The organism is Rothia sp. SCPM-O-B-18226 (M350), from assembly GCF_058213595.1.
The window spans coordinates 230,687-288,357 of the sequence record NZ_JBYQJS010000002.1; the positions used below are offsets into that span (position 1 = coordinate 230,687).

Sequence of the window (57,671 nt, forward strand, 5' to 3'; positions counted from 1 at the left end):
ACCATCGACCGACGGGTCGTGCATGTTGCTCGGGGGGAGGGGCTTCGGCACGTTCTTGGCCTTTTCGGTTTCGGTGGCCGGAACGTAGGTGCCGTTCTTCTCGTAGTTATCGAACTTCAGGGGACCCTTGTAGGACTTACCCGAAGAAGCCGAAGCGGATGCCTTCGAAGAAGCAGACGCACTAGACGAGGAAGCCGCCGACGGAGACGAAGAAGACGAGCCCGAGGCAGAGGAATCAGCTAGGGGGCGTACCTTCGGAGCGCAGGCGCTCAGCGCGACGGTAGCCGTAGCGCCGGTGATAAATAGCGCGGTGCGTCGGGTAACGGGGGCGGAAGAAGGGCCGGTCATCGTAGCCTTTCGAAGTTTGTAGATTATCGGAAGTTGAGTGAGCCACCGCTCCTATCATACCTGTCCTTGCTGAAGGCCCCGTCATCGCGCGTCATGTATGAAATACGCCGCCGGACAGGCGCTTAAACACGAAATCCCGAAAACACAAAGTCCCCCGCACACAACCACAATAGTGCGTACGGGGGAGGGGAGAGAGGAAGTTATGCCGATGCCGAAGAAGCCGATGCGGAAGCCTCATCCTCGTGACCGGTGAGCATTACCCAGACACCATTCTTATACTCCACACCAACATACGTGCGGCCGCCCTCGCTCTTGGCAATCTTGTGGGGAGCAGAACCGTCTACGTGAGCCTTCAAATCCTGGTTGAAGGTGAGGTTGGCACTCCACGTGTACTGGTTGGGGTTCTTGGTGCTCTGACGGGGAAGATCCGCCAAAAGGCTCATCTCCATCAGGGTATCGGCACCGTAAGCCCAACCATCGTAGTCCTGGTATAGTCGAACGTACTCATCAAACTGCTTAACGTACACATCGGCGGGATCAGCCTTCTTGAGCGGCTCAGAATCGCCGGTGAGCATCAGGTAGTTGATAGCAGCCAGCCAGAAGCCCGTAAACTCGTAGATTCCCTCGGGGCTCCGATCATTCATGTGCTCCGGGGGGAGGGGCTTCGGCACGTTCTTGGCTTTTTCGGTTTCGGTGGCCGGAACGTAGGTGCCGTTCTTCTCGTAGTTATCGAACTTCAGGGGGCCCTTGTAGGACTTGTTCGAAGACGCAGAGGCGCTAGAAGACGCGGAGGCGCTAGAAGAAGCGGAGGCCGAGGCGCTGGAAGACGCGGACTCACTTGCCGAGGCGGATTCGGAAGCCGACTCGGAAGACTTCGACAGCGGATGCACGGACTGGGCACAGGCGCTCAGCGTCACGGCGGCACCAGCACCGGCGGCCAGCAGGGCGGCGCGACGGGTCACAATGGAAGAAACAGGGAAAGGGCTGTTCATCATAGCCTCTCGGTAGAATTCATCAGAGCTGAGTGAGCTACTGTAATCATCATACCCGGGCTACCCGTTCATCCCACTCACCGTCCGTCACAAAACCGTTCTAACGGAGCAGCTGCGAGAAAGCGTGGCGAGCCTTGGCCACCTTCGGGCTCACCACAAACGCACAATAACCCTGCGCCGGATTCAATGCGTAATAGTTCTGGTGATAATCCTCAGCCTCATAGAACACGCCCAGGGGCTTAATCTCCGTAACAATGGGGGAGGGGTACAGCTGCTGAGCACGCGCCACCGCACGCTCAAACGCCTCACGCTGCTGCTCATCCGCATAGAAAAGCACCGAACGGTACTGCGAACCGGTATCCGCACCCTGACGATCCCAGCTGGTCGGATCGTGGCTCGTGAAGAAAATATCCAGCACCGTATCCAGGTCAATGACCTGCGGGTCAAAGCTGAGCTTCAGCGCCTCCTGGTGACCGGTCGTACCCGAACATACCGAACGATAATCAGGGTCGGGGGTCTCGCCGCCCGTGTAGCCGCAGACGCTCGCCTCAACCCCGCGGAACTGGCGGTACACCGCATCCAGGCACCAGAAACAGCCGCCGGCAAGAACAACATCAGTCATGATTCCTCCTTGAACTATAAAACCACACTACCTGAAGAACACCGCAGGGCCGCACAATATTCCTGTGCTACCGCGGGCTTTGGCGTAAACCGCCACCTGCCCTGCCGCGCCACCTGCCACAATAGATGTATGACTGAAGAACTCGCAACCCCCACCCTCGCAGACGTCGTCGACGCCTTCCATACGCTCTTCCCGCCGCAGCTTGCCGCCGGTTGGGACGCCTCCGGTCTCGTCGCGGGTCGCGCCGCCGCCGCCGTGCACACCGTGCTCTTCGCCGTGGATGCGCTCGCCGCCACCGCCGAGGAAGCCATCGCCGAAGGGGCCCAGCTACTCATCACCCACCACCCGCTACTGCTGCGCGGCGCAAAGTTCATCCCCGACAGCGACTACAAAGGCAACGTTCTGCACACCCTCATCGAGGGCGGATGCGGCCTGCTCGGCGCCCACACTAACGCCGATGCCGCCGTCGAGGGCGTGAACGAGGCGCTCTGTGACGCCATCGGCCTCATTGACCGCGAACCGCTCACCGAGGTGCAGACCCAGGTGCTCGACGGGCAGGAACACGCTGTGGGTACCGGCCGCATCGGCACCCTGCCCGAAGAACTGACCCTGAAGGAGCTTGCAGAACGCCTCGCGGCGGCCCTGCCTCCCACCGCCGGCGGGTTGCGCATCGCGGGCCGTGGCGACCAGCCGATTCGCCGCGTCGCCCTCTGCGGTGGTGCCGGTGACTCCCTCTTCGACGCGGTGCGCGCCACCGACGCGCAGGTGTACATTACCGCCGACCTGCGCCACCACCCGGCCAGCGAGTTCCGCGAAACCGCACGCGTTACCGGCAGCAATATCGCGCTGATTGATTGCTCCCACCCGGCCAGCGAATCGCTGTGGCTGCGTTCGGCGGCCGACCGCCTGCGCAAGCTGCTCGCCGAGCGCGGCTACGCCATCGAAACGAAGCTGTCCGCGCTCAACACCGACCCGTGGGACTTCACCGTCTCTACCGGCGTGGCAACCGGTCAGGATGCGCACTCGGCAAGCACCGCCGCAGCCCCCGCGTGGGAACTCTAGGGCGAGAATTCTAGGGGCGAGAACTCTAGAAGAATCCGCGCGGATTCCCTCAGCGCGTAAGAGCCCGGGCACCCCGTCTGTTGTGACGAGGTACCCGGGCTAGAACCGGCCCGGCCTACTTAGTTAGCAATGCGATACAGGCCGGTAGTGATAGGGTTCAGCACACGATGCCGGTAATAAAACAACATCCAGTCCAATTCAATGCGGGTCACAGCATGGTTCGGTTCAAACATGCCGGTCTCGGGAGTAATAACATTCTGCTGGGTAGCCCACAGAATCTCACGGTAGAACGCGGAATCCGGCGTAACATCCGGGAAGGACGAAACACCCGAGACTTCCGGTGAACCGGACGCACGGTAGACCATCGCGGCAACGGTTGCATTCGTGAGCCCTTCCTCCGCGTGGAACTTGCCGTCAGGTCCGCCGAAGGTAACGCCCTTTTCGCGAGCCCAAATGTAGGCGGCGTAGTTCGGATTGTCCGTCTTCACATCCGGCCACGGGGAGACTGCAGGAAGGTCGACCTTGGGGCTGCCCTTCATCTCATAAAGGGCGGAAGCCAGCTCACCGCGGGTGGCAGGCTGCTTCTGTTCCTCGTCGTTCAACGATGTCGAAAAGTACATGCGTTCCTCTACGGGAACGTATGCGTTCGTGAAACGCGGGACGCCCTCAAACTTCAAATCCTGGTGCGCCAAAAGAACGCCGCGGTGCTCCGGGGCCAAACCCACAATCGGGGTGATGAGGGTCTTATCCGTCTGGCTGACATAGCCGTAGTCGCTCCACGCCTCAATGACGTACTGCTTGGACGGATCCAGTGTGTTCGCGGGAATCTTGAGTTTGACGAATGCGAAGCCTCCCTCCAGGCTCCTCTCGTACTCATCATCGCCGTGGATGTAATGCTTCATCTCGCTCATGACCAGGACGGGGGAACCCGTACCCTTCTCGCGGATGACGTACATCATGCCCTCGGCGCCGGGGATGTTATTCCCCACGAAGCCCTGCCCCTGAATCAGCAGTTCCTGATCCTTCGTGGGGTCCTTCAGGGCATCGTATTTCAACTTAGGCGCGAAGGTATCGGAGTGATAATCATTGGTGCTCAGACCGTGATGCGTCACAACGTTCTTGCGAGCCCAAATATCCTGAACGGTTGACTGCGGCTGGCCCTCGGGCTCGGCGAGGATGCCAACCTCGTAACGCACCTTGTCCAGGGTCATATCCGGAAAATACTCCGTGAGGGTGTAGTAACTCGGCAAAGTATTAGCCTCAACCTTCAGCGGGGCGACAAAGGTGCCGTCATCGTCAATGGTGAAGTCCTTGCCCTCTTCGAACCGCAGAAGAGTGTCGGTAATCTGCAGAGCGTTATAGGGGACGTTCTCCTCGGGGGCGATGTAGATGACTACCTTGCCGTGCTGCTTGCGCCACTCCTTGGTGAAGCCGGTGCCCAGAACCGTAATTTTACTGTCCTCACCGGTGTACAGGCCGTCGCCCTCTTGCCCGATGTAGTCGCGGCCGTCCTGGTAGTAGTAATCCTCATATGTAACGGTGAAAGACGGCTCATCCGCGACATCCTGAGTTGCAGGGGCGGGGGTATTGGCAGCCGGTGCGTTAGCAACGGGCGCGTTTGCAGTGGGTGCAGCGTCCTGGGCTAGCGCCGGGGTCATCGGCAGGACCATCGCGCTCGCCAGTACGAGCGCGCTACAATTCCGAGCCGCGCGAAGGAATGAAGACGTAGAGTTCGGAAGCGAGGACATAAGACATCCTTAGGGTCATTTCTCCGGGGCCGCGCGAGCTTACCGGCAGGCCGGGAATCTACCGTCGAATCTGCGCGTGCCCCATGAGAAAAGTGGTTGAAAATCCCCCTCGATTTCGGGGATATCCTCACCCTATCAAAGCGTTGAACGATTGTCAGGAAACACTCAAGGGATACTTGAAGGTTCTTGGAAATCTCACACAGTAGTTAGCTGATAAAAGCTGAACCCCGTGCTCCCGAACAGAAAACCATTCGGGAGCACGGGGTCATTCAGGCGGCTACGCTGAGCGAGCCTAGAAAGCCATCATCAGAACCTCCAGCTCACCGCGAGTCACCATGTTCTTGGGGTTGAACGTGCCGCTGGTACTCAGTGCAACCTTGTTCTGCCCAGCCCACGCAATCTCACGGAAGAACGCAGAACCCGGGGCCACATCGGTGTACGGGGACCAGTACTGCACGGTGGGGGACCCAGCCGCGCGGTAGGTGAAAGCCGCGACGGTAGCGTTCGAAATTCCGGCATCCGCATGGAACTTGCCATCAGCCCAGCCGAAGGTAATGCCCTTCTGGCGAGCCCAAATGTAGGCGGCATAGTTCGGGTCGGTGGTCTTCACATCCGGCCAGGGAGAGGTCTCGGGGAGGTCCACCTTGGGACTACCAGCCTGAGCGTACAACGCCGCTGTCAGCTCGCCGCGGGTAGCGCGCTCCTTGCGCTGCTCATCGGTCAGACTGGGCTGCTTACCCTCAGTAGCGTCAGATCCCTTGAAGTTCAGGTCTTGAGAAGCCAGTAGGGTACTGCGGCCCTCGGGCGCCTTGCCCACCACAGGGCCGGCAAACTCGCCGTTCTTATAGCCGTCGTTACTCCAAACCTCCACGACGTACTTCTTCGCCGGGTCCAGAGTACTCGCCGGCACCTTCACGACGCCGCGTACCTCGCCGTTCTCGAACTCAGAAAAATGGTGATAGCGGTTATACCAAAAGATGTCACTCGTCGCCAGAACCGGGGTGTTCGAACCCTTCTCACGAATCACATACTGAACACCCCCGGAGGAGGCAAACTTACCGTAGAAGCCGGTACCCAAAAAGTAAATGCTCTGATCAGCGGAGGTGTCACCCAGAGCCTTGTACTCCACCTTGGGGGCAAACGCGCTGGAGCGGAACGCCTGAGTGTCCAGCACAGTACGATACAGCACGTTCTTACCAGCCTGCAGGTCCTCCACAGTCAGCTGGGGCTCACCCTGCATCTCGGTAAACATACCAATCTCGTAACTCACCTCGTAACGCTTCTCGTAACGCGGAATGCCGAGGAAAGGAGCGCGAGGCTTGTAGTAGCTCTGCAACGCATCGGGCTTGACCGTCAGCTGAGCGTCCAAGACGCCGTTTTCAGCAATGGTGAAGTCCTTGCCCTCCTCAAAACGGAGTAGAACATCATTGGCGGGCAGAACATCAGCGCCGTCAGGAACACCCTGAGAAGCAACAATGTAAACCACTACCTTGCCATGCTTCTCACGCCACTCCTTGGTGTAGCCCCAACCCTTCACGTGGATGGTGCCGCCCTCGGAGGTGTACAGCAGCTGTTCCTTGTTGTCGTACGAAAACTTGAACGTAGCTTTCTGCGGGGTCTTACCCGGAATATCCGCAGCCGTCGTGCCGTCAGAGCCATCGAAGTCCAGCTCCTGGGTAGCCAGCAGGGTACCGCGACTCTCGGGCGCCTGACCCACGACGGGGGTAATAAACTCGTCGCCCTCGTAGCCGTTGTTACCCCACACCTCGATAACATAATCCTTTGACTTATCCAGGGTGTTCGCCGGAATCTTCACCGTACCGTGGATGTAGCCGTCCTGGTAAGCGAAAGCCAGCTCCTTGTGGTTATATTCAATGATGTCGCTAACCACCAGAACCGGGGCGTTCAAACCCACCTCTCGCACGACAACCTGAACACCCTTCGGGGAGTTAATCTCGCCGCCGAAACCCCAACCCGAGAATTCCAGAACCTGGTCCTCATCAGTGTTCTTCAACGAGTGGTAGCCCAAGTGGGGAGTGAACTCATCAGAAGTGGCAACAGGGTTCTCACGGACGCGATCACCCGACTGAGAACTAGCCGCTGCAGTTGCAGTCGTATCTGCAGTAGCGTTCTGGGCAAGCGCTGGAGACATTGGCAGAACCATCGCGCCGGCCAGCGCCAATGCGCCGCATCCCTGCGCCGCACGGAGGAAAGAAGACTTAGAGTTCGGAAGAGCGGACATAAACATTCCTTATCGGTCATGTCCATTGCGCCGATGCAGGTTCTAAATGGGGGTGAGAAATTTCCGTCGAATCTGCGCTGGCCCAAGGAGAAAGTGGTTGAGTATCCCCGTCGGTTTCGGGGATATTCTCACCCTACCAAACCCTCAATGAGAAGTCCCGAGAACGCTCAAGGGACGAGTAAAAGTCCTGAAATTTTGTGCCTCAACGACCCTGCAAGCACTTAAAAGAGCGCAGAAAAATGGTTCAAACAACGGGTACAGAAAACGGGCACAGAAAACCCCGTGCTCCCGAACAGAAAACCATTCGGGAGCACGGAGAACCAGCGAGCTATCCGATGCGCCGCACACGCCCTCAAGGTAAAACCCGAGGGGGATGCGGGCGGGCTAAACGACCTTACTTAGCGCGAGCCTGGAACGCCTCAATCAGAGTCTCCAACTCACCATGAGTCACCATGTACTGAGCATCGAAAGCGCCGTTAGCGTTCAGCACCACCTTGTTCTGCTGAGCCCACAGAATCTCACGGTAGAACGCCGAACCGGGAGCCACATCACTGTACGGGGAGTCGCCCTTAACCGCGGGCGAACCAGCCGCACGGTAGGTGAACGCCGCAACGGTAGCGTTCGAAATGCCTGCATCAGCATGGAACTTGCCGTCCGACCAGCCGAAGGTAATACCCTTCTGACGAGCCCACACGTACGCGGGGAAGTTCGGGTCGGTGGTCTTCACATCCGGCCAGGGAGAAGTTTCAGGCAGCTTCACCTCGGGGGTGCCCGCCTGAATGTACAGGGCAGCTGCGAGCTCACCGCGGGTAGCGAGGGTCTCCAGCTTCTCGTCGGAAGGATCAGGGTTCTGGTTATCGTCCTCATTGGGGTCCTGAGCGTTGGGCAGGTTAGCATCCCTATAACCGTTCGTGCCGTTCAGGTCCAGGTCCTGCCATGCGAGTAGGGTACCGCGGCCCTTGGTGGACCTGCCCACGACCGGTGCGATCAGCTTACCGTTATTGCCGTAACCGTCGTTAGCCCAGACCTCAATCACGTACTTCTTCGAAGCATTCAGAGTGTTTGCCGGAAGATTCACGGTACCGTTCAGGTTGCCATCACGGTACGCCGAAGACTGGGTGGGGTGGTCAAACTCGATAATGTCGCTGGTTGCCAGAACCGGGGTGTTCGAGCCCTTCTCACGAACCACGAGCTGAACGCCCCTAACGGAGTGAATATCGCCGTTAAACCCCTGGCCACCAACGTTCAGATCCTGTGATTTTGCGGGGTCAGTCACAGCGTTGTAACCCAGGCGCGGTGCGAACGGCGCCGGCTTCTCACCCATAGTATTCAGCACCTGGGTGCTCACCACGTTCTTGCTGGTCCACAGCTCCTGAGCGGTCAGCGGCTTCTGATCCTTCTGTTCAGCAACCACGCGAATTTCGTAGAGGACATCGTACTTGGTGCCGCCGGTCGGGTCGTGGAAGTTGTCATCATCGATGAAGTAGTAGGCAGCAAGCTTGTACGCCTCAACCTTCAGATCAGCCTCAAAAGTGCCGTCATCGGTAATGGTGAAGTCCTGACCCTCCACGAAGCGTAGCATCTTCGAAGTCGGAATCTCGTAGCCGGAGGGCGCGTAGTTCGCGGGAGCAATGTACAGCGCCACGGTACCGTGCTGGGCACGCCACTCCTTGGTGTAGCCCGAACCCTTCACGTGAACGGTGCCGCCCTCGGTCGTGATGAGGAAGGGGTTCACGCCATCGTACTTGTAGCCGTCGGGAACGGACGCCTCAAAAGTGGTGGTCTGCTCCACTGGCTTGGGATCCGGCGTTGGCTCGGGCTTCTTGTCGTTGTCCTGAGCCGTGGGCAGGTTGGCGGCCTGGACGCCGTCCGAACCCTTGAAGTTCAGATCCTGCCAGGCCAGCAGAGTGCCCCGGCCCTCGGGGGCCTGACCCACGACGGGAGTGACGAGCTTGTCGCTGCCCTCGTAGCCGTTGTTGCCCCACACTTCGACGGTGTACTGCTTCGCCGAATCCAGGGTGTTAGCGGGAATCTTAACGTTGCCGATGAGGTACCCGTGCTGGTACTGGAACGCATACTCGGGGTCGTTGTACTCGACAATGTCGCTGATAGCCAGGACGGGGGTGTTCGAACCCTTCTCACGAATAAGAATCTGCACGCCCTTGGGGGAGTTAATATCGCCGTTGAAGTCCCAGCCATTGAAGTGAAAATCCTGGTCCTTGGACGTATCGGTAAGGGCACTGTAGCTCCAGTGCGGGGTGAAGGCGTTGGTCTCAGCCTTCTGGTCACCGCCGGCCTTCGGGGTGGGGTTAGCCGGCAGGGAGCCAGCGGCAACGGCCGCGGGTGCTTCCGCAGTCACATTCTGAGCCAGCGCCGGGCTCATGGGAAACACCATGGCACCGGCGAGAACCAGCGCACCGCATCCTTGTGCTGCGCGGGCAAAAGAAGAAGGGGCTTTAGAGTTCGGCAGAGAAGACATCATTATCCCTATCGGTTCTATTGTGTCTCGCACCGCGGTGTACGGTACCGCGGGAAGCGGCGCGCAACATTGCGGAATACCGCACCGAAAACGGTGAGGCACCCCCGCGCGTATGGGGACGCGGGTGCGATGGGTTGGTTGGTTGTCCCCGTCGGTTTCGGGGATGATTTCACCCTACCAAACCCTCAACCGGAAATCACAGACCCGCTCAATGATGAGTTGAATGTTTCCCTTTATTTCAACCTCTAAGACCCCGTGGGCCATCGGCTACAGCGTGCGGAAGTACAGGTACAGCATCATCGCCACGCGTGCCTTCGACGTGTGCTCCGTCGGGGCGAACGCGTCGCCCTCGGACACGGTCGACACGCCGCGGCGAGACGCCCACACAATCTGGCGATAGAAGGGGGTCGAGGAAGTCACGTCACTAAACGGTGAGGTGCCCGTTAGTTGAATCTTCGAGGAGCCGTCAGCACGGTGCAACAGGGCGACGGTCGAGGCATTTGACAGGGGTGCCTCCGGGTGGAACTTGCCATCATTCCAGCCGCTCGTAATCTGCTGTTCGCGCGCCCACAGGTAGGCGTCGTAATTCGGGTCGGACTCGCCAACATCCTCGTAGGGGGAATGGTCCGGCCGAGTCACGGACGGCGAGCCCGCCAGACGATAGAAGATGCGAATCAGTTCGCCTCGTGTCACCGTATTATCCGCGCCGAAGAGAGTCTCGGAATCGGGATCCATCACCTGCGCGCGCACGGCCCAGCGCACACCATCGTAGTAGGCAGAACCCTCGGGTACATCCTCGAAAGCGGGCTGGTAATCGGGCGAGGCAATGACCGGACGGTGCAGCTTCGTGTCGGGGGAAGAGAGGCTTAGCGAGGGGCTACCGTCCGCGGAGGCATGAAGGCTGGCCGATGTCGGGACGGTGGCATCTGCCGCCGGAGTATTCGCCTGCGAGGGATCGGCCATCGAGAGAAGGGGAGAGAACGGCAGGTACAGCACACCCGCCAGGATTACCGCGCCCACGCCCAGCTCGATGCGGCGGCGGGAAGTCGACTTCTTCCGCTGATCGGCGGATGCGTCGGCAGAATCGACGGGGCTGAGAACCTGCGCGGACTCGTGATGATTCGGTGAAGAATTAGACGTAGCGGAACGCTTCGCGTTGCGGGACATAAATCCTCGATGTGGTTGGTGTATCGGTGTGTTTCTGGCACCGCGCTACCTCGTGTTCCCCGCCGGAAAAGGGGAATACGCGCACGGATATGCAATAGACCTAGCATAAAACCGCGGAACCCAAAATGCGAACTCAACCCGCTGAAAGGCCTTGGACATGATGGAATACTGCCGGGGTGGTTTTACAGAAATAGGCTCAACGGTGAGGGATGAGCCAGGCGATTGGCGAGGCTTCCACCCCCGCAAAAACCTGCCGGGCGGATGCGCGACGCACCTTTCGGTAACATTCGCATCCGCCCGGCAGAAGAAGGCTTTGTCAGCCCTTAGCGGCCTGCGTAGTTCATCAGGAACCCGGCCAGCTCGCCACGGCTTGCCAGAGCCGTGGGGTAGTAGTTGCTGCCCGGGAACACCTGAAGATTACGCTGCTTAGCCCAGGTAATCTCGCGGTAGAACGCCGAACCCACCTTGACGTCCGTGTACGGAGCCTGGGTGACGGTCACGCGCTTCTTGCCGTCGTAACGGTACAGGAAGGCCGCCACGGTGGCGTTCGAGACACCGGCCTCGGCGTGGAAATTACCGTCGGCCCAACCGTAGGTAATACCCTTCTGACGAGCCCAAATGTAGGCAGAGTAGTTCGGGTCGGTGGTCTTCACATCCTTATAAGGGCTGGTCGCGGGAAGGGTGACCTTCGGCGAACCCGCCAGGCGGTACAGGGCAACGGTCAGGTCGCCGCGGGTTGCGTTATCGTTCGCCCCGAACCAGGTCTTCTCGTGCGGGTCCAGGAGCTTCTTCTCGTTGGCCCACTGCACGGCCTTGTACAGGGAGTGGGTGGAGGGAACGTCGGCAAAACCATTCTTCTGCTGCGGCGAGGTGCCGGTCAGGTTCAGGTAGGTGGCCGAGACGCGCTCGCTCTCGCCCTTGGCCGATACCACGTTCACGAAGATCGCGTAGTGGCCATCGGCCTCGAGCTGGGTTCCGTCAATCGACAGGGCAGTCTCGAAGGCGCCCTGGGACACGCGGTTGGCGGGGAGCACAACCTTCTGGATGGGGTCGCCGGTGGGCTGACCGTCAGCCTCGGCGGCGGAGAAGAGAACCTGGACCGAAGAACCGGCCGGAACATTGAGGTGGGAGCCCTTCACACGAACCGTCGTGGAAGAGCCCAGATCCACCGAATCGGTGCTCAGGGTAACCGAGGGGTCTGCGTGGACGGCGTTCACGCCGGTCACCGGCACGAATGCCTGGGTGCTCAGGGCCTGCTCGTTCGCCTGGTCGTTGTCTTCCGGGACCGTGTACTCGAAGGTCTGCACCACATAGGAAGTGCCAGCCTTCAGGGTGCCCGCGGGGATGTTCAGGTTCGTGCTGAAACGGCCGTTAACGTAGCCCATGTACTGGCCGAAGAAGGCCGAGTAGTAGGTGAACTTTGCCTCGGACTGAGCCAGCGCGGGACCGGTCGGCTTGCCGGTGGCCGGGTCAACGGCGCGCACGGCCAGAATCAGAGACTCGTTGCCGTTGTAGGAAATGTCCTGGAATCCAGCGCCGTTCACGGTGATCGAGGTGTTTGCCGAAGCATCCACAGTCGAAGCGCTGTAGCTCAGGGTCGGGGACGAAACCGTGGGAACGGCGGCAACCTTCAGCTCGGTGCGAGTCTCGCCCGCCGGAATCCAACCGTCCTGGTCGGAGTCGCGGTAGCCGAGCACCACGTCGAAGGAGGAGCCTGTTGCCTCAAAGAAGTTGGCGTCCACCGATGCGGTGAGCTTCACGGTGCCGTCCGCAGCAAAGGCGGTGGAGGGCACGTCCTGGGCGTAGTAGGGGTAGCTGCGCGGGTGATGCGGCGGGAAAGCGATGCTCTCACCCTTGGGCACGATGTAAAGACGGAAAGACTTATCGTGCACGAACTCGGGGGAGAATCCGGAGCCGTTAACGGTGATGGTGCCGCCCTTGAGGATGTCGAAGGTGCCGGAGGTGACCTGCAGGTGCTGCGTGTTCTGTGCTTCTCCCTGCTGCACGGCACCGGCTACTGCCGGGGTATTCGCCGTGGGGGCCGCCATGGCCGGGGAGAGAGGCAGGAGCATCGCGCCGGCAAGGGTGAGGGCGCAACCGCCCTTCACCATATTCTTAGAGAATACGAAACGCGGATGGCTCTGAAGTGAGGACATTGGTATCCAATCAGTTTTATCGGTGTGACGCATTGTGTGGAAGTGCGTATCAACACCGTAGCAAATAGATAAGACCTGCCGTAATCGGGGCGGTTGTGGACTTGGAAAAAGTTTCACACCAGAAGGCTGATCTTAAGCTGAAGTATAACTTTAAAAACTATGTGCATGAGGTGGAAAATATGCCTAAATATTGTGCTGATAAGCACAAACACTGAGTCGCGGGCAAAGCTCCATGCTCCAAACGAGGCAGAAAACCCACCGCACAATCGATAAAAACCAAATTATCAACTATATAAAGTTGATAAGTCTCGTCGTGCGGTGGGTTTGATAAACAATCGCAATACTAGGTATCTAGCGAAGAAAGATTAGGGAAAGGCCGGGTGAGTCCCGACCCGCCCTTAATCTCGCATATTGGCACACAGGGTATCCGCGTGCAGCATAATCAGGGCTCGCGCCCATTCCGCACGGGTGACTTCCTGGTCCGGGAAGAAATTTGCGCTCTTGTACGCGAAATTCGGGTCGATATTCGCGCGCGTATGCAACCACACGGATTCCCTAAAGAAGGGAGAACCGGGGTGCATATCCGCAGGCGCCACCGGAGTGGGGTGGGTTCCTTCGGTAAGGGCCGGGTACGCCTCGTTGAAGCGATACAGGAAAGCGGCCATCGTGGTGCGGTGAGCCACCGCCTCCGGATGCATCTTGCCGTCGGACCAGCCGCTCGTCAGTCCCTTCTGCACGGCCCAGATGTAGGCGGCGTACCGGGGGTCCTTCGGCGAAACATCCGGGTACGGCGAAACTGCGGGGAGAACTACCTTGGGCGAACCCACCGTGCGGTACAGCGTATCCATAAGGTCGCCGCGCGTGGCCGCGCGGTAAGGGTAGATGCGGCGGTTCTTGTCGATGAGCATCATCTTCTGCTGGCACACGGTGTATACGTCGTAGGAGTACGGATCTTCGTCTTCCAGGTCAATAATGAAAGGCGTCCGCGCGTAATCGGTATTGACGGTAACGTCAGAAACCATCGTGCGCAGAATGGTGTACTGCTTATTGTAGGGGCGCAGGGTAAGGCGAATACCGTACTTTCCCTTCGGGCCGGTCGTCATACCCGTGGGAAGAATGACCGTCTGGCGGTACACATTATCGGTATCCAAACGATTCTTCTCGAGGGAAATAAAATAGAATACTTTAAATCCCTTATCCTCGGTGTAGTTACCGATTTCAAAATAGGGAGTATATAGCCCGTTTTCAAAGATCGGTTGCAAACCGGAAACTTCGTAGGAGAGGGTAAATCCGCTGATATCAATCATTGCCTGATTGACCTGCAAATCCAGAGGAACGCTCTGAATGTCCAGGGTTGCGGCCTGTGCACCCTGCAGGGCGAGCTGGCCAGCTCCTAGCGCCCCGGCGATACCGAGGGCGGCGGTGCCCTTCAGGAAGAGGCGACGAGATGACGAGGTAGACATATCGTGTCCAATCGGTGTGTTTCTGAATGAATTGTTATACCGCCGCTAGACCTGTAGCTCGGCCATAATCCGAGCGAGACCTATCGGCGTGCAGGACGTATCGGGCTTCGATAGCGCTGAGTCGAGAGAACGCGAGGTGAATATGCAATCCCTCTCGGTGAGGGGTTAATTAATACTATAAACACATCGAATGGTTAAAGAAAACGGTGCGCTGAGTGATACCTCTGCCGTAGAGCGCATTAGGAAAGCGTCGATGAGAGGAAATGCTAAATCACTGAGAAAGAATGTTATTTCCCGCGACTCTTTTAAGGGTAAAAATTTCTTAATATTTAAATTTTTAGCCGGGCAGCACGATCGCACCGCCCGGCTAAAATCACGACATAAAGCCCGCTGGGATTTATTGCCCCTCGTGCACGAGGAGGGTCAGGACACCCGCCTTACGAGCCGTGGGCAGAGCGCACTCCACCGCCCAATCCTCGCTGACCGCCTCCAAGAATTCGGCGATACCCGCCGTGGAACCATCTAGGGGGCGCGCCGCCAATCCCGACTGAATCAGATACCGAGCAAAGAGGCCGCGGTAATGCTTCGCCATGTGTGAGACGACCTTGCGAGAACCATCGGCCGCCACACGCTCCACGCGAACCGCCAGAGTCTGCGACGGGGGAGTCACCCACGACTTCGCGTAGGCTGCAGAACGGCAATCCAGAATCAGCTGGTCCTTCGCGGTTGCCTCCAGGGCGGTGCCCAGCGCACCCTTCCAGAAGTTTGCCAGCGCACCAATCGAACCCAGCTTCACACCCATGGACAGACGGTAGGCGGGAATCGCATCCTCGGGGCGCAGAACACCCCACAGGGCCGAAGAAATCAGCAGCGACCAGTGCGCCGCATCGCGCTCGGCGGGGGAGAAGCTCGCGTAATCCAGCGCCTCAAACAGCACGCCCGTATAGGTGCGAATCGCGGGCTGCGCCGGCTCGGACAGCAGGCGCGTGTTGCGCTCCACCTCTGCTTCGAGGGACGCACCCACCTTGAGCTCCGCCAGGGCATCGGGGCCCGAACTGACCGCGGTCAGCTCCTCCAGGACGCTCTCACGCTCAGCAGTCAGCTCCGGAAAGGAGAGATCAGCAAAAGAAACCGGTGCGTTGCCCGCCGGGGCGGGGGTCTTACCTTCAGACGGGGGAAGAAGAATTAGCATCTACCCAGTGTACCTGGCAGGCTGCCAGCGCATCCGCGAGATTCCAGCGTACCCGCGAGACGAACCCGGTAAATAACCGCCCCGAGAGGTATGCGTATAATGAGTGGGGTGAAAACGGGCCGTCCGGGCAATCGCGAGGCACACGTGCTTCGAGGAAAGTCCGGGCTCCACAGCACAGGATGGTGGATAACATCCACTCGGGGTAACCCGCAGGCCAGTGCCACAGAAAGTAAACCGCCGCGGTTCGCCGCGGTAAGGGTGAAAGGGTGGTGTAAGAGACCACCAGCGGGCGCGGTGACGTGCCCGGCTAGGTAAACCCCATCCGGAGCAAGGTCAAATAGGATGCGCCATGGTAGGGTAGTGCGCCCGATCCCCGGTTCTCGGGGTGCGTATTCGGGTAGGCTGCTTGAGACGTGCGGCAACGTACGTTCTAGATAGATGATTGCCTCGAAACGCCCCTTCGGGCGGCGTTTTAGACAGAACCCGGCTCATAGGACGACCCGTTTTCACGTCACCATCCGCAGATGGTAAGCGAAGACCGCGAACGCATTTTCTAACGCGTTCGCGGTCTTCGCCTTAAAGCTTCGGGGGAGGCCCGCCCGACCTCTAGGGGGCCCTAGGAGGGTCCGATTAGTGGCCGAAGGGATCGGGATCCACGCCCGGCATCCACGAGTTGCCGTCCACGGTCCAGCCTTCCTTCTTGACGACCTTCTTCATCTTGCCGGTCCACTTCTTGTTCAGGCGGTTCACGTACAGCTTGCCGTCCAGGTGGTCGGTCTCGTGCTGCATGCAGCGTGCGAACCAGCCGGTCGCCTCGAAGTGGACGGGGTTGCCGTGCTCGTCAAGGCCGTTCACCGTGACCCACTCGGCGCGCTTGAGGGGGAAGCCGTAACCGGGGAAGGACAGGCAGCCCTCTTCCTCCTCGTAGGGATCCGGGTCGGCGGTAGAAATCTTGCCCAGGGTCAGCACCGGGTTGATGATGCAGCCGCGCGGGGGAACGCCGTCCTCGTTCTCCATCTTGTAGGTGAAGATGCGCAGGCCCACACCGATCTGCGGTGCCGCCAGACCCACGCCGTTGGATGCGTCCATGGTTTCGTACATGTCAGCCACGAGCTCCTTGAGCTCATCATTAAACTCGGTGACGGGTGCCGCGGGGCGGTGCAGAACGGGGTTGCCGTGAATAACGATGGGGCGAATAGCCACAGAATCATCCTTTGCTTGTGTTGAACGGGGACCTATCGGGTGCGCCTGCCGCATGAAGTCGCGGGGCATTCTGTTCTCGTTCGAAGGGTTGAAAATGCTGGTGTAAAAGTTTTGCTCCGGTAAACCTTGTCCAGGTAAACCGAGGTGAGGGTAAAGCGAAAGGGCCGTTACGGATAACCATAACGACCCTTTCCATCGGGGTGATCGACGGGGGTTGAACCCGCGACCTCCTGGACCACAACCAGGCGCTCTGCCAACTGAGCTACGACCACCATGTGCTTCGCTTGGTTTCCCTTGCGATGTGCAACGGATACTACTGTACATGAGTTCACGAACCCTGCCAAGCTGAGATCGGGTGATGCTCGTTACAGTTTGAGATAGGGGTTGGGGGGGGCGCCGGACGCACGCCCCGGGACCCCCTCGAGGGCCCGGAGGACGCGCATCCCGGTGCACAGCTACATCGCGCTCAGGCGCCGTTGCATAGCGCTCGGCTACTGCTCGGCAGGTTCGGCGGCCTTCGCCTCCAGCTCGACGCGCTCCGCCTCAACCTCGCGGGCAATCTTAGCGGCGGCCACGGCATCCGGACCCTGCTCCACAAAAATTGCGCGACGGTAGTACTTCAGCTCGTCAATCGAATCCTTAATATCGCCCAGCGCGCGGTGGTGACCGGTCTTCACCGGGGCGCTGTGACGGGCGGCGGGGTACCAGCGCGAAGCCAGCTCCTTAATCGTGGACACATCAATCACGCGGTAGTGCAGATGGTCCATCACCTGCGGCATGTAACGTTCCAGGAAGCGCTTATCCATGCCCACCGAGTTACCACCCAGCTGCGCCTTGCCCGCCACAGGAACATACTTCTTCACGTAGCGGAGCACCTGCTCCTGGGCGTAATCCATCGACACGCCGTTCTCGAGGTCGTCCAGCAGACCCGAGGACTCGTGCATCGAACGCACAAAGTCGTTCATGTTCTCCATCGCACCCGCGGGGGACTCGTCGCCGGGCTTAATGACAAACTCCACGCCCGAACCCAAAATGTTGAGGTCGGCATCGGTGACCAGAACGCCCACCTCAATCAGGGCGTCATTGGCCACGTCGAGGCCGGTCATCTCGCAGTCAATCCATACAATACGTTCACTAGAAATACTCACACTCCAACTCTACCCTCATTCGCGCCCGCTCGCCCCTCCGCGCGTCGGAACATAGTCGGAACGTATAAGAACGCTCAGGTGTGTGCAGAGGCGGTGTCCACACCGCGCGCTCGCACCCGAATCCGCCGGGCTCCGGTGAAGCGCTCGGGTATGATAAAAGCCAAAGAGACGACGCATACAGAAAGGGAGTAATGCGCTCACTGAAAGAGCCCGCACACCGGCTCGCCGCCACCAGAGCACACGACGCACCCCTCTCACCCCGGCTGCTGGATTACGTCAATAACCACCGTCTGCGAACGCTCGTCATTGGCACCATCGGCTCAATCATGGTCACCCTGGGGTCCTACACCGTCGGATGGCTCTCGGATAGCTCCAGCTTTTGGCGCTACGACCTGATTCGCGCCATCAGGTTTGACGCCGTATGGGTCATCGCCGGCATTATCCTGCTGGCCCTCGGCGCCATGATTATGTGCCGTGAATGGCTGCGCATCTACCAGAAGATGGGCGATTGGAACGAACCCAACACCATGCGTTGGATGATTGCCGTCATCACCAGCTGGTCCCTGCCGCAGATCTTCGCCTTCACCATCTACAGCCGCGATATGTTCTCCTACTACGGTCAGGGCATGGTCATGGCGCACGGCCTCAACCCGTACAAGCACGGAGTCTCCGAAATCTCGAACTTCATGCAGAACGGTGCGGACCCCATGTGGGCGGAATCCCCGCCCCCGTACGGCCCGGTCTCCCTCAAGCTCGAAGAGTGGATTGTGCGCCTGGCGGGGGAGAACATCGACCTCTCCCTCTTCTACTTCCGCCTGCTCTCCGTGCTCGCGGTCATCGGTATTCTCTTCTATGTGGCAAAACTCGCCAAGGCACACGGCTTCAACCAGGTCCGCGCCCTCTGGCAGATCGGCCCGAACCCGCTGTTCATCGCATCGTTTATCGCCAGCGGCCACAACGATTCGCTTATGACCATGTTCATGCTCGGCGGCCTCTACTACGCCAAGCGCTACCGCGACACCCGATGGGGCGGCCCGCTCGGCGTGACCTTCGTAGCCCTCGGCGTTGCCGTCAAGCCGCTCGCCCTCGTGGTGCTGCCCTTCGTGGGTCTGCTCTGGGCGGGCAAGAACGCCTCCTGGCCGCGCAAGTTCGTGTTTTGGGCTTTCTCCGGTGTGCTGCTGCTTGCCGAAATGGCGCTCATGGGCTGGGTGACCGGCCTGGAATTCGGCTGGATTAAGGCGCTTTCCACGACCGGCGGCCAGTACATCTGGTACACCCCCTTCGGGCTGGTGATTGGCGCGGCATCCCTCTTCACGCAGGGGGATACCTTCGAGGTCATTCGCAAACTCATCGAGACCGTCGGCAAGGGCATCGGTATGCTCGGAGCGGTAGCAATGGCATTCGTTGGACGCGACCGCAACATCGTGCGCCACGCCGGCCTGGCCATCCTGTTCATGCTCCTGTGTAGCCCCATGATTCAGCCGTGGTACCTGCTCTGGGCTATCCCAATGCTTGCCGCGACCGGTCTGCGCTCGCACTTTCAGCTCATGTGGTACTTCATCACTACGCTGTTCTTCATGGCCTACGGCGTGAGCGACCAGCTGAACGTTTCGCCCTATCTGCGCGATTTCAACCAGGATATGGGCCGACTTATCGCAACGGTGGTCTGCCTGGGCTACATTGTGTACCTCATGGTCCTCGACCCGGCAACCCGCCGCATGGTGTACGTGAGCTTCCGCCCCACGCAGGTGCGCCGCACCGCGATTCGCCTGTGGTGGCAGCTGTTCCCCGGCGCATCGAGCCGCCGTGCACGCCGCCGCGAGGCAAAGAAGCAGGAGCGAGAGGTGCTGACCGGCTCCACGCGGAGCTAACCCCCTCGAGTGTTCCGCCCCGACGGTTCCTCTGGGCGTCCAAACGTGCGGGGAACAGCCAGGACTCGTGTACCCTAGAGGAAGGCCCCAGTAGCTCAGAGGATAGAGCAGGAGCCTTCTAATCTCTTGGTCGGGGGTTCGATTCCCTCCTGGGGCGCCGTAACGAAAACCGCCCCGCACCCTTCAACGGGGGTGCGGGGCGGTTTTCTTTATACCCTTGAGCTACCGCAAAGATGCGGGGCGCGTTACTTCTTGGTCGGGTTCGTGTCCTTGCACGAGTTGAGGGTGCGCTCCATGACCTTCTTCTCGTCGGCGGTCACCCACAGCTTGTACTTGGCCTTCACGTGCACCTGGCGAGCCACGTAGGTGCAGCGGTAGGAGGCGTTGCTCGGCAACCATTCGGAGGCATCCGCATCGGACTTCTGCTGGTTGGCAGGGCCGTCCACGGCGAGCAGGTTCTCGGGGTCGTTTGCCAGCTGGCGGCGCTGCTCGGCGCTCAGGTCCTGCGCGCCGGTCTGCCATGCGTTCGATAGGGCGACCACGTGGTCAATCTGTACGGCCGCGGAGGTCTTCTTGCCGCGCTTGAACTCGATGGTCTTACCGGTGTACGGGTCTGCCAGCGTGCCGGTAATGACGGTGCACGCATGGGTCTTAACCTTGAAACGAATATTGGTCAGGTCGCGGCGCAGAATGTCGTCGCGGGTATTGCACTTGTTGCCGTCAACGTCATCCCAGGCGGGGCCGAACTGATCGCGGGAGTAACCGGTCTTGGGAGCCCAATCTTTCACCTGCAGCGAGGCCAGCTCGCTCTTCGCGGTGGCCAGATCCGGCGCGAGCGCGGTGGCGGGATCAACCGCCTTGTATGGGTTCTTGACCTCGGAGAGCGTCTCGGTTGCTACGTTGGCGTCATCGTCGTCGGTAGCGGAGGTCGAAGACTCCGAACCGAAGAGGCCGCCCTCGCCGTGTTTGCTCACGTAAATCATGCCGACAATCAGCAGAATGATGGCCAGAAGGGCCAGCAGGCCGTAGATGAGGCGCTTCTTCTGCGGGTCCATGGACTCGGGGAGTCTGGGTAGGTTGCGTTGAATCCGCTGAAGATCCTGCAGCGTGGGCAGGTCGTTGCTGTTCATGGGCTTTTTGCTCACGGAAACTCCGGGGGTAGCACGGTGTATCGGTCAGGTATTGGTCAAAGCAGCGGGTCGCCGCTCCATCAAGGATAGAGGGCTTGCGGTGTAAAAGGTAACTCGCTCGCCGTGAATTAGCTCGCCTCTGCGAGGAGGGGAGCGAGGATGCGGATGGCGTCATAATTCGTTCCAATGACGGTTCCTCGCGTCGGTTTTTTGAAAAAACTACCCCAAACGTTCAAATATTTCGTCCACAGGCGGGATGATAGCGCGATAAGACCGTGAATTATCCACAGATGCGCGAGGGGCGGGCACCCGGTGGCGGCGCACGCGGCACAGTAGAAGAAACCTACCCTAAGAACCGACCGGGTAACCTGCCGGCCCAACTTGACCGAGGCTGATCAACCGGCCCAACCCAACCTGGGGCAACCGACCGGGAGCCCGAGTGGAGGCCCCTCAACCGGTTCGGGCCAGCCGGTGCAGAGGCTTTAGCCCGGGGTTAGCCCCAAGAAATCATAGGAGATATCGTGAGCGACACCATCGTAATCCGCGGATTCACCGCATCCAACCCGACCTTGGCGGCCCTGCCGAACGGCGTGCCCGTCGTGAACTTCCGCCTGGCCAGCACCCCGCGCTGGCAGGACGCTACCGGAACCTGGAAGGAGGGCACGACCAATTGGTACACCATTAAGGCCTACCGCCGCCTGGCGCAGAACATCGCCGTCTCGGTGCAGAAGGGGCAGCCGCTCGTCATTAGCGGGCGCCAGCGCATCAACCGTTGGAACCGCGAGGACGGCACGCAGGGAACTACCGTGGAGATTGACGCGCAGGGCATCGGCCACGACCTGAACTACGGCACCAGTTCCTTTGCCCGCACCGTGGAGAAGCGCGCGCTCCACGAGGACGCCCCGCTGGGCGCGCTGCCGAATACGCCGCAGGGCGCGCCGGATGCGGTGTCGCATGTGCCCCAGAACGCCGAGTTGCCGAGCACGGTGGCTCAGAGCGCTGGAGTGCAGGTTGCGGGAGCACCGAACGGAGGAACACCGGGCGGCGCATCCCAGGGTGGGGGCGTGCAGGGCAGCGCATCCCAGGGTGGGGGAGCTCAGAGTGACGAACCCCCCTTCTAAAAGTGCTCCCCGGATGCTTGCATAAACGCTGGTGCATTGGGATAATGGAGCATTGTGTTGACATCGGGCACGCCCCTGCCGCAGGGGGGAGAGCGACCAACGATGTCAACCTTCGGGCACCAATCCTGTCCGAAGCATGAAGTTTTCTGTCCCGCTGTGGGGCAGAGCAATCTGAGTCTATTTGACCTGCGGCAGATGGCTCTGGAGATCTACAACTATGCAGACTCTTGACTTCCTCGACAAGAAGTCCCTCCGTGACGACGTCCCCGCCTTCGGCCCCGGTGACACCCTGAACGTTCACGTTAAGATCGTTGAAGGTAAGAACCACCGTATCCAGGTCTTCAAGGGCTTCGTCGTTGGCCGCCAGGGTGCAGGCGTTCGCGAGACCTTCACCGTCCGCAAGGTTTCCTTCGGCGTTGGTGTTGAGCGTACCTTCCCCGTTCACTCTCCCTCCATCGAGAAGATTGAGGTTGTGACCCGCGGTGACGTCCGTCGTGCAAAGCTGTACTACATGCGCGACCGCCACGGTAAGGCTGCTCGTATCCGCGAGAAGCGCGAGTTCTAATCTTTATCGATTCAGAATTCTGTTGCAAACCGCTCCCATCCGCACCCGTGCGGAGTGTGGGGCGGTTTTTGCGTATCCGGGCGAGCACCCCGAATACGGTGATGCGCTGTCTAGAAGCGGGGGAAGCGAACGGAGGAGCCTTCTCTAGGTCCCTGCTGTCGGCGAGCTGTAGGGCTCGGCGGAGCTTCGCTATACGAGTCAAAGAGGCGGCGGCACAGGTGCTCTCGTTACAATAGCTAGGTACCGCCTCACTCAGGTTGGCCTACATGTCTCTCAAACGAAAGGCTCTTCAGCATGGCAGATGACAAGACGACTGCGAACAACAGCCCCTATCCCGAGGGATATAAGCCCCAATCCCGTCGCGAGCGCCGTGAGATGGAGGAGTATGCCGCGCGTCTGGCCGAAGAGAAGAAACGTGAACAGGCTGAGCTGGCCTCCTCTGAACAGGGCGAGGAATCCCACGTAGGCGACGCTCGACCCGCCGCTGCCGAGGCGGCGAGCGCATCCGCTCAGCCCGCGGAAGCACCTGATACCAAGGGCTCGGAAGAAGAGGGCGCCGCAACCACCGCCGATAAGAGCGCCGAGAAGGACGAGGAGAAGCCCGAAGACCCCTCGACCATGACCGCCAAGGAGCGCCGCAAGGCCAAGCGCGCCGAGCAGGCCGAGCTGACCTTCGCTAAGGCCCGCGAGGAGGACCGCCTGGGTGAATGGGCCTGGGTTCAGGTGCGTGAGGGTGGTACCGTGGTTCTCTACGCTCTGATTATTGCGTTCCTGATTAAGACCTTCCTGCTGCGCGGTTTCTACATTCCCTCCGGTTCGATGGAGCAGACCCTGCAGGTCAACGACCGCGTGTTCATCAACGTGGCGGGTTCCTATTTCAATGAGCCCAAGCGCGGTGACGTCATCGTGTTCAAGGATTCGCAGGGCTGGATTCCTTCGACCCAGAAGAGCAGCAACCCCATTAAGGAAGGCCTCTCCTTCGTGGGTGTTCTGCCCGATACCTCTTCGAACTACCTGGTCAAGCGCGTTATCGGCACTCCCGGTGACGTGGTGGAGAGCGATGGCTCCGGTAAGATCAAGGTCAATGGCGTGGAGATTAACGAGCCCTACCTGTACCCGGGCAACCAGCCCTCCGAGCTGGCCTTCAAGGTGACCGTGCCCAAGGACAAGTACTTCGTGATGGGCGACCACCGTAGCAACTCTGCGGATTCCCGCTACCATATCTCTGACGGCACCGCCTTCATCTCGAAGGATGACGTTCAGGGTAACGTCTTCGTGGTGGCCTGGCCGCTGAACCACTTCGGCCTGCTGACCGACGAGAGCTCTGTGTTCTCCTCGGTTCCCTCTCCGACCTCGACCCCCGAGCAGTAGGAGAGAGGCCATGACGGTGAGCGCACAGGCTGAGGAACCCGCAAAAGCGGAGAAGTCCAAGGCTGCGAAGCCTCGGGCGCCAAAGCCCGCCGCCGACCTGGAGCATGAGAAGCGACTCTTCGAGGTGGGGGCTCGCGCGGTGGCGGGTATCGACGAGGTGGGACGCGGCTCCATGGCTGGCCCTGTCAGCGTGGGCGTCGCAATTCTTAGCCCGGACGCCACTCTTGAGGTGGGCGGGCTAATTGACTCCAAGGCCCTCTCGCCCGCGCGCCGCGAATCCATGGTCCCCGAGATCCGCCGCTGGTGCGCCGTTGAAGTGGGCCACGTGGACCCGCAGGACGTGGATGCGCTGGGCATGACCCTGTCGTTGCGGCTCGCCGCCCAGCGGGCCCTGGCCGCTCTGGCACGCCGAGGCTACCGTGCCGATGCCGCCCTACTCGACGGCAAGCACGACTGGCTCACTCCTCCGCAGGAGGACCTGTTCAGCGCGCTGGCGCCGGACCCGGCGCAGGCGCGCTACGACGCTCTGCTGACCGAGGCCTGGGAAGGGGTTGGGGAACCCGCGGCTATGCCCGTGACCATGGTCATCAAGGGCGACTACAAGTGCGCCTCGATTGCGGCTGCCTCTGTGGTGGCGAAGGTTGAGCGAGACGAGCTGATGGTGGCCCTCGACGGGGTTCACCCGGGGTACGGCTGGGCGAAGAACAAGGGCTACGGCTCGGCCGCCCACCGTGAGGCAATCAGCGCGCAGGGCCCCAGCCCGATGCACCGCCTGTCCTGGTCGCTACCGGCCACCGCCGAGCAGATAGCGGCCGCGCAGCGGGCCCGCGTATTCGGGGAGAAGAGCCCCGAACGCTAGGGGAGAGCGCCGTTGAGGGAGCCTGAGTATTGCTTGAAGCACCCCGCAATGCTGGTGAGATACCCGCTGAGAGACACCCGAGTTGCACGCGCAGCAGAGAATGACTGTAGGAGGAAGAATGAGCGCAGAAGACCTCGAAAACTACGAGACGGAAGCCCAGATGGCGCTGTACCGCGAGTACAAGGACGTCATGTCGCTCTTTAGCTACGCGGTGGAAACCGACCGGCGCTTCTACCTGGCAAATCAGGTGGATGTGACCCCACACGTGCAGGACGGCACCCTCTACTTCGAGGTGCTCATGAGCGATGTCTGGGTGTGGGACGTGTTCCGCTCCAACCGCTTTGTGAAGAAGGTGCACGCCTACTCGGTACGCGATGTGAACGTAGAGGAGCGCCTGCCCAACCAGGAATTCACGGTCCCCGAGATGCCGGATTTCAGCGCCTAGTGCTCCGGTAACCGGTGTGTATATGACATTCCCCTCGACCAGTTTTTGAAAAAATACCCCCAAAATTTCAAATAAGAAGCTGTGGATAACCTCCCTGACCGCGATGCAGCCGAGGTTATCCACAGTTTTTTCTTTCCGATTCCTCGGCCCGGTTCGCCTGGGCACAGTAGAAGCACGACCAAGCCATCATCTACCGTGGGAGGGAATCGTGACCCCCGAACATCAGAGCATCGCAACGCAGACAACCGCACAGGCCACAACACGGGCACCCCGAACGAACGAACCTGGTGGCTCGCCCCGCAGAGGCGCGCGACGCGCCCGGAAGAACCCCGCCGCGGTCACGCGGGCCCTGCCCCGAGCTCACGGCGTCGGACGCTGGGGCGAAGAGGTGGTCAGCCGCATCCTTGAGGCGAACGGCTACCGCATCGTCGACCGCAATTGGCGACCGCCCGCCGGGCTGGAGCACGAACAGATTCGCGGCGAAATCGATATTGTCGCGATCGACCCCGATGATGAGCTCGTCTTTATCGAGGTCAAAACCCGAAGCACCGAGGACTTTGGGCACCCCTTCGCCGCTATCGGCCGCGACAAGGCACGCCGTACCCGCGCCCTGGCGATTCTCTGGTGCCGCCTGCGCGAGAGCCTGGACTTCGCGCGTTTTCGCATAGACGCGATTGCGGTGACCGGAACCTGCGAAACCTTTACCTTCGAACACCTGAAGGGGGCGGCGTAATGGGCTTCTCACGCACCTACTCCGTAGCCCTCGTGGGGCTGAGCGGGCACATCGTTGACGTTGAGGCCGATATCTCGCAGGGACTTCCAGGCTTCGTGCTGCTGGGACTGCCAGATACCGCCCTCAACGAATCCAAGGAGCGCGTTCGCTCCGCAGCCAAGAACACCGGAATTACCCTGACCCAGCATCGGCTCACCGTCAACCTGACCCCGGCGACCTTGCCTAAGCGCGGATCGGCCTTCGACCTGGCTATCGTGGTGGCCGCGCTGCAGGCAGAGAAGAAGCTACATCCGAGCGGGGACAGCGTGTTCCTGGGGGAGCTGGGCCTCGACGGGACGATTCGCCCGGTTCCGGGCATCCTGCCCGCCGTGAAGGCCGCGGTTGCCGCCGGGCACCGCAGGGTCATCGTCCCCGCCGAAAATGCGGAGGAGGCGGCCCTCATCCCCGGCGCACAGGTGAGCGGATTCCGCTGTCTGGCCGAGGTGTTCGCGGCTCTGGGGGCACAGACGCAGAAGCTAACCTACCCGCCCGCCCCGAACCCCGAGGAGAAAGCCCTCCCCAAGAAAAACGCGGGTATTCCTTCGGACATGAGCGACGTAGCCGGTCAAGCGCAGGGCCGCTTCGCCCTGGAAATCGCGGCAGCCGGTGGACACCACATGCTCCTCACCGGCCCTCCCGGATCGGGCAAAACCATGCTGGCCGAGCGGTTGCCGAGCATCCTGCCGCCCCTGGACGACGATGCGGCGATGGAAGTGACCGCCATCCGCTCCCTCTGCTCGGCGGGTGAGGCGCTCAGCGAACTGGTGCGTGAGCCTCCCTTCGAGGCCCCGCATCACAGCGCCTCTGCGCCGGCAATTCTGGGAGGCGGCAGCGGTATTCCTCGGCCCGGATGCGTCTCTAAAGCACACCGCGGCGTGCTCTTTCTCGACGAGGCCCCCGAATTCAAACGTACGGTCCTCGACTCCCTGCGCCAGCCCCTCGAATCCGGGGTCGTAACCCTGGACCGTTCCACCGCATCCGCCACGTATCCCGCGCGTTTTCAGCTGATTCTGGCCGCCAACCCGTGCCCCTGCGGCATGAACGTGGGGCTCGGTACCGAGTGCACCTGCGCGCCCCGGGAGCGACGCGCCTACTTCGGGCGTCTTTCCGGGCCGCTCGTGGACCGCATCGACGTCAACGTGACGGTCCCGAAGGTCTCGTCCACGGAGCTTGCGGGAGGTCAGATGAATGAGAGCTCGGCGCAGATTCGCAAGCGCGTGCTGGCTGCCCGTGAGGCTCAGCGCGAGCGATTAGAACCCTACGGTCTGAAGACGAACGCGGAGATGAACGGCAAGATTCTGCGCGGCCCGCTGCGCCTGGACGCGAAACTCACCGGCGAGCTCAACGCCGCTGTCGACCGGGGAAACCTGACGGCGCGCGGCTACGACCGGGTGCTGCGCATCGCCTGGACGCTGGCCGACCTGGAAGGGGCCGCATACCCGAGCCGGGAACACCTGGACGTGGCCCTGTTCCTACGCCAACAGGGCCAGCTGCACTAACGCGTGGTGCAAGCTAACCAAGGGTCTTCAAGACGTGAAAATCAATGATGATAGGGGAGAACGATAATGACCTCAACCACAAACCGCCGCTCAGCCGCCACTCGTCACGGTACGAAGCGGAGTAAGGGGAACGCCCGAGAGGGGACGTCACACGCCGCGACCGGAACGAAACCGAAGGGGCAAGGGTACGTGCAGGGAGAGCTTGCCCTAGAGGCAGACTTTGACCTGCGGGCCCTGACCCGCTGGCGGACCCGGCACATCCTTTCCCTGGGGAACGAGCCCTCGCCGAGTCCCTATAGCGCCGCGCGCAAGCCGGGGTACCTCGCCGCGTGCCTCAACCCGGTGTACCTGCCCGACCCGCAGGATGGGCAAGAAGATTCGGCAGACTCCGGTACGTTGAGGGCCGACCCTTCGATGAACGCTGAGCCTTCGGCAAATGCGGAGCCCTCGGCGGTCCCTGAGCCTTCGGCGGTCGCGGGGGAGCGGGGCGCGGAGGAGACTATCGGCGACCCTCAAAAGACTGATGCAGGGGAGGAAAAATCCGGGGCTGAGAAACTCGACGGAGTTTTAACGAACGAGGAACCCGGCGGGCTACCTCCGCTCTTCGATCCTAGCCTCAGCCCCGAAGAGCTTGCCGCCGCGTGCCGCGAATACGTGCGCTGTTGCACCGCCCAGCTGATGCGCTGCGCAGAACCCGCCGACGAGCTTGTGGTTGAGGCGCTCGCCTGCCTGGGAACGCCCCTCGCGGTGTACTACCTGCTCACCGGCGAAAGGGTGCCGTCCGAGATCTGGGAGCTGGGCGAACCGGACCCGCAGATTGGTGATTTTCTACGCGGGGTCGCGGGCGACGAGAAGAGCCCCCGACTCATGACGAATACGTGCGACTACTACCGCCCCGGAGAGCATCAGATGAACCGCGATACCTTCCACGCGGGACTCGCAACCCGCCGTCTGCGCTGGCACCGCCGCATGGAACGCACCCTGGCCTCCGAGGCCCATATGGCCGCCACCTTCGGTGCGTGGCTCGTTACCCCCGCCGACCCGCTCTGGCCCGAGCAACTCCGCGACCTGGGCCCGGCCCAACCCTACGGACTGTGGTGTCTGGGGGATTCGCGGCATCTGCTCGACCTCGCTAACCTGCCGAGTGCTGCCCTGGTGGGTTCGCGAGACCCCAGCATCTACGGTAGCGAGGCGACCACGCACCTGGCCGCTGAGCTCGCCCGCCGGGGGTACCTCGTGATCTCCGGGGGTGCGATGGGCATCGACATCGCGGCTCATCGCGCGGCCCTCACCCACAGCACCGCTGAGCTACCCACCGTCGCATTCATGGCAGGAGGCCTGGACCGTCTCTACCCCGCTCAGAACGGCGATACGCTCAGAGACATCGTCGAGCGCGGGCTCATCATGAGCGAAGTGAGCATCGGCAACACCCCGACCCGCTGGCGTTTTCTGGAACGCAATCGCCTCATCGCGGGGCTGGCTAGGCATACGGTCGTGATTGAAGCCCGTTGGCGCTCCGGGGCGCTCAACACCGCACGTCACGCCCTCGAAATAGGTCGCCCCCTCTGGGCTGTTCCCGGGCAGATTAACTCTCCCAACTCGGTGGGCACGAACCGCCTGCTGCGCGATGGGCTCGCCCAGATTTTGACGGAGGCCGCCGACCTGTTGGAGTACGATGCCGCAGCGGGATACGAGCTCGGCGCGGAACATGCCGGGGACTGGGATGCCGAGGAGTCGGCGGCCTCCACCGTTCTTGACGGCCTTACGGAACGGCAGGGAAGGGTGTGGGACGATTTGGGCTTGCGTTCTTACCGCGGTGTGGATGATATCGCCAGCGCTCTGGGGCTGGGTGCTCGAGAGGTCATGATGGATCTCGCTCAACTGGAACGGCTGGGCCTGGCCGAGAGAAACGGCACCGGCTGGCGTAAGATGCGCCCGAAGAAGGGAGCGTGAGAAGGCAGTCGGGGGAGAGTCCACCCCGGCTCCACCTCAACGCGGGGGTGTACCTTTCGTTACCCACCGCCAACTGGGGTTTAGGTCTCGTGTAGGCCCGTGGAGCACGCCAACGCTTAGAATGGGGAGAACCGGTTTGTGCCGCCGTTGCACCCCGACGCATCGTGCCACCCCTGGGAGGCGCGCATCGGTACCCGTCCACCGGTACTACGGCAGTTACCCAAGAGGTCGAGAGGAGACGCTATGAACCAGCCGGCGCATCCTGCGCAGTCCAACACAAGCCAGGATGCTCCCTCGACTACGCTTCCCGTTGCCTACACCCGACCAATGGAGGAACCAGAGGGCCGGGCCTCCGGCGAATCGGCAAACGGTGAATCGGCCCTGGGCGTCTCGGGTGAGGTCTTCCGCCCGATTATCGAGCGGTTCGAACGCTTCCTGCGTTACGAAAAGCACCGTTCCGAGGAGACCATCCGATCCTACGTATCCGACCTGGAGGGGTTCTTCGGCTACGTGGCTCGTCGCGGCGTGCGGCATGTGGACAGCATCGATGCCTCCCTCATTCGCGAATGGTTCGGCTCGCTTCACCTGCGCCGTGCTGCCCGCTCGACCGTGGCCCGTCGAGGCTCGACCCTGCGAACCTTCTTCTCCTGGGCGCAGGAGGAAGAGCTCGTGCAGGCCAACCCCACGCGCGGTATGAGCACCCCCAAGCGTGAGAGCCATCTGCCACCTGTGCTCAGCCGAGACCAGATGAGCCAGCTCATCGAAAACGTTCAGCGGCAACGGGCCGAAGACCCCCGGAACCCTCGTCTGCTACGCCTGGAAGCCGTCGTTGAGGTTCTCTACGCCTCCGGGATGCGCATCTCCGAGCTCACCGGCCTGGACCTGCAGAGCATTGACCGCGTGAATAAGACGGTGCGCGTGCTGGGCAAGGGCAACAAGGAACGGGTGGTTCCGCTGGGAACCCCGGCTCTCAAAGCCCTCAACCGCTGGGTTTCCAAGGGGCGTCCGCAGTGGATTCCCGAGGGCTCGAGCGGGGTGACGGCGCTGTTCATCGGGCCTCGCGGCGGGCGGGCCAATGCCCGTCAGATTCGCGAGGACCTGACGCGCCTGCTGCGCACCGTGGAGAACACTCAGGCCTCCGGCGCGCACGTTCTGCGTCATTCCGCGGCGACCCACCTGGTCGATGGCGGTGCCAACATCCGTTCGGTGCAGGAGCTGCTGGGGCACTCATCGCTTGCGACAACGCAGATTTATACGCACGTGTCGATGCGGCGCCTGGCCGAGACCTATGCCCGCGCCCACCCCCGGGCCTAACCGACGGGGGAGAGGGCCCTGACAATGCGTCGTTGAGTCGCTCGGGGCCGTCTCTCTATATGGGCGGGGCGCGTTCGCTCTAAGCTACACACCGTTCAATTTACGCTGAAACTCTATGCACGGCAGTGGAACGCGGTAGCATAGGTAACAGATTATCCGAGGGTGCCGCACCCGTTGCGGCGCCGCGTACGAGTACCAAAATCAGAAAGGTCGCACCGCATGCGCGCACTCGTTTGCCCCGGTCAGGGATCCCAGAAGAAGGGCTTTCTGAGCCCCTGGCTTGAGATTGAAGGGGTGCGCGAGCACCTGGAACGACTCTCCGAGGCTGCAGGTATCGACCTGATCCACTACGGCACCGAAGCCGAAGAGGAAACCATCAAGGACACCGCCATTGCCCAGCCCCTCATCGTGGCAGCGGGTATCGTGACCGGTCGCCTCGCGCTCAAGGATCTCGAGGGTGAAGAGCTCGTCTTCGCCGGACACTCCGTCGGTGAAATCACCGCCGCCGCCCTGGCCGGCGTGCTCAGCGAGGAAGACGCCATGCGCTTCGTGCGCGTGCGCGCCAACGGCATGGCGGAGGCCGCCGCAGCCTCCCCGACCGGCATGGCCGCAGTCCTCGGCGGCGTTGAGGACACCGTTCGCGAGGCCATCGCCGCCGCAGGCCTGGTTGCCGCAAACTCCAACGGTGGCGGCCAGATTGTTGCCGCAGGCCCCATCCCCGCCATCGAGGAATTTGCCGCCAACCCGCCGGCCCGCACCCGCGTGATTCCTCTGAAGGTGGCCGGCGCGTTCCACACCGAGGCCATGGCACCGGCCGTCCCCGCCCTCAAGGAATTTGCGGACTCCCTCAAGGTCTCCGACCCGAGCTCGCCGCTTCTGACCAACCGTGACGGCTCCGTCGTCACCTCGGGTGAAGAGTTCGTGCAGACTCTGGTTTCGCAGGTCACCAGCCCCGTGCGCTGGGACCTGTGCATGGCAACCCTGCTCGACCGTAACGTCGAGGGCATTATCGAGGTGGCCCCCGCCGGCACCCTCATCGGCCTGGCCAAGCGCGCCATGCGCGGCGTCCCCGGCACCGCCATCAACACTCCCGAGGACCTCGACGCTCTCAAGGCCTAAGTCGGGCACCGACTCAGCTTCACCCCATAGACAGCAGCCCGCAGCCTGCGAGCCGCAACAGTATAAAGGATTGAATACGTGACTACCCTCAAGCAGTACGAGATCAACCGCTACTCCCGCATCCTCGGCTACGGTGCCGCCCGCGGCGATGTCATCGTCCCCAACGATGACATCGTCGAGGCCATCGACTCCTCCGATGAGTGGATTCGCCAGCGCACCGGCATCATTACTCGTCACCGCGCCAGCGAGAACCAGTCCGTCACCGACCTCGCCATCGGCGCCGCAAAGGACGCCCTGCAGTCCTCCGGCGTATCCGGCGAAGATATCGAAGCGGTCATCATCTCGACCATTTCGCACCCCTACGCAACTCCCTCCCTGGCCACCATCGTCGCCGATGCCATCGGCTCCAAGTGCCCCGCCTACGACATCTCCGCAGCCTGCGCGGGCTTCTGCTACGGCATCGCCCAGGCGGACGCGCTCGTGCGCGCCGGTACCGCCAAGAACGTCCTCGTAATCGGCGTTGAAAAGCTGTCGAACTTCATCGATAACACCGAGCGTTCCATCTCCTTCCTGCTCGGTGACGGCGCGGGCGCCGCAGTTGTCGGCGTCTCTGACGAGCCCGGCATCGCCCCCACCGTATGGGGTTCGGACGGCTCCCGCTGGGGCACCGTCGGCATGACCCACTCCCTCCTGGACATCCGCAACCGCGACTTCATTGCAAACCCCGTGCAGGAAGGCGAAAAGATCTGGCCCACCCTGCGCCAGGACGGACCCTCCGTCTTCCGCTGGGCCGTCTGGGAGATGGCCAAGGTCGCCAAGAAGGCCCTTGAAGAAGCCGGCATCACCCCCGACGAGCTCGGTGCCCTCATCCCGCACCAGGCTAACGCCCGCATCATCGACCAGATGGTCAAGACCCTCAAGCTTCCCGACACCGTCGCCGTTGCGCGCGACATCGTCGATGCCGGCAACACCTCCGCCGCATCCGTGCCGCTGGCAGCTCACCGACTGCTCAAGGAAAACCCGGAGCTTTCCGGTAAGTTCGCCCTGCAGATTGGCTTTGGCGCGGGTCTTGCCTTCGCAGCTCAGGTCGTCGTTCTTCCGTAACGGCCCCGAGCCGGATCCACACGGATCCCCACACACTCCGAGTTGTCACATGCGTTCACAGCGCATACACGATAAACTCGGTAATGCACGCGTACCCCCGTCCGGTGGGTGCGACGACCATCGAAATAACAAAAGGAGCCCCTGAATGGCTAACAAGGAAGAGATCCTCGCAGGTCTGGCAGAGATCGTTAACGAAGAGACCGGCGTTGAGGTTGAGGACGTTCAGCTGGACAAGTCCTTCACCGAGGACCTGGACATCGACTCCATCTCGATGATGACCATCGTCGTGAACGCCGAAGAGAAGTTCGAAGTTACCATCCCCGACGAAGAGGTCAAGAACCTCAAGACCGTTGGCGACGCAGTCGACTTCATCGCAAACGCAGCCTAAGCTGTAACGCGACCGACGCGGCGCGGGCTCTCACCGGTCCGCGCCGCATCACCATACCCCCACTGCATACCCCCGGCCCCGCGAACGTGCCCGCGCACCGAAGCTTCCCGGGGACCACAGGTTTTTATCCACACACCACCGGATAGACCACCCACAAAACCACCCAAGAGAAAGTGCCACAATGTCTCGAAAAGTGCTGGTGACCGGCCTCGGCGCAACCACCCCCATCGGCGGCGACGTCCCCACCACCTGGGCAAACGCCACCAAGGGCGTTTCCGGTGTCTCCACGATTGATCAGCCCTGGGTTCAGGACTACGACCTGCCGGTCTACATCGCCGGTCAGCTTGCCGTTGAACCCCTCGAATCCGGCCGCCTCACCAAGGTCGAAGCCAAGCGCCTCGATCCTTCGGGACAGCTCGCCCTCATCGCAGCTCGCGAGGCGTGGGAAGACGCAGGTTTCTCCGGCCCCGACGCTGAATCTGCCGAGGAAGTCGATCCCCTTCGCACCGGTGTCGCCTTCGGTACCGGTATCGGCGGTGTGTGGACCCTCCTGGACGCCTGGGATACCCTCCGCGAAAAGGGTCCCCGCCGCGTCCTGCCCATGACCGTGCCGATGCTCATGCCCAACGGCAACGCAGCCGCGGTTTCCATGAACCTCAAGGCACGCGCGGCAGCCCAGACCGTTGTCTCGGCTTGCGCATCCTCCACCGAGGCCATGCAGATTGGCGCCGAGATGATTCGTAGCGGCAAGGCCGATGTGGTTATCGTTGGTGGCTCCGAGGCTGCCATCCACCCGCTGCCCATGGCGGCATTCGCCAAGATGCAGGCGCTCTCTTCCCGTAACGATGAGCCCGAGAAGGCATCGCGTCCCTACGACGTCGACCGCGACGGCTTCGTCATGGGTGAAGGTGCAGCGGCCCTCATCCTCGAGTCCGAAGAGCACGCCAAGGCTCGCGGCGCACGCGTCTACGCAGAGCTCGCCGGTACCGGCGTCTCCGCAGACTCCTACCACATCACCGCGCCCGACCCCGCAGCGCTCGGCGCAACTCGCGCGCTGCGCGAAGCCCTCGAAGATGGCAACATCGACCCCAAGACCGTGGTGCATATTAACGCCCACGCAACCAGCACCCCCGCCGGTGACCTCCCCGAAGCAACCGCGATCCACGAAACCTTCGGCGAGCACACCAAGGACATTGCTGTCTCCGCAACCAAGTCGATGACCGGCCACCTGCTCGGTGGCGCTGGCGCTCTCGAGGCCGTGCTGACCGTTCTCGCGCTGCACCACCGCACTGCGCCCTGCACCATCAACCTTGACAACAAGGACCCGCAGATTGACCTGAATGTTGTCACCGAGGCTCGTGAACTGCCCGCCGGTGAGGTCGTCGCCATCTCGAACTCCTTCGGTTTCGGCGGTCACAACGCTGTCGTGGCATTCCGCTCGGTCGAAGACTAAGCATCTTGGGGCTTTCTAGCTCCAGATAGACGTAACGCTCCCTCAGCTACCGTGTGTAGCGGGGGAGCGTTGCGTTTTGGGAGGGGCTGCTGGGGTGTCTCTTATCTGCCCGGGCAGCCATTTAGAGCTTCAGTGTCGCGTGTCGAAATCGCACGAATCAGTCTGCGTCATATTTCCCGCGGATACCGCGTTCAACGTCTCAACAGCACAACCTACCGGTATCCTATAGGTAAGTTATTCACCAAAACACATCACATATAGCAGTTTCAGCACCAGGGTATCCAAAACCCCATCGGACTATACACTCGAGAGCAGTATGGCTAAACACCTGAACCGGGCCGCGCCCTCCTCCACTACCTCAAACATCAGCGATCAAGCGTTGACCCCCGACGAGCCCCGCGTCTCAAAAAAGAATACGGGAACGGCTCGGTCTACCCTCCCGGTAACGGCTGGTTCCGCGGATGCTCGCCCTACTCATCGGTTGCCCGCATACCGTACCTGGGTCCCGGCGCTGCTGATCTGGATTCTTTCCTGCGCGGTTCACTTCGGCATCTTTGCTCTCTCCCTCACCCGAGACCTGCAGCATCCCATGAGCAAGGTCAACCGGAACCTCGACTACCTGTCTTACCTGAACATTTGGGACGCTCTCTTCTACGAGCGCATCCACAAACACGGCTACCCCCAGGAGTTGCCCTTCCTTCCCGACGGAACGGTAAACCACAACACCTGGGCGTTCATGCCCCTGCAGCCGATGCTCAGCGGTGGGGTATCCAATGTTTTCGGTATTGACTACCGCCTGGCGTCGGTTCTGGTGACTCTTGTGGCCGGGTGCGCGTTGTCCCTCGTGCTCTACCGCCTTTTCGTGGGTTCCCTGAACTGGAGCGCCCGGGGCGTCTTCGACGCCCGCCCGCAGGCGGGGGATGAATCCCGCAACCGCCTGGCGCTGTGGGCCCTGGCCGTGTACGCCCTGAGCCCCGCAAGCCCAATCTTTGTCACCGGTTACGCCGAAGCCCTCTCGACCCTGTTCCTGGCCCTGTGCGCGTGGTGCGTGGTGCGTAACCGCTACCTTCTGCTGCTCCCCGTGGCCCTTTGCGCGGCCCTGTCCCGGCCGGTGGGTGTGCCGCTGGGTGCCTTCGTGGGTCTGTGGTGGCTCTGGTGCACGGTTGCCGACTACCGCGACCGCACCGGCGGCATCCTGCGGCTATCGCTCTCGGATGCGTGGGCTGCGTTCCGCGGCCGCCTCGGCCAGCTTCTGAGCGCCCTGGTGGTGTGCTCCTTTGCCTTCGTGCACCCTCTGCACGCCGCCCTCCGCACCGGACGCCCCGATGCGTACCTCGCGACGGAACTGGGATGGAGCGGTCGCAAGCCTGAAGAGGGACACCTCATCTTTATCCAGTGGGTCAAGCAATGGGACGAATACCTTGGCGGATCCCTTCCCTGGGAAATCGTGGCGCTATTCTTCGTGGCGCTCATCCTGGGCTTCTACTGGTGGATTTCGCTCAAGGGCAATCGTTCCCTGCTACACCCCGCACTGTGGCTGTGGACGGCCTGCTACGCCGGATACCTCTTCATCTTCTGGCTCCCCATTACCTCCACGCCTCGTATCATCCTGCCGATGTTTACCCTCTCCCTGCTGGTGGCCTCCTATCTGCCCAAGAGTCGCGTCTACCGCCCGGGGCTGGTCCTTCTCGGGGTGCTGGCCTCCGCTGCGTGGGTCCACATGTTCTGGGGAGGCCCGGATACCATTAGGAACATTTGGTTTATCCCCTAGAAATCTATCCCGAGAAATTTATCCCCGAGAAAGCGGGCACTCCACGGACTAGGTGCTGGGAGCGCGCGCACCGACCCGTACTCGCGGGGGAGTTAGGCTTCCGTGGGTTGGTTGTTTGAGAGTGCATACCGGACGCCGCTCGCGGGGGAGTGCCCCCTCTGCGGCGCCTTAACCTTCAAAGAACCCAGCCGCTTTGAGGAGGGAACCCCGTCGCGTGTCCGGTACGCCCTCTAGGTCGCCTACCCCTCGGTGAGGTTGATATAGGGGTTGTCTGTGGTTGGGTTTCAGAGGTAGCACACCTAATTTGGGTTGAATAAGGGGTTGTTCTGTCGTTAGGTTGCGCTGTCGGTTTACCTGGGTGCGTGGTTACTAAACGTTTCACAGGTTAAAAACGGGTGGCGTATCCGCTCCGGCACTGCAGATACGCCACCCAAACACACCACACTCCACAAGACAATGCAGAGCGCGCGGGAATAAACCATCCCGCAAGGTTCCCGCGTTCCCTGCCTCGCACCACGGTAGGCGTAGACAGAGAAGACGGGAGTATGCGACCTTCGGGGCGAGGTGCCCGTCCGGAAGATTTATAGAAGCTCCCATACCGGTTCCATCAGGTAGGAATCGGAGTGGTCGCTCCTTCCGATGGTGAAGCATTCCCGTGCGGAGTGAAGACCACAATGGCAGGAGTCAACATCTTGCAGGAAACGCTCGGAGGAGTCCGAAAATAATCGATGCCCTCATGGAACCGGATGATCGGTGATGGGAGCTCCTGTAGATAGAATAACCTTAAAGCGCACCTAAAGTAAACCTTCAACCAATAATTTAACCTTATTGTTATAATTCCTAGTCATCGCGTTATTGATAGTCGTTCAACACCCTCTGGGGGTTGCATAACTAGACTCCCGGAACTTTGGTCCGTTTGACGCTCTTCATCGTTATTAAATCGTGATAAATTCCATGACGCTGATGTCTAAAAGAGCCTCGGATCGCGCGCGGTCAATCGTCACGGAGCGTCAAAAAACGTCATTTTGTCACGTAATTTATTCCGGCGGCGAGAAAATATGCGCCCCGCCCGCGCTGTGGCATAATCAGAAGCGTCATCGTGCTCCGGGGTCGGTGAAATTCCGAACCGGCGGTCACAGCCCGCGAACCGTTTCGCCCGCATCGAGCAGACTCGCGTCCACCGCCCGACTATTTACGGCGGCGAACCACCGAGCACCCGAGCAGGCAGACGGCCGAACCGGTGAAAATCCGGTGCCGACAGTACAGTCTGGATGGAAGGTAGCACGAGCAGAAAACGGCAGGTCCCGCCCCTCACGGAGGTGTCTGCGACCCCACCGGCGGTACAACGCGGTGGGGGTCGTGTTCGACGTTTCGTCGTGGTATCCCGAAGGGCCCGCGGATCCTGCCCACACACCGGAGCCGGTGCATCCACCCCGTGATGCGCCCGGAATCGATGGGTTCTGTTCCTCTCCCCGGAGCCACCGCAGATGCGCACACAGCGCATCCGGAATACGTCCACACACGAGAGGAAAGAATCATGGACATTCTGCGGTGGCTCTTCGACGCACAGATCCACGTGGGGGATCAATCCCTCCTCGTGCGCGAAGTCCTCGGCAACGCATTCGGCCTGGCATCGGCGCTGGGTGGCATGCGACGCAAAGTATGGGCATGGCCCGTTGGAATCCTCGGCAATCTGCTGCTCCTCACCGTCTTTTTGGGTACCCTCGTCGGTAGCCCCCACCCCGTGACCATGCTCGGCCAGGCGGGCCGCCAGGTCATGTTTATCGCCGTGTCCATCTGGGGTTGGTACCGTTGGCGCGCAACCCGAGCCTCCGGCGGTAACGCGAGCGCGGGTGCCGCCGTCATCCCGCAGTGGGCAACGAACACCGAACGCGCAGGCCTGGTTGTCGCTATGGTCGCCGGAACCCTGCTGCTCACCCCCGTCTTCCGCGCCCTCGGCTCCTACGAGCCGGTCTGGTCCGACGCCTGGATCTTCACCGGCTCCCTGCTCGCCACCTACGGCATGGCGCGCGGTTGGGTTGAATTCTGGCTCATCTGGGTGGCCGTCGACCTGGTTGGCGTACCGCTGCTGTGGAGCGCAGGCTACTACGCGACCTCCCTCATGTACGTGTTCTACGGATGCTTCACCCTGGTCGGCTTCTTCGTCTGGTGGCGCACCCGTAACCTGGAGGTGCAGAAGGCCCGCGTGCAGACCCAGTTCCCGGACGTGACCGTGGACGTTGCGGACCTGGCTTCCGCGGACTCCGTGGCGGAGTGCGAGGTCGCCACCAAGAGCAACACCGCGCAGAATGTAGCTTCGCAGAACGTAGCATCGTAGAAAGAGGCGTAAGCGAGATGACCACCACCGATTCTCAGCACGAGGCCCAGGGCCCGGCGAGTACCCTGCCCGAGCGTATTGGCGCCGTGCACGAGCGACCCATTCCCAAAGACACGGGCTACCTGCCCGCGACCACGCCCTCGACTGTGCCGCTGCCGCACAACGAACTGGACTACTCCGCTGCCGAGTACGGGCACCTCACCGGCGTACCCGTCGCCCGCACCCTGAACCTGCCGGGCCCCGAGCAGGCCCTCAGCCATGATGAGGCGATGAGCCTGGCCCTCGACGCCGCCCGCCAGGGTATTCGCGGCGCAAACCCGCTCGTCGGAGCCGTCATCACCGACAGTGAGGGACACCTGCTGCACGTGGGCTACCACCGAGGCGCAGGCACCCCGCACGCCGAGGCCGACGCACTCGCAGCCGCCCGCGCCGCCGGAACCGACCTCACCGGCGCCCGCATGTACGTGAGCCTGGAACCCTGCAACCACACCGGACGTACCGGTCCCTGCTCCCACGCCGTCGTCGAGGCGGGCATCGGCGAACTCTACTACGCCTACAGCGACGACACCGAAAACGCCGCAGGAGGCGCCGCCTACCTGCGCTCGCGGGGCGTCACCGTGCACGCCATGGAGGAGTTCGCGAACGCATCCTACCTGCTGAACGAGCGCTGGTTCATTGCCGCCGCCGAACGCCGCCCCTTCGTGACCGCCAAGAGTGCCTCCACGCTCGACGGGTTTATCGCGGCGGCCGACGGCACGAGCAAGTGGATTACCGGCCCCGCCGCCCGCGCTGACGGGCACCTGATCCGCCACCGCGCCGACGCCGTCATGATTGGCACCCGAACCACCCTCATGGACGACCCGACCCTGGATTCCCGCGATGCCGACAGCAAGCGCTTCGAGAAGCAGCCGCTGCGCGTGGTCATGGGCAAGACCGAGATTACGGACAACTACCGGATTCGCGGCCTCAACCCGCCCGAAGGTGTTGAGGCGGACCCGCAGAACTTCCTGCAGGTCTTCACCCACGACCCGCGCGAACTGCTCGATGAGCTTTACGACCGCGGTGTGCGGCACCTCATGATTGAGGGCGGCCCCGGCATGGTTGGCCTCTTCGCCGGTGAAGACCTCATCGACGAGATGGTCTGGTACCGCGCCCCCATCATCATGGGCCGCGGCAAAAGCGCCGTGTATCGCCTGCTCGTGGACACCCTCGCGCAGGCGCCGCGCCTGCAACTGGACGACCTGGGAATGTTCCCGGCGGTGCGCGTGCTCGGCAATGACACCGCGACGCACCTGGTGCCAGCACCTCGCGGAACGGCACAGGAACCGGGTGAGCGGCGCACCCTGCCGAAGCTGGACGCCTGCCGCGCGCCCGAACCGCGGCTGGATTAGCCCCCGTACGTGCCGGGCAAATCGGGCCCGGTAGAACTGCGTCGGTAGCTTCACTGAACGCTACCGGGTTCGCATACTGGCACGTCCCGCATCCGACTACAGGGAATATTCGAAAAATACGTATAGTTATACGTAGAGCAAACCATCGCCGCCCGTCACCCTCAACGACGACAACCGGCGGATACGGCGAGAAAAGGAAAACACATGTTTACCGGAATTATTGGCGCCCTCGGCACCGTAGAATCCATCACCCCCATCGAAGGCAGCGACGCAGCCTACCTGACCCTCAACGCCGGTGACATCGTCGCCGACCTCGACCACGGCGGCTCCCTCGCCGTCAACGGTGTATGCCTCACCGCTATCGACCTCGACCAGCTGCAGCCCGGCCAGTTTCGCGCCTACGCCATGGGTGAGACTCTGCGCCGCACCAACCTCGGCGACCTGAACCCCGGCGACACCGTCAACCTGGAGCGTTGCCTGCCCGCCGGTGGCCGCTTCGACGGTCACGTCGTGCAGGGTCACGTGGATGCGGTCGGTACCCTCGCCTCCGTCACCGCGCACGAGGCATGGAGCACCCTGCGTTTCAACCTGCCCGCCGAGCTGGCACCCCTGCTGGCGGAGAAGGGCTCCATCGCTGTGTCCGGCGTGTCCCTGACCGTCACCGCCGTTTCTGCCCCCGGTGAGAGCCCCGCGTGGTTTGAGGTCGGCCTGATTCCCGAAACCCTGAAGGCAACCAACCTCGGCACGCTCAAGGTCGGCGGCAGCGTGAACCTTGAGACCGATGCGCTCGCCAAGTACGTGCAGCGCCTGACCGCCTTCGCCGGCGCACCTCAGACTGCTTCTGAGCAGGTTGCGCCCCGCCGCGCCGACGCCGCAAGCGTGCTCGACGGCGTGCAGACCGCGGTGGACGCCATCGCCGCCGGTCGCGCCGTGGTCGTGGTGGACGACGAGGACCGCGAGAACGAGGGCGACATTATCTTTGCCGCCGAGCACGCAACCCCCGAGCTGATGGGCTTCATGATTCGCTACACCTCCGGCGTGGTGTGCGCCCCCATGAGTAACAAGCGCGCCGACGAGATGAAGCTGCCGCCCATGGTCACCAACAACGAGGATCCCAAGGGCACCGCCTACACCGTCTCCTGCGATGCGGCCTCCGGCGTGAGCACCGGCATCTCTGCGGCGGACCGCGCACGCACCGTGCAGATTCTTGCCGATGCCTCCTCCAGTCCGGCGGATATTACCCGCCCCGGCCACATCTTCCCGCTGCGCGCCGTTGACGGCGGCGTGGCTCAGCGCCCCGGTCACACCGAGGCCGCCGTGGAGCTCTCCCGCGCGGCGGGCCTATCCGGCGTGGGCGTCATCGCCGAGGTCGTGCACGACGACGGCTCCATGATGCGTTTTGATGCCCTGCGCGCCTTCGCAACCGAGCACAACCTGCCTATGATTTCCATTGAGGACCTCATCAAGTACGTGGCACAGAACGCTCCGACCGGGGAGAACGCATGAGCGGCGCGATGAACGCGGCCGAGCAGGTGACCGCGAAGGCGACGGGCCCCGAGAGCCTGAGCACCGAGTCCCGCGCTACGGCCGCGCGTCTCGCGGAAAGCTACCGAGTCAGCCCCCTCGACATGGTGCCCAACCCCAGCCCGCTGCTGGTCGAAAGCACCGAGGAGGTTGCCGTTCCCACCCCGAACGGCCTCTTCGGTCTGCGCGCCTGGCGTTTCGCGGACGGCGCCGAGCACCTCAGCGCCCGGGCCCTCGACCGCGACGGCAACCCCGTACCCTACGAGGGCGGGGGAGTGCCCGCCGTGCGCATCCACTCCGAGTGTGCGACCGGCGATATCTTCGGCTCCTTCCGTTGCGATTGCGGACCCCAGCTGGAGAACGGCCTGCGCATTATCGGCCGCGCCGGCGGGTACCTCGTCTACGTGCGCAACCACGAGGGGCGCGGCATCGGCTTGGTTAACAAGCTTCGCGCCTACGCCCTGCAGGATGCCGGGCTCGACACCCTCGACGCGAATCTCGCCCTCGGCCTGGACGGCGACATGCGCGACTACTCGCAGGCGGCACTGATTCTGCAGGAGCTCGGCGTGCACGAAATGCGTCTGGTCACCAATAACCCCGCCAAGCAGGAGGCCCTCGAAGGCCTCGGCTTGCGCGTGATCGAGCTGATCCCGGACGAGATTCCCGCCCGAGTCGAGAACGCCCACTACCTGCACACCAAGCGGGAACGCATGCGTCACCTGCTTGAGCGTGCCTAACCCGGCCGGCCAGCAACCCGGCGAACCCCGGAAAACAGACACCCCACTATTTCAAATCAACCCACCAAAAGGAGAACACCATGAGCGGCGTCGGCGCAGCAGACACCTCCCTCAACCCCGAAGACTACAAGGGCTTCAAGCTCGCCATTATCGCGGCCAGCTGGCACACCCGAGTCATGGACGGCCTGATCGACGGCGCGCAGCGCGCCGCCCGCGACGCCGGCCTTGAACCCACCCTCGTGCGCGTTCCGGGCACCTTTGAGCTGCCCGTCGCCGCAACTCGCCTCGCCGATAAGTTCGACGCCATCGTCGCGCTCGGCGTCGTGATTCGCGGCGGCACCCCGCACTTCGAGTACGTCTGCCAGGGCGCAACCGGCGGCCTGACCGACGTTTCCGTGCTGACCGGCCGCCCCATCGGCTTCGGCGTGCTCACCTGCGATAACGAGGAGCAGGCCCTGGACCGTGCCGGCCTGGAAGGCTCCAACGAAGACAAGGGCTACGAGGCGACCGCCGCCGCACTGCAGACCGCGGCAACCCTCAAGAACCTCGCATAACGGCACGTCCACCCCGTAGCGGGGCCGCCCTCGGCGGCTTCACGGCGTTCGCGGATTGGTGCCTCCGGACCCCTTGAGGTTCGGAGGCGCCGGCCCGCATCGTCCTTGCCGTGGGCCAACACGAATCAACACCCGCGGGTAGACTGAACACAGAACCCGCCACCTACCCTGACGCATCGCGGCATCACCGGCGTCACCCCACCCCAAAGGAGTACAGTAATGCAGGATTTGGGCACCATCACCCCCTCGCGCGAAGAATTCCGCGCCCGTGCAGCCGGAACCCGCGTGATTCCCGTCCACATTAAAATCCTCGCCGACTCGCTCACCCCCATCGGCATCTACCGTTCCCTCGTACTCCAGGACGACCAGGGTGCGCCCGTCGAGGCGGCCCACGGCACCTTCCTGCTCGAATCCGCCACGATTTCCTCCGAGGGTGAGTCCGCTTCGTGGGCACGTTACTCCTTCATCGGTGCGTCTTCCCGCTCGACCCTCACCACCGTTGACGGTGCCGTCCACTGGCAGGGCCGCACCCCCGCCGGCGCACCCGTCGACGGCGACCCCGTGGAGGCCATCGCCAAGACCCTGCAGATGCTTTACACCGAGCCCGACCCGAGCCTGCCGCCGCTCACCTCCGGCCTGGTCGGCTACCTCGGCTGGGATGTCGTCCGCCACTGGGAGAACCTGCCCAACCCGCCCGCCGACGACGTGAAGCTGCCCGAGTTCGCGCTCAACATGGTCTCCGACATGGCCATTCACGACAACCAGGACGGCACCGTCCTGCTCGTCGCCAACGCCATTAACTTCAACGGCACCAGCGAAAACGTCGACGGTGCCTACGACGATGCCGTCGCGCGCCTGCACAGTATGCTCCGTCGCCTGCAGTGCGGCGCCGCGGCCACGACCTCCATTCTCTCGGGCGTGGACGAGGTCAACCGCAAGGTTCGCGAGGACGTCACCCTCACCTGGAGCGACCAGGATTTCAAGGACATCATCGCGCGTTCCAAGAAGAACATCATCGATGGCGACGTCTTCCAGCTCGTGCTCTCGCGCCGCTTTGAGGCGCAGACCGACGCCCGCCCCCTCGACGTGTACCGCGTGCTGCGCCAGTCCAACCCCTCGCCGTACATGTACCTCTTCAACTTCGACGACGCTGAGGGAACTCCGTTCCACATTGTCGGCTCCTCCCCGGAGGCGCTCGTTACCCTCAAGCACGGCATCGCCAGCACCCACCCCATCGCCGGTTCCCGCCCGCGCGGCGCAACCCGCGAGGAAGACGTGGCCCTGGCCGAGGAGCTGCTCGCCGACGAAAAGGAACGCTCCGAACACCTCATGCTCGTCGACCTGGCACGCAACGACCTCTCGCGCATCGCCAAGCCCGGCACCGTCTCGGTTGACCAGTTCATGATCATTGAGCGTTTTAGCCACATTATGCACATTTCCTCCGCCGTCAGCGCCGAACTCGACCCGCAGTTCAGCGCCTACGACGTGCTGCGCGTCGCCTTCCCCGCCGGTACCCTCTCCGGCGCGCCCAAGCCTCGCGCGATGCAGCTCATCGACGAATACGAACCCACCCGCCGCGGCGTCTACGGCGGCGTGTGCGGCTACTTCGACTTTGCCGGCAACATGGACATGGCAATCGCCATCCGCACCGCCGTGCTCAAGGAAGGCACCGCCTACGTTCAGGCCGGTGCGGGCCTCGTGATGGACTCCAACCCCGATTCCGAAGCCCTCGAAACCGTCAACAAGTCCGCCGCTCCGTTGCGCGCCGTGCTGACCGCCTCCGGCCTGGCACCGCTGGACGCGGACGCGGCCGTCAACGCCGTCCAGTAACCCAAGGAGACACCATGAGCACCGTTCTCGACGACATCATCGTTGGCGTCCGCGAAGACCTCGCCGCCCGCGTACAGCAGGTTCCCCTCGAGGAGATGAAGAAGCGAGCCCTCGCCGCCGCACCCGCCCGTGACGCGCTCGCCTCCCTGCGCGGTGAGGTACCCGGTGGTGGCAACGGCTCGACCGCACGCATTATCTCCGAGGTGAAGCGCTCCTCACCCTCCAAGGGCGCCCTCGGCGAAATCCCCGACCCCGCCGCACTCGCCGCACACTACGAGGCAGGTGGCGCCGCAGCAATCTCCGTGCTCACCGAACAGCGCCGCTTCAAGGGCTCCCTCGCAGACCTTGACGCTGTGCGCGCCGCGGTGAACATCCCCGTGCTTCGCAAGGACTTCACCGTCGACGAGTACCAGATTTGGGAGGCCCGCGCGCACGGCGCCGACCTGGTGCTGCTCATCGTCGCGGCCCTCGACGAGAAGACCCTGCGCGAGTTCCTGGAACTCACCGAGTCGCTCGGCATGAACGCCCTCGTCGAGACCCACACCCCCGAAGAAATCGAGGTCGCCCAGCGCATCGGCGCCAAGATCGTGGGCATCAACGTGCGTAACCTCAAGACCCTTGAGGTCAATAACGAGCACTACGCATCCCTTGCCGCGCACCTGCCCGACTCGGTGATTAAGGTTGCTGAGTCCGGTGTCGCCGGCATCGAGGATGTGCGCGCCTACGCCGGTGCCGGTGCGGATGCGATCCTCATCGGTGAAGCGCTGGTTCGTTCCGGCGACCCCGAAGGTACCGTGCGCGAATTCTCCAAGGTGCCTGTGACCCGTTAGAGTTCCGTGGGTTAGGGTTTGAGAGGTTGTACCGGACGCCGCTTGCGGGGGAGTGCCCCCTCATCGGTGCCTGAGGCACCTCGAGGACGGAGCCCCCGCTTCGCGTGTCCGGTACGCCCTCTAGGTCGCCTATCCCTCGGTGAGGTTGATATAGGGGTTGGTACGGGGTTTCCTTCTCGGGTTAGCTTGCCTTGAGCTGGGGATATATAGGTGGCTTGGTCTGGGGTCGGGCGTTGCTGCCAACTCACCTCTCACACACATAAAGCCGGTGCCTGCTTCGCAGCAGGCACCGGCTTTTTACTTATTAGAGAGCTTTTAGCGGCCCGTGTAGTCGGCGTCCGCAATATCCTTCGGCCAACGCGCCTTCTGGAACGGAGCCCACGTGAAGGCCGCCGCCACCAGCAGCAAGCCGCTCAACACAAACGCCGGGACGAAGCCCCACGCATCCGCGATGAGACCGGCCACCAGCGGGCCCAGAATCATGCCGAAATCGCTGCACATCTGGTACACCGCCAACACCTGGCCGCCACTGCGGCGGGTGCCAATCACATCAGAAACCGCGGCCTGAATCGACGGGCCCATAAACGCCGCACCAATACCCAGGCACGCCGTCAACGAGACAAACACCCAGGCCACAGGCGCGAAGCCCATGAAAGTCACCGCAGAGCCCGAAAGCAGTAGACCGGAGAAGGCCATGACGCGGCGGCCGAAACGGTCCGAGAAACGGCCCGAGAACGTCTGCGTCAGCGCGTTACCCAGCGAGTTCGTCGCCATCGCCAACGAGGCCAGCAGAGTACCTGCCACGGCGTTCGACATGTCGCCGCCGGTCGCCAAATATGCCGCGGCCAGCGGAATAATCGAGGACTGCACGCCGAACACCGACCAGCCAATCGCCCAATTCGAAACCAGGGCGGAGCGGTAATTCGTGAACTTCAACGCGTCACGAACCGTCATCGCCGGCAGGTTGCTCCTACCCGAGGCGGCCTCGGGGTGGGCGGCCTTGTCGGAGGCGTCAGCCTGTGCCTCGGCAGGAGGGATAGCCTGGGCGGGGGAATTAGCTTCAGTCTCAGAGCGCTCGGCGCTGCCAGAAGTGGGGGAGGGAGCCTCCGACGGCAGAGTCCCGGTGCCCTTACGCTCAGCCAGCCGCGCCGCCTCGGCAATCGCATCACGCTCGGCCTCCAGGGTCGCCTGCGACGGCATCAAGAACCACACAATCAGGCCCGCCACCAGCAGCGAAAAACCGTACACGATAAACGGTGCGCGCAGACCAAATGGAGCCAGGGCGCTCGCAATGACCGGGCCAAGCAGGTTGCCCAGCAGGAAGGCCGTCGCGTAATAACCGGAAATGCGGCCGCGCATATGGGGAGGGGAGAGACGCACCAGCAGACCCATCGCGGAGACCGTGAACATGACCGAGCCAATACCGGCCGCCGCGCGTGCGGCCAATAGCACCCAGTAATCCCAGGCGAAGGCAATCATAAACGAGGTCACGGACACAATCAGCATGCCGATCGTGTACACCGGGCGCTCACCGAAACGGGTAATAATCTTGCCCGCCGTCGGTGCAAACAGCAGACGCGTAATCGCCAGCGCAGAAACCACCATCGTCGCCATAGTGACCGTTGCGTTAAAATTCTGCGCGTAATTCGGCAGCACCGGCGCGACCAGGCCGAAACCTACCGCAATCATGAACGAGGCAACGATTAGAACCTTCAGACCGGTCGGCACGCGGTTTGGGTTGATTGTGCGTGGATCAAAAACGGGCGGTGTTGTGGCAGGGTTCCTCATGCGCATCCTCGTGTGTGTGGGCTGATGCAGCCGCGGGGCCCCACCCCTAAACACCGGCTGCGCTCAGCTAGAAAACTTCAATAGTGTCCAGTCTACTCCGGGCCGGGCCGGGTACGCGCGTCAACTAGACCGACGAAACCTCCCAAGCCGGTAAGCTAGTAGTGTGAATGAAACGATGATAATCTGTGCGATTGTGCTGGGCGTACTGGTGATTGCCGGTGTGCTTTTCGCCGTTCTGCGCCGACCCAAGAAGACCGCGAACCTGCAGTCTTTGCGCCAGGAGGCGGCCGCCGCCTCCGGAGAGTCGGCACCGGAAGCTGATAGCTCGGCACCTCGCTCCATTGAAATTGAGATGCCCGACCCCTCCGCGGGTCGCCTGGTTCGTCTGCGTGCCCGCCTGGCCCGCTCGAACAACATGCTCGGTCAGGGCCTGCTTTCCCTGCTGTCTCGCGACCGCATCGACCAGGATGTGTGGGACGAGGTTGAGGAGACCCTGCTGCTGGCTGACCTGGGTTCCGAGCCGACCACCCGCCTGGTTGAGGCCCTGCAGAAGCGCGTGCGCGTCGAGGGCACGAATAACCCCGCCGCCGTGAAGAAGATGCTTCGCGAGGAGCTTGTGAAGATTGTCGGCCCCGACATGGACCGCGAGCTGAAGACCTCCGGTAGCGACGGCAACCCCGGCGTGGTGCTGGTCGTTGGCGTGAACGGCGTGGGTAAGACCACGACCGTCGGCAAGATTGCCCGCGTGATGGTTGCGGACGGTCAGTCCCTGATTCTGGGCGCCGCCGATACCTTCCGCGCCGCCGCGTCGGAGCAGCTGACCACCTGGGGTGACCGCGTGGGCGTGAAGACGGTGCGTTCCGAGAAGGAAGGCGCCGACCCCGCTTCGGTCGCCTTTGATGCGGTTAAGACCGGCAAGGAGGAAGGCGTCGACACCGTGCTCGTGGATACCGCGGGCCGCCTGCAGAACAAGGCCGGCCTGATGGATCAGCTCGGTAAGATCAAGCGTGTGATTGAGAAGGAAGCCCCCGTGACCGAGGTGCTCCTGGTCATCGACGCGACGACCGGCCAGAACGGCATGATCCAGGCGAAGGTCTTTGGCGAGATCGTGGACGTGACCGGTATTGTGCTGACTAAGCTCGACGGCACCGCGAAGGGCGGTATCGTCGTGGCCATTCAGGAGGAGCTGGGCGTTCCCGTCAAGCTCATCGGCCTGGGCGAGGGCCCGGACGACCTGGCACCGTTCGACCCGGAAGCATTCGTGGACGCGCTGCTGGACTAACATTCGCTGCCTCTACGCCTTTACGCCGAGAAGCCACATGTGTTCAAACACATGTGGCTTCTCGCGGTTAATGCGGTTAATGACGACGGGCAGCACACGATGCGAGGCTCTGGGATATTCTGAAATCAGAAGATGCTCCGGGCCCTCAACCGAGCATCGCACACCGTACAACCCAATTCACCCCGAACCTCAGCGAAGGAACCACCATGGCAGCAACCCTCCCCGGAACCCTCCCCAGCGCCAACTACCAGCCCGCCTACCGTTCCAACGGCGCCTGTGACGACCTCGCCGAACTCGTTGCACCGTACAGCCTTTCGCGCGCCCAGCTGGCTGAGGCTACCGGAATCGCCGATGAGGCTACCGTGAACGGCTGGGTTGAGCAGTGCTGCCCCGACCTCGCCGCGGACGCGCCCGCGCCCCTCGAGCCCGTGCTGCGCTACCTGGACGAAACCTATCTGCCCGACCCCGCCAACTGGCCCGGCACCAACCCCTACGACGAGTTCATCCTCGAGAACATTGCCGCCCGCATGCTCGCCCGCGTTGTTGCTGACACCTTCGGCGCCGACCGTTCGGGTAACTACCGTGAACTTCTCGCACTCGTTGCAACCCTTGTGCTGATTGCCCGCTGCTGGGCTGGCACCGATGAGGCTTTCCTGACCCTGCTCAACGCCGAGCCCACCGCGGAGGCAGGCGAATACCTGCAGGAGGCTATCGCGAACGCCCCCGAGTCCCTGTACCCGCTCCTGACCGAGCTTCTGCTACCCGCCCTGCGCGAGGCGCGCGGCACCTTCACCGCCGACGAGGCACGCCTGCTGACCGGCTACGCTCTTGCCGCCGGATACTACGCGGGTGAGCACCCCTACGAGACTCTGAGCGGCATCCACATTGCGTTTGCCGCGGATGACCGCGCCCTGCCCGATGCCGACCTGATTCGCCGTGTTGAGGACGTCCTCAAGGCTAACTTTTCCGCCGCCCGAGTAGGAGCCGATGCTAGCGCTACGGAGGCTAACCCGGAGCCGCGCAACTTCGTCCTGCCCGGCAACCAGGACGGCTACGAAACCGCCGCGCACCTGGTCGCCGTCCTGCCCCAGGCGCACGACGTTATCGCCTTCAGCACCCGGCCCGGCGAAGGAACCAGCGCGCTCGCTGAGGACCCCCGCGCCGCCTTCACCCTGTACCTGTGCTACCTGATGCTCGGCGACGATGAGTCTTCGGAGGAGCGCGCCGCGGAGCTCTACCGAGCCAGTCGCGGGGAGTAGAGCTAGGTTTTTGCGTCCTTAGATATTCTGGCCCAGCAGATACCCTGCCTGGTGCCCCTGCCTGCCGCCTGTCGCGGCCGCTAACGCCTAACGTCTAGCCGGCAGACGCTAAGAAGCCACATGTGTTGCGAACACATGTGGCTTCTTGCGATTATCTGTGGTGGGTGTGGCGTTGTTTGATTATTCTCAATGCCGAGGCTTTACACGGCGACGGGTTCTTCGGCGCGTACCGCATGGTAGGTGGCATCGCTGACCGTCACACCGTACTGGCGCGAAGCGAGCTTGAGGATTTCCTCCACCGTGTAAATACGGAACACGCCGCCGTCGGTGGTCTGCGCGTACTCGCGCAGCAGCTGGCGGTTGGCGAGCTGACGAATCGGTTTGCCGCTGGCAGCCGCGGCGCGCACCTCAGCGCTATTGCGCAACCACAGGTCGCGCACCCCGGCGGTCACGAAAACGCAGTCGGTACCCTTCACCCGGGTTGAAGCCTCGGCGAGGCACTGGGTCCACAGCGCAAAATCGGCGTCAAAATTGGCGCTGGGCAGAAGCGGGTGGCCCTGTTCCGCGGCCTCTGCGAGCTGCTGATTGTAGCGTTCCGGGCTGGGGGCCGCGCCCACGCGTCCGGTGAAGAGGCGGTTCAGTCGCGGCAGAATCGTGTCATCTTCGCGGCGGGCCACGTTGATGGAACCGGTGTCGGTGGTGGGCTCGAGAATCCTCATAATCTGGGCGATGGAGTGGTCCAGCTGGTGGGTGACGGAGCGCAGGGCACTCCAGGGCGAGCCCTTCTCTTCGGGGAGAGTCTCTTTGAAGGAGGCGAGGGCCGAGCGAACACGGTCGGCGGCGGCCGGTACGGGGGAGGCGCCGTCTAGGGCCGCCCAGAATTCCTTGAGTGCCTGGTGGGGGAGAAATGCGTGGCCGCGCAGCTGCGAGAAAGCACGGATGATTTCGTCGCTGGTGCGAGTGGGGTACTGGTAGAGACTGGCCAGTGCGGTGGAGTCAAAGATGACGAGGATTCCGGGGTGAATCGATGATAGAGTGGCGCGATCGAGTTCCTTGTACTCAACGAAGTCGGAGTACAGGGTTCGCGTTTGTCGGGTGATTGACATGTGTCCCCTCCGGGTATGCGGGTATGGTCGGTCAAATGCGAGTGCCGGAGAAGTCGAGGAGAATAATCCATTCCAGTTTATCGACCTCCGGGTGCAGGTGAGGGACTTTCTGGACAAATATTTGGTTTATTACTTGCGTACCTGTCGCAGACGGGTGTTATCGCAGGTCAGGGCCTTCTGGGGAAGACTGCGAACACCTGTGAGATGGGCCGCGTGGGGTGCATTTGAGCAGGTGTGCAGGCCTGTCGCTGTCGCAGGTTTCGGCCTCGCTCTTCTGGCCATCGGAGGAAATATCACAGACCGTCCCATGAGGGTCTATTGGAAGTATAAAACAAAATATGCAATTCAGTGCAAAATGTGGACGTTGTGTTACATCTCTACAGGTCACGCCCACAGGACACACGGCAGAACCCGGGTGGTAGTAGATGAACTTTTGTCTACTCCTGTAGACTTGAGGTGATTGAAATTTAATAAAGGAGATAGAGTAATGTCAGAGTTGACCACTCAGAACCAGGCGGAGGAGCAGGCTCCGGCTCGCACCGTTGTCGTGGCAGAAGACGAGGCACTGATTCGCCTCGATATTGTCGAAATTCTGAAGGACCAGGGTTTCGATGTTGTCGCCGAGACCGATAACGGTAAGACCGCCGTCGAGCTCGCACAGAAGCACCGCCCCGACCTGGTTCTTATGGACGTCAAGATGCCGATTATGGACGGCATCACCGCTGCGGAGGAGATCGCGAAGGAACAGATCGCCCCCGTGGTCCTGCTGACTGCCTTCAGTCAGAAGGAACTCGTGGACCGCGCCGTGGACGCGGGCGCTATGGCATACGTCGTCAAGCCCTTCACCCCCAACGACCTGATCCCGGCCATCGAGGTGGCCATGAGCCGCTACGAGCAGATTCGTGCGCTCGAGAAGGAAGTGGGCACCATCCGCGACCAGTTCGAGACCCGCAAGCTGGTGGACCGCGCCAAGTCCCTGCTCATCACCAAGATGAACCTGACCGAGCCGGAAGCATTCCGCTGGATTCAGAAGACCTCCATGGACCGTCGACTGTCCATGCGCGAGGTGTCTGACACCATCATCAAGCAGCTCTCCGCTTAGCGGTTCTCATCTCGCAACTCATCGCAGAGCGATTCGGCGTACGACTTTCGCGATGTGCGAGATAACCAGGCACGAATACGTGTCAGCACCCCTTTGACCGTGCTTTTGAAGACTTCTCAACCGACGAGAAACCAGCTCGAAAGTGCACGCACGACAGGCTAAAGAGATAGGCAAACATTCGGATTTGCCGACACACACGCAAAGCATTAACAAGCGCCCCGCCCCTTACGAAGAAGCTGAGGGACGGGGCGCTTGCGTTGCCTATGACGGATTGCGCTTATGAGTCGCGGCGGGCGATTAGCGCAGGTAACGGTTGAGCTCGTCGTCGGAATCCTGCGGGCCGTTGAGCGGACGCGCGGTGGGCGAACCTGCCCAGAGCATGCCAATGGTGCCCAGCATGACGCCGAGCCACCAGAAGGATCCCGGGTTGTTAATCGCGGTCACCAGGCACACCAGCATCACGCCGATGGCGATGGGCAGAATAATGCGCTTGGCGCGCACAATCTTGGGGTAGCGCTTGAAATAGGGGGTGCGCTCGCGGGCCATGGTCGTCCTTTCGTCGGGGTCGTTCCCTCTACCTTAGCTTAGGCCTTGTTAGCTTAGGCCTTGGGGCGGGGAATGAGCATGTTCGTGATGCGCGCGGTGCAGGTGGTGCGGCCGCGCTCATCCACAATGTCGATGGTGTGGATGCACAGCGTACGTCCCAGCTTGACGGCGGTGCAGGTCGCGGTGACCACACCGGATACCGCCGGACGCACGTGGGTTGCGTTGATGTCAACACCCACGGCCACGAGGTCTTCGCCTCCGTGCACGCCGGATGCGAGCGAACCGAGGGTCTCGGCGAGCACAACGTTCGCGCCGCCGTGCAGCAGGCCGATAGGCTGGGTGTTGCCGGCAACCGGCATGGTGGCGACGGCGCGCTCGGCGGTCAGCTCCTTGAACTTGATGCCCATGGAGGGGATAAGCTCGCCCATGCCGCGGGGGAAATAGGAGTGCAGGTGCTCGGGAACGCCGGTCTCAATCAGCTGTGCTTTGATCTGTTCGGGGGTGAGTGTGGTGGGTGCCGCCGCCCGGACGGGTGCGTGCTGCGTGTTGTTTTCAGTCATGATTTCCAGTGTACTCCGCGGTTAGAGTGCCTTTGACGCGATGGTCGGTTTCTTGGCTAGCTTCCGGGTACGGGTCAGCCCCGCCTCCCGAACGGGGGAGACGGGGCTGAAAACGTTATGCAAGCGGGGGATGGCTAGGCGGAGATGGCCTCTGCCTTTTCGATGTCCTCGTCACGGATTTCCTTATCGGGGTTCGTGCCGCTTGCCTTAGAAATGTGCTCGGTCAGGGTTGCGATGGTCGCGTCACCGGTCACGTTGGTTGCGGTGCCCAAGGAATCCTGAGCCAGGTACAGAGCAATCATCAGGGCAATCATGGATTCGTCAAAACCGAGCATGGACTGCAGCAGACCGATTGCGGTCATCACGCCACCGCCGGGAACGCCGGGGGCGGCAACCATCATCACACCGAGCACCAGAATCATGGGGATCAGGCTACCGAAGTCGGGGTGCTGACCGGTCATGAACAGCACAGCCACCGAGCAGGAGGTAATGGTAATCATGGAGCCGGAGAGGTGAATGGTCGCGCACAGCGGAATCGCGAAGTCCACCACGCGGGGGGAGATGCCGGCCTTCTTTGCCGAACGCACGGTCACCGGGATGGTCGCAGCCGAAGACTGGGTACCGATTGCGGTGAAGTATGCGGGCAGCATGGTCTTGAGCATCTTGAAGGGGTTGCGGTGAGAGACTGCGCCAGCCACCGAGTACTGCAGGGTCAAGGTAATCCAGTGCAGAGCAAAAATCATGAGGAAGACAAAGATGAAGACCGTGAGAATCTTTGCCACCTGACCGGCGAGGGTCATGTTTGCGAACACACCCAAAATGTGCACGGGCAGCAGGGGGATAATCACGTAGCTGAGCATCTTCTCAACGATGACCTGGAAGTCCTCAAAGAGGTTCAGCATCGCACGGGTCTTCAAAGCGGTAATGCCCAGGCCCAGGATGAAGGAGAGAATTAGTGCGCTGAGCACGCCCATAATCGGGGTCAGCTCGAAGGAGACGTAACCCTTGGACAGTGCATTCTCGGGGTTATCGAAGGAGGCGAGCTGCTGGCCCTTCAGGATGATGGGGTAGAGCAGCAGTGCGCTGGCCAGTGCCAGGAAACCAGCAAGGATGCTGGAGAGGTACGCCAGACCCACGGTGATGCCGAGCATCTTGCCCGCACCCTGCGCGAGGGAACCAATGCCGGGCACGATGAAGCCGATAATAATCAGCGGAATCGCGAAGCTCAGGAAGGCGCTGAATACGGTGGAGAAGGAGACGAAGAGCTGCACAATGAGGTCGGTGGGGATGGCCGCGCCGGTTGCGTCATTGATGCCGCTAATCATTCCGGGGGTGAAGAGACCGATGAGCACACCCGCGCCAATTGCGATGACAATCCACAGGATCAGGGGGATTTTTTTGAGTACCTTCATGGGTTCCTAAATGAGGGTTCGTTGTGTGTTAAGCGCGGGATGTGCCCTCACAGTCCGATGAATCCTGCCGGTGAATTCTGGGTAGAGTTCTGCCTATGAATACACGGGGTGTGGGGGGTTCCTACGCTGGAGGCGATAATAAGGTTATATATTATCTGGAAACCGTATTATTATCCACCTCACATAGTGGCTTAGGGCACAATTTTTGGGAGAAAAACTCACCAAACGCACCCCACCGGCACCTATATATGAGGTAAAACTCTTTCCGTACACCCCGTTATTCCGCTATATGGCACAGCACCGACACCCAACACGGCGCCGACACCTAACACGGCGCGGGCGCCTCCCCATAGGGCTAACCCGCAACCACCGAAACTAGCCCCCGAACCCAGCAGCCACGAAGCCAACCACCAAGAAAACTCAGACTCGATACACTAGAGGAGTGACTACAGAGAACAAAACCCTCCTGCTCATTGACGGACACTCCCTCGCCCTACGCTCCTTCTTCGGCATCTACACCATGGCCGAAAAGACCGGACAGCACATCTTCGTGCGCAGCGACGGCCAGCACACCGAGGCCGTCCACGCCTTCCTCTCCACCCTGCTGAGCATCATCAAAGACAACCAGCCCAGCCACATCGCCGTAGCCTTCGACCTGCCCGGCGGCACCTTCCGCACCGCCGAATACGGCGAATACAAGGGCGGCCGCAACGCCATCCCCGAAGCCTTCAACGGCCAGATCGACCTCATCAAAAAGATGCTCGGCGCGCTCAACATCCCCGCGCTCACCTACGAAAACTACGAAGCCGACGACATCGTCGCAACCCTCACCCGCCGCGGCACCGAAGCCGGCTACAAGGTCCTCATCCTCTCCGGCGACCGCGACATCTTCCAGCTCGTCACCGACGACGTTACCCTGCTCTACCCGGTCACCACTGGCCCCTCCAAGGGTATTCAGCGCATGGACCCCGCCGCCGTCGAAAAGAAAACCAAAGTACCCCCGCACATGTACCCCGACCTCGCCGCCCTCACCGGCGAACAGGCGGACAACCTGCCCGGCGTACCCGGTGTGGGTCCCGGTTTCGCCGCCAAGTGGCTCGGCGAGTACGGATCCCTGCAGGGCGTGCTCGACAACCGCGACAAGATTGGCGGTAAGAAAGGCGAGGCGCTGCGTGAGAACGTGGATAACGTGGTGCGCAACCGTCGCCTCAACCAGCTCGTCAACGACCTCGACCTGAACGTCACCCTCGAAGACACTGCCTTCACCCCCGACCTGGACGCTCTGAACGCCTTCTTCGACGAGGTGGAGTTCCGCACCATCCGCAAACGCGCCGCCGACACCCTCGGCCCCATCGTGCGCGCCGCCGGTTCCGCAGGCGCTACCAGCTCCGCCGCAGAAGCGGGGGAGGAGGGCCCTGCCAAGAAGGTCCCCGCCGGACCGGTCTACGCACCCATCCCCGTAGAGGCCCCGCAGGAGGCCACGGATGCGGCCGCCTTCCGCGCCTTCTGCGCCGCCGCGGCCGAAGAGAACTACGGCGAAACCCCCGAAGGCGAGCCCATCCCCGTGCCCGAACGACTCGAAGGTGCCGTGACCCTCTACCCGGTCATGAACCTGCCCGTGGCGCGCCCCGCAGTGGGTGACGAACCCGCCGTCAAGGTCACCAAGACGAAGATTCGCGCCGCCGAGGAGAACCCCGAACTGCTCGGAGTGCTCCTGACCAGCAAGAGAGCCAGCCTGTGGGTCGATACCCGCAGCATCGACCCGGAGCTTGATACCGCCCTCGCCGCGTGGCTCTCCGACCCCGCCGCCCGCAAAATCGTCATGGACCTGAAGATTCAGCGCAAGCTTCTTCGCTCCTACGGCTACGAACTGGCCGGCGCCGTCGAGGACCCCGCCCTGTCCTCCTACATGTGCGGCTTCATCCCCACCGCAACCCGCAAGCTCTTCTCCGAACGCATGGAAGACCTCGCCGAACGATACCTGTGGATCCCCAAAGACCCCTACGCGCAGCTGGTCTTCCAGCCCGAGACACGCGAAGAACCCTCCCTGTTCAGCCTGCCCGGCGAAACCGAACCGGTCGAGAACCTGCGCTACTTCACTCAGATTAGCCGCATCATCCACGAGCTTGCGCGCCTGCTGCACTACGAGATGGAAGAGCACGGCCAGCTGAAGGTCTACGAAGACATCGAGCTGCCGCTACTGTACGTGCTCGCAGACATGGAGCAGGCCGGCATCGCCGTCTCCGATGCGCTCCTGACCGAGCTGCACGAAACCTTCTCGGCACGTGCCAACCAGGCGCAGGAATCCGCCCGAGCCATCATCGGTGGGGAGGTCGCCACCGAGGACGGTGAGGAGCCGCTGAACCTCGCCTCCGTCAAGCAGCTGCAGACCGTGCTCTTCGAGACCCTCGGCCTGCCGCACACCCGCAAGATTAAGTCCGGCTACTCGACCGACGCCGAATCCATCACCGAGCTGCTCTCCAAGATCTCACCCGAATCCGACGGCGCAGCCTTCCTTGGTGCGCTCATTGCCTACCGCGACAACATCAAGCTCGCCCAGACCGTCGAGGGCCTGCAGAAGGCCGCCACCGAGGACGGACGCGTGCACACCACCTTCCAGCAGGGCGCCGCATCCACCGGCCGACTCTCCTCGACCGCGCCGAACCTGCAGAACATCCCGATTCGCACCGAGGAGGGCCGCCGCATCCGCGGTGCCTTCATCGTGGCTCCCGAGCCCATCGACGGCGTGGAGTACGAGGGTCTGCTCACCGCCGACTACTCGCAGATCGAAATGCGCATCATGGTGCACCTGGCCGCCGACGAGAAGCTCATCGCCGCCTACGAGGCGGGGGAGG

The 57,671-nt window shown here is 62.1% G+C and carries 45 protein-coding genes, 2 tRNA genes, 1 other RNA gene and 1 riboswitch (2 of these 49 running past the window's edge); of the genes, 29 read left to right on the plus strand and 19 right to left on the minus strand.

Going from position 1 to position 57,671, the window contains the following annotated elements:
• The 3 genes from AC3E6W_RS04995 to msrA all read right to left on the minus strand — a co-directional run.
• Positions 1-348, minus strand: partial view of a DUF6318 family protein gene (locus AC3E6W_RS04995; RefSeq protein WP_049334064.1) — the beginning only. It extends 483 nt beyond the left edge of the window; the window shows 348 of its 831 coding nt (coding positions 1-348); its start codon is at positions 346-348; the stop codon falls past the left edge of the window.
• A 200-nt stretch (positions 349-548) separates the two neighbouring features.
• Positions 549-1,343 carry a DUF6318 family protein gene (locus tag AC3E6W_RS05000; protein WP_152901364.1) on the minus strand — a complete coding sequence of 265 codons (795 nt, stop codon included), beginning with the start codon at positions 1,341-1,343 and terminating at the stop codon, positions 549-551.
• A gap of 97 nt (positions 1,344-1,440) precedes the next feature.
• On the minus strand, positions 1,441-1,962 hold the full coding sequence (msrA, locus tag AC3E6W_RS05005; RefSeq protein ID WP_490652482.1) for a peptide-methionine (S)-S-oxide reductase MsrA: 522 nt from the start codon (positions 1,960-1,962) through the stop codon (positions 1,441-1,443).
• A gap of 129 nt (positions 1,963-2,091) precedes the next feature.
• Here msrA and AC3E6W_RS05010 point away from each other — a divergent pair, with 129 nt between their 5' ends.
• The gene (locus tag AC3E6W_RS05010) at positions 2,092-3,024 is read left to right on the plus strand and encodes a Nif3-like dinuclear metal center hexameric protein (RefSeq protein ID WP_490652483.1); all 933 of its coding nucleotides are present in this window, start codon (positions 2,092-2,094) and stop codon (positions 3,022-3,024) included.
• Between the two features lie 119 nt (positions 3,025-3,143).
• Here the strand turns inward: AC3E6W_RS05010 and AC3E6W_RS05015 are convergent, their stop codons facing one another.
• The 7 genes from AC3E6W_RS05015 to AC3E6W_RS05045 all read right to left on the minus strand — a co-directional run bounded on the left by AC3E6W_RS05015 (position 3,144) and on the right by AC3E6W_RS05045 (position 15,471).
• Entirely contained in the window at positions 3,144-4,772 is a 1,629-nt protein-coding gene (locus AC3E6W_RS05015) for an S-layer homology domain-containing protein (protein ID WP_490652484.1), read from the minus strand.
• 292 nt (positions 4,773-5,064) lie between these two features.
• Positions 5,065-7,014, minus strand: a complete 1,950-nt coding sequence (locus AC3E6W_RS05020) for an S-layer homology domain-containing protein (RefSeq protein WP_490652485.1) — start codon at positions 7,012-7,014, stop codon at positions 5,065-5,067.
• Between the two features lie 394 nt (positions 7,015-7,408).
• The gene (locus tag AC3E6W_RS05025; protein WP_490652553.1) at positions 7,409-9,493 is read right to left on the minus strand and encodes a gluconolactonase; all 2,085 of its coding nucleotides are present in this window, start codon (positions 9,491-9,493) and stop codon (positions 7,409-7,411) included.
• A 267-nt stretch (positions 9,494-9,760) separates the two neighbouring features.
• Complete coding sequence (locus AC3E6W_RS05030) at positions 9,761-10,660, minus strand: S-layer homology domain-containing protein (RefSeq protein ID WP_490652486.1); 900 nt, start codon at positions 10,658-10,660, stop codon at positions 9,761-9,763.
• Between the two features lie 323 nt (positions 10,661-10,983).
• The gene (locus tag AC3E6W_RS05035) at positions 10,984-12,816 is read right to left on the minus strand and encodes an S-layer homology domain-containing protein (RefSeq protein WP_314871118.1); all 1,833 of its coding nucleotides are present in this window, start codon (positions 12,814-12,816) and stop codon (positions 10,984-10,986) included.
• 398 nt (positions 12,817-13,214) lie between these two features.
• Complete coding sequence (locus AC3E6W_RS05040) at positions 13,215-14,279, minus strand: twin-arginine translocation signal domain-containing protein (RefSeq protein WP_049342810.1); 1,065 nt, start codon at positions 14,277-14,279, stop codon at positions 13,215-13,217.
• Positions 14,280-14,676: 397 nt separating this feature from the next.
• A complete protein-coding gene (locus AC3E6W_RS05045; protein WP_070484263.1) occupies positions 14,677-15,471 on the minus strand; it encodes a YaaA family protein in 795 nt (264 codons plus the stop codon).
• 115 nt (positions 15,472-15,586) lie between these two features.
• On the opposite strand from AC3E6W_RS05045, the gene rnpB reads away from it, so the two are divergent.
• Positions 15,587-15,978: RNase P RNA component class A (gene rnpB, locus AC3E6W_RS05050), an RNA gene on the plus strand.
• A gap of 123 nt (positions 15,979-16,101) precedes the next feature.
• On the opposite strand, the gene def is transcribed toward rnpB, so the two are convergent.
• From def to orn, 3 genes are all read right to left on the minus strand, one after another.
• Entirely contained in the window at positions 16,102-16,674 is a 573-nt protein-coding gene (gene def / locus AC3E6W_RS05055) for a peptide deformylase (protein ID WP_044141710.1), read from the minus strand.
• A gap of 199 nt (positions 16,675-16,873) precedes the next feature.
• A tRNA-His gene (locus tag AC3E6W_RS05060) sits at positions 16,874-16,946 on the minus strand.
• A gap of 219 nt (positions 16,947-17,165) precedes the next feature.
• On the minus strand, positions 17,166-17,822 hold the full coding sequence (gene orn / locus AC3E6W_RS05065) for an oligoribonuclease (RefSeq protein WP_490652487.1): 657 nt from the start codon (positions 17,820-17,822) through the stop codon (positions 17,166-17,168).
• Positions 17,823-18,013: 191 nt separating this feature from the next.
• On the opposite strand from orn, the gene mptB reads away from it, so the two are divergent.
• Positions 18,014-19,693, plus strand: a complete 1,680-nt coding sequence (gene mptB, locus AC3E6W_RS05070) for a polyprenol phosphomannose-dependent alpha 1,6 mannosyltransferase MptB (protein ID WP_070681647.1) — start codon at positions 18,014-18,016, stop codon at positions 19,691-19,693.
• 84 nt (positions 19,694-19,777) lie between these two features.
• A tRNA-Arg gene (locus AC3E6W_RS05075) sits at positions 19,778-19,850 on the plus strand.
• 88 nt (positions 19,851-19,938) lie between these two features.
• On the opposite strand, the gene AC3E6W_RS05080 is transcribed toward AC3E6W_RS05075, so the two are convergent.
• On the minus strand, positions 19,939-20,838 hold the full coding sequence (locus AC3E6W_RS05080) for an HNH endonuclease family protein (protein ID WP_294617589.1): 900 nt from the start codon (positions 20,836-20,838) through the stop codon (positions 19,939-19,941).
• Between the two features lie 506 nt (positions 20,839-21,344).
• On the opposite strand from AC3E6W_RS05080, the gene AC3E6W_RS05085 reads away from it, so the two are divergent.
• The 21 genes from AC3E6W_RS05085 to trpC all read left to right on the plus strand — a co-directional run bounded on the left by AC3E6W_RS05085 (position 21,345) and on the right by trpC (position 45,761).
• Positions 21,345-21,944 (plus strand): single-stranded DNA-binding protein, encoded by a 600-nt coding sequence (locus AC3E6W_RS05085; protein WP_490652488.1) that lies wholly within the window; start codon positions 21,345-21,347, stop codon positions 21,942-21,944.
• Positions 21,945-22,161: 217 nt separating this feature from the next.
• Positions 22,162-22,509, plus strand: a complete 348-nt coding sequence (gene rplS / locus AC3E6W_RS05090; protein WP_005507488.1) for a 50S ribosomal protein L19 — start codon at positions 22,162-22,164, stop codon at positions 22,507-22,509.
• 294 nt (positions 22,510-22,803) lie between these two features.
• Entirely contained in the window at positions 22,804-23,880 is a 1,077-nt protein-coding gene (gene lepB / locus AC3E6W_RS05095) for a signal peptidase I (protein WP_049334079.1), read from the plus strand.
• A 10-nt stretch (positions 23,881-23,890) separates the two neighbouring features.
• A complete protein-coding gene (gene rnhB / locus AC3E6W_RS05100; RefSeq protein ID WP_490652489.1) occupies positions 23,891-24,739 on the plus strand; it encodes a ribonuclease HII in 849 nt (282 codons plus the stop codon).
• A gap of 118 nt (positions 24,740-24,857) precedes the next feature.
• Positions 24,858-25,184: a DUF2469 domain-containing protein gene (locus AC3E6W_RS05105; RefSeq protein ID WP_070649538.1), complete on the plus strand. Its 327-nt coding sequence runs from the start codon at positions 24,858-24,860 to the stop codon at positions 25,182-25,184.
• A gap of 349 nt (positions 25,185-25,533) precedes the next feature.
• Complete coding sequence (locus AC3E6W_RS05110; RefSeq protein ID WP_490652554.1) at positions 25,534-25,917, plus strand: YraN family protein; 384 nt, start codon at positions 25,534-25,536, stop codon at positions 25,915-25,917.
• Positions 25,917-27,455 (plus strand): YifB family Mg chelatase-like AAA ATPase, encoded by a 1,539-nt coding sequence (locus AC3E6W_RS05115; protein ID WP_314082863.1) that lies wholly within the window; start codon positions 25,917-25,919, stop codon positions 27,453-27,455. The genes AC3E6W_RS05110 and AC3E6W_RS05115 overlap by 1 nt, the downstream gene beginning before the upstream one ends.
• Before the next feature lie 189 nt (positions 27,456-27,644).
• Positions 27,645-29,408: a DNA-processing protein DprA gene (gene dprA, locus AC3E6W_RS05120; protein ID WP_490652490.1), complete on the plus strand. Its 1,764-nt coding sequence runs from the start codon at positions 27,645-27,647 to the stop codon at positions 29,406-29,408.
• 243 nt (positions 29,409-29,651) lie between these two features.
• Complete coding sequence (locus tag AC3E6W_RS05125; RefSeq protein WP_490652491.1) at positions 29,652-30,722, plus strand: tyrosine recombinase XerC; 1,071 nt, start codon at positions 29,652-29,654, stop codon at positions 30,720-30,722.
• Between the two features lie 219 nt (positions 30,723-30,941).
• The gene (locus AC3E6W_RS05130; RefSeq protein ID WP_070825456.1) at positions 30,942-31,841 is read left to right on the plus strand and encodes an ACP S-malonyltransferase; all 900 of its coding nucleotides are present in this window, start codon (positions 30,942-30,944) and stop codon (positions 31,839-31,841) included.
• Positions 31,842-31,919: 78 nt separating this feature from the next.
• Positions 31,920-32,945, plus strand: a complete 1,026-nt coding sequence (locus AC3E6W_RS05135) for a beta-ketoacyl-ACP synthase III (protein WP_490652492.1) — start codon at positions 31,920-31,922, stop codon at positions 32,943-32,945.
• A gap of 145 nt (positions 32,946-33,090) precedes the next feature.
• The gene (locus AC3E6W_RS05140; RefSeq protein WP_049334085.1) at positions 33,091-33,333 is read left to right on the plus strand and encodes an acyl carrier protein; all 243 of its coding nucleotides are present in this window, start codon (positions 33,091-33,093) and stop codon (positions 33,331-33,333) included.
• Between the two features lie 181 nt (positions 33,334-33,514).
• Positions 33,515-34,786, plus strand: a complete 1,272-nt coding sequence (fabF, locus tag AC3E6W_RS05145) for a beta-ketoacyl-ACP synthase II (protein WP_490652493.1) — start codon at positions 33,515-33,517, stop codon at positions 34,784-34,786.
• A 589-nt stretch (positions 34,787-35,375) separates the two neighbouring features.
• Positions 35,376-36,557, plus strand: a complete 1,182-nt coding sequence (locus AC3E6W_RS05150) for a hypothetical protein (RefSeq protein WP_490652494.1) — start codon at positions 35,376-35,378, stop codon at positions 36,555-36,557.
• 1,095 nt (positions 36,558-37,652) lie between these two features.
• A riboswitch (FMN riboswitch) is annotated at positions 37,653-37,846 on the plus strand.
• A gap of 248 nt (positions 37,847-38,094) precedes the next feature.
• A complete protein-coding gene (pnuC, locus tag AC3E6W_RS05155) occupies positions 38,095-38,895 on the plus strand; it encodes a nicotinamide riboside transporter PnuC (RefSeq protein WP_239663098.1) in 801 nt (266 codons plus the stop codon).
• A gap of 17 nt (positions 38,896-38,912) precedes the next feature.
• A complete protein-coding gene (gene ribD / locus AC3E6W_RS05160) occupies positions 38,913-40,286 on the plus strand; it encodes a bifunctional diaminohydroxyphosphoribosylaminopyrimidine deaminase/5-amino-6-(5-phosphoribosylamino)uracil reductase RibD (RefSeq protein WP_490652495.1) in 1,374 nt (457 codons plus the stop codon).
• A 204-nt stretch (positions 40,287-40,490) separates the two neighbouring features.
• Positions 40,491-41,792 carry a 3,4-dihydroxy-2-butanone-4-phosphate synthase gene (gene ribB / locus AC3E6W_RS05165; protein ID WP_490652496.1) on the plus strand — a complete coding sequence of 434 codons (1,302 nt, stop codon included), beginning with the start codon at positions 40,491-40,493 and terminating at the stop codon, positions 41,790-41,792.
• Positions 41,789-42,547 carry a GTP cyclohydrolase II gene (locus tag AC3E6W_RS05170; protein ID WP_490652497.1) on the plus strand — a complete coding sequence of 253 codons (759 nt, stop codon included), beginning with the start codon at positions 41,789-41,791 and terminating at the stop codon, positions 42,545-42,547. The genes ribB and AC3E6W_RS05170 overlap by 4 nt, the downstream gene beginning before the upstream one ends.
• Before the next feature lie 80 nt (positions 42,548-42,627).
• The gene (gene ribH / locus AC3E6W_RS05175; RefSeq protein WP_070681671.1) at positions 42,628-43,101 is read left to right on the plus strand and encodes a 6,7-dimethyl-8-ribityllumazine synthase; all 474 of its coding nucleotides are present in this window, start codon (positions 42,628-42,630) and stop codon (positions 43,099-43,101) included.
• Between the two features lie 219 nt (positions 43,102-43,320).
• Entirely contained in the window at positions 43,321-44,931 is a 1,611-nt protein-coding gene (locus tag AC3E6W_RS05180; RefSeq protein ID WP_490652498.1) for an anthranilate synthase component I, read from the plus strand.
• A gap of 14 nt (positions 44,932-44,945) precedes the next feature.
• Entirely contained in the window at positions 44,946-45,761 is an 816-nt protein-coding gene (trpC, locus tag AC3E6W_RS05185) for an indole-3-glycerol phosphate synthase TrpC (RefSeq protein ID WP_314507327.1), read from the plus strand.
• 315 nt (positions 45,762-46,076) lie between these two features.
• Here trpC and AC3E6W_RS05190 read toward each other — a convergent pair whose 3' ends face one another.
• On the minus strand, positions 46,077-47,549 hold the full coding sequence (locus AC3E6W_RS05190; RefSeq protein ID WP_490652499.1) for an MFS transporter: 1,473 nt from the start codon (positions 47,547-47,549) through the stop codon (positions 46,077-46,079).
• 175 nt (positions 47,550-47,724) lie between these two features.
• Here AC3E6W_RS05190 and ftsY point away from each other — a divergent pair, with 175 nt between their 5' ends.
• Together ftsY and AC3E6W_RS05200 are read left to right on the plus strand one after the other, a co-directional pair.
• Positions 47,725-48,831, plus strand: a complete 1,107-nt coding sequence (ftsY, locus tag AC3E6W_RS05195; protein ID WP_490652500.1) for a signal recognition particle-docking protein FtsY — start codon at positions 47,725-47,727, stop codon at positions 48,829-48,831.
• A gap of 206 nt (positions 48,832-49,037) precedes the next feature.
• Positions 49,038-50,090, plus strand: a complete 1,053-nt coding sequence (locus tag AC3E6W_RS05200; RefSeq protein WP_490652501.1) for a glycosyltransferase — start codon at positions 49,038-49,040, stop codon at positions 50,088-50,090.
• Positions 50,091-50,290: 200 nt separating this feature from the next.
• On the opposite strand, the gene AC3E6W_RS05205 is transcribed toward AC3E6W_RS05200, so the two are convergent.
• Positions 50,291-51,196, minus strand: a complete 906-nt coding sequence (locus AC3E6W_RS05205; RefSeq protein WP_049342753.1) for a PIN-like domain-containing protein — start codon at positions 51,194-51,196, stop codon at positions 50,291-50,293.
• Between the two features lie 487 nt (positions 51,197-51,683).
• On the opposite strand from AC3E6W_RS05205, the gene AC3E6W_RS05210 reads away from it, so the two are divergent.
• On the plus strand, positions 51,684-52,298 hold the full coding sequence (locus AC3E6W_RS05210) for an ANTAR domain-containing response regulator (RefSeq protein WP_049334095.1): 615 nt from the start codon (positions 51,684-51,686) through the stop codon (positions 52,296-52,298).
• Between the two features lie 297 nt (positions 52,299-52,595).
• On the opposite strand, the gene AC3E6W_RS05215 is transcribed toward AC3E6W_RS05210, so the two are convergent.
• From AC3E6W_RS05215 to AC3E6W_RS05225, 3 genes are all read right to left on the minus strand, one after another.
• Positions 52,596-52,844: a hypothetical protein gene (locus AC3E6W_RS05215; protein WP_049334096.1), complete on the minus strand. Its 249-nt coding sequence runs from the start codon at positions 52,842-52,844 to the stop codon at positions 52,596-52,598.
• A gap of 53 nt (positions 52,845-52,897) precedes the next feature.
• Complete coding sequence (locus AC3E6W_RS05220; protein WP_294618488.1) at positions 52,898-53,404, minus strand: PaaI family thioesterase; 507 nt, start codon at positions 53,402-53,404, stop codon at positions 52,898-52,900.
• A gap of 134 nt (positions 53,405-53,538) precedes the next feature.
• Positions 53,539-54,816 (minus strand): dicarboxylate/amino acid:cation symporter, encoded by a 1,278-nt coding sequence (locus AC3E6W_RS05225; RefSeq protein ID WP_490652502.1) that lies wholly within the window; start codon positions 54,814-54,816, stop codon positions 53,539-53,541.
• Positions 54,817-55,258: 442 nt separating this feature from the next.
• Between AC3E6W_RS05225 and polA the strand changes: the two genes are divergently transcribed.
• Positions 55,259-57,671, plus strand: partial view of a DNA polymerase I gene (gene polA, locus AC3E6W_RS05230; protein ID WP_490652503.1) — the 5' portion only. Its footprint extends 596 nt past the window's final position; the window shows 2,413 of its 3,009 coding nt (coding positions 1-2,413); its start codon is at positions 55,259-55,261; its stop codon lies off the right edge, out of view.

Excerpts from the sequence above, each read along its gene's own strand:
- AC3E6W_RS05210 (WP_049334095.1), top strand. The coding sequence starts at position 51,684 with ATGTCAGAGTTGACCACTCAGAACCAGGCGGAGGAGCAGGCTCCGGCT.
- AC3E6W_RS05105 (WP_070649538.1), top strand. The coding sequence starts at position 24,858 with ATGAGCGCAGAAGACCTCGAAAACTACGAGACGGAAGCCCAGATGGCG.
- AC3E6W_RS05115 (WP_314082863.1), top strand. The coding sequence starts at position 25,917 with ATGGGCTTCTCACGCACCTACTCCGTAGCCCTCGTGGGGCTGAGCGGG.
- AC3E6W_RS05205 (WP_049342753.1), bottom strand. The coding sequence starts at position 51,196 with ATGTCAATCACCCGACAAACGCGAACCCTGTACTCCGACTTCGTTGAG.
- AC3E6W_RS05200 (WP_490652501.1), top strand. The coding sequence starts at position 49,038 with ATGGCAGCAACCCTCCCCGGAACCCTCCCCAGCGCCAACTACCAGCCC.
- AC3E6W_RS05020 (WP_490652485.1), bottom strand. The coding sequence starts at position 7,014 with ATGTCCGCTCTTCCGAACTCTAAGTCTTCTTTCCTCCGTGCGGCGCAG.
- AC3E6W_RS05180 (WP_490652498.1), top strand. The coding sequence starts at position 43,321 with ATGCAGGATTTGGGCACCATCACCCCCTCGCGCGAAGAATTCCGCGCC.
- AC3E6W_RS05010 (WP_490652483.1), top strand. The coding sequence starts at position 2,092 with ATGACTGAAGAACTCGCAACCCCCACCCTCGCAGACGTCGTCGACGCC.
- AC3E6W_RS05040 (WP_049342810.1), bottom strand. The coding sequence starts at position 14,279 with ATGTCTACCTCGTCATCTCGTCGCCTCTTCCTGAAGGGCACCGCCGCC.
- ribH (WP_070681671.1), top strand. The coding sequence starts at position 42,628 with ATGAGCGGCGTCGGCGCAGCAGACACCTCCCTCAACCCCGAAGACTAC.
- mptB (WP_070681647.1), top strand. The coding sequence starts at position 18,014 with ATGCGCTCACTGAAAGAGCCCGCACACCGGCTCGCCGCCACCAGAGCA.
- msrA (WP_490652482.1), bottom strand. The coding sequence starts at position 1,962 with ATGACTGATGTTGTTCTTGCCGGCGGCTGTTTCTGGTGCCTGGATGCG.
- AC3E6W_RS05190 (WP_490652499.1), bottom strand. The coding sequence starts at position 47,549 with ATGAGGAACCCTGCCACAACACCGCCCGTTTTTGATCCACGCACAATC.
- AC3E6W_RS05215 (WP_049334096.1), bottom strand. The coding sequence starts at position 52,844 with ATGGCCCGCGAGCGCACCCCCTATTTCAAGCGCTACCCCAAGATTGTG.
- AC3E6W_RS05045 (WP_070484263.1), bottom strand. The coding sequence starts at position 15,471 with ATGCTAATTCTTCTTCCCCCGTCTGAAGGTAAGACCCCCGCCCCGGCG.
- AC3E6W_RS05025 (WP_490652553.1), bottom strand. The coding sequence starts at position 9,493 with ATGTCTTCTCTGCCGAACTCTAAAGCCCCTTCTTCTTTTGCCCGCGCA.
- lepB (WP_049334079.1), top strand. The coding sequence starts at position 22,804 with ATGGCAGATGACAAGACGACTGCGAACAACAGCCCCTATCCCGAGGGA.
- AC3E6W_RS05220 (WP_294618488.1), bottom strand. The coding sequence starts at position 53,404 with ATGACTGAAAACAACACGCAGCACGCACCCGTCCGGGCGGCGGCACCC.
- AC3E6W_RS05225 (WP_490652502.1), bottom strand. The coding sequence starts at position 54,816 with ATGAAGGTACTCAAAAAAATCCCCCTGATCCTGTGGATTGTCATCGCA.
- fabF (WP_490652493.1), top strand. The coding sequence starts at position 33,515 with ATGTCTCGAAAAGTGCTGGTGACCGGCCTCGGCGCAACCACCCCCATC.
- ribD (WP_490652495.1), top strand. The coding sequence starts at position 38,913 with ATGACCACCACCGATTCTCAGCACGAGGCCCAGGGCCCGGCGAGTACC.
- AC3E6W_RS05170 (WP_490652497.1), top strand. The coding sequence starts at position 41,789 with ATGAGCGGCGCGATGAACGCGGCCGAGCAGGTGACCGCGAAGGCGACG.
- AC3E6W_RS05140 (WP_049334085.1), top strand. The coding sequence starts at position 33,091 with ATGGCTAACAAGGAAGAGATCCTCGCAGGTCTGGCAGAGATCGTTAAC.
- AC3E6W_RS05015 (WP_490652484.1), bottom strand. The coding sequence starts at position 4,772 with ATGTCCTCGCTTCCGAACTCTACGTCTTCATTCCTTCGCGCGGCTCGG.
- ribB (WP_490652496.1), top strand. The coding sequence starts at position 40,491 with ATGTTTACCGGAATTATTGGCGCCCTCGGCACCGTAGAATCCATCACC.
- AC3E6W_RS05030 (WP_490652486.1), bottom strand. The coding sequence starts at position 10,660 with ATGTCCCGCAACGCGAAGCGTTCCGCTACGTCTAATTCTTCACCGAAT.
- AC3E6W_RS05125 (WP_490652491.1), top strand. The coding sequence starts at position 29,652 with ATGAACCAGCCGGCGCATCCTGCGCAGTCCAACACAAGCCAGGATGCT.
- rplS (WP_005507488.1), top strand. The coding sequence starts at position 22,162 with ATGCAGACTCTTGACTTCCTCGACAAGAAGTCCCTCCGTGACGACGTC.
- trpC (WP_314507327.1), top strand. The coding sequence starts at position 44,946 with ATGAGCACCGTTCTCGACGACATCATCGTTGGCGTCCGCGAAGACCTC.
- AC3E6W_RS05130 (WP_070825456.1), top strand. The coding sequence starts at position 30,942 with ATGCGCGCACTCGTTTGCCCCGGTCAGGGATCCCAGAAGAAGGGCTTT.
- AC3E6W_RS05035 (WP_314871118.1), bottom strand. The coding sequence starts at position 12,816 with ATGTCCTCACTTCAGAGCCATCCGCGTTTCGTATTCTCTAAGAATATG.
- rnhB (WP_490652489.1), top strand. The coding sequence starts at position 23,891 with ATGACGGTGAGCGCACAGGCTGAGGAACCCGCAAAAGCGGAGAAGTCC.
- AC3E6W_RS05150 (WP_490652494.1), top strand. The coding sequence starts at position 35,376 with ATGAGCAAGGTCAACCGGAACCTCGACTACCTGTCTTACCTGAACATT.
- ftsY (WP_490652500.1), top strand. The coding sequence starts at position 47,725 with ATGATAATCTGTGCGATTGTGCTGGGCGTACTGGTGATTGCCGGTGTG.
- pnuC (WP_239663098.1), top strand. The coding sequence starts at position 38,095 with ATGGACATTCTGCGGTGGCTCTTCGACGCACAGATCCACGTGGGGGAT.
- AC3E6W_RS05000 (WP_152901364.1), bottom strand. The coding sequence starts at position 1,343 with ATGATGAACAGCCCTTTCCCTGTTTCTTCCATTGTGACCCGTCGCGCC.